This window comes from Streptomyces sp. NPDC033845, from assembly GCF_055576225.1.
This window is the reverse complement of sequence record NZ_JBVIRI010000009.1, coordinates 229946-287616: the sequence shown is the minus strand read 5'-3', so window position 1 is coordinate 287616 and position 57671 is coordinate 229946. Positions and strand designations below refer to the sequence as shown.

Annotated in this window: 44 protein-coding genes and 1 riboswitch (2 of these 45 running past the window's edge); of the genes, 34 read left to right on the top strand and 10 right to left on the bottom strand. The window is 73.1% G+C overall.

The window, feature by feature from the left end; genetic code table 11:
• From ACZ50K_RS21340 to ACZ50K_RS21325, 4 genes are all read left to right on the top strand, one after another.
• Positions 1–582: the 3' portion of an aminotransferase class III-fold pyridoxal phosphate-dependent enzyme gene (locus ACZ50K_RS21340; RefSeq protein ID WP_468905243.1), read on the top strand. 510 nt of this gene lie to the left of the window's left edge; only the last 582 of its 1092 coding nucleotides appear in the window; its start codon lies beyond the left edge, outside the window; the stop codon is at positions 580–582.
• Between the two features lie 19 nt (positions 583–601).
• Complete coding sequence (locus ACZ50K_RS21335; RefSeq protein ID WP_468905240.1) at positions 602–2620, top strand: IucA/IucC family protein; 2019 nt, start codon at positions 602–604, stop codon at positions 2618–2620.
• Positions 2621–2690: 70 nt separating this feature from the next.
• On the top strand, positions 2691–3347 hold the full coding sequence (locus tag ACZ50K_RS21330) for a GNAT family N-acetyltransferase (protein ID WP_468905237.1): 657 nt from the start codon (positions 2691–2693) through the stop codon (positions 3345–3347).
• Positions 3348–3495: 148 nt separating this feature from the next.
• On the top strand, positions 3496–5466 hold the full coding sequence (locus ACZ50K_RS21325; protein ID WP_468905234.1) for an ATP-dependent DNA helicase: 1971 nt from the start codon (positions 3496–3498) through the stop codon (positions 5464–5466).
• 106 nt (positions 5467–5572) lie between these two features.
• On the opposite strand, the gene lexA is transcribed toward ACZ50K_RS21325, so the two are convergent.
• Entirely contained in the window at positions 5573–6361 is a 789-nt protein-coding gene (gene lexA, locus ACZ50K_RS21320) for a transcriptional repressor LexA (protein WP_468905232.1), read from the bottom strand.
• A 509-nt stretch (positions 6362–6870) separates the two neighbouring features.
• On the opposite strand from lexA, the gene nrdR reads away from it, so the two are divergent.
• The 8 genes from nrdR (at position 6871) to ACZ50K_RS21280 (ending at position 15837) form a co-directional block, all read left to right on the top strand.
• Positions 6871–7380, top strand: coding sequence for a transcriptional regulator NrdR (gene nrdR / locus ACZ50K_RS21315; protein ID WP_468905230.1), 510 nt, complete (start codon positions 6871–6873; stop codon positions 7378–7380).
• A gap of 165 nt (positions 7381–7545) precedes the next feature.
• A complete protein-coding gene (locus ACZ50K_RS21310; RefSeq protein WP_468905228.1) occupies positions 7546–10419 on the top strand; it encodes a vitamin B12-dependent ribonucleotide reductase in 2874 nt (957 codons plus the stop codon).
• A gap of 114 nt (positions 10420–10533) precedes the next feature.
• The gene (locus ACZ50K_RS21305; protein WP_468905226.1) at positions 10534–10869 is read left to right on the top strand and encodes a metalloregulator ArsR/SmtB family transcription factor; all 336 of its coding nucleotides are present in this window, start codon (positions 10534–10536) and stop codon (positions 10867–10869) included.
• Entirely contained in the window at positions 10866–11579 is a 714-nt protein-coding gene (locus tag ACZ50K_RS21300) for a DUF2071 domain-containing protein (protein ID WP_468905224.1), read from the top strand. Before ACZ50K_RS21305 ends, ACZ50K_RS21300 begins: the two co-directional genes overlap by 4 nt.
• Positions 11580–11652: 73 nt before the next feature.
• Positions 11653–12258 (top strand): YdbC family protein, encoded by a 606-nt coding sequence (locus ACZ50K_RS21295; RefSeq protein ID WP_468905222.1) that lies wholly within the window; start codon positions 11653–11655, stop codon positions 12256–12258.
• Positions 12259–12307: 49 nt separating this feature from the next.
• Positions 12308–12967 (top strand): histidine phosphatase family protein, encoded by a 660-nt coding sequence (locus ACZ50K_RS21290; RefSeq protein WP_468905220.1) that lies wholly within the window; start codon positions 12308–12310, stop codon positions 12965–12967.
• 11 nt (positions 12968–12978) lie between these two features.
• On the top strand, positions 12979–13887 hold the full coding sequence (locus ACZ50K_RS21285) for an ADP-ribosylglycohydrolase family protein (protein ID WP_468905217.1): 909 nt from the start codon (positions 12979–12981) through the stop codon (positions 13885–13887).
• Positions 13888–14130: 243 nt separating this feature from the next.
• Positions 14131–15837 (top strand): DUF4153 domain-containing protein, encoded by a 1707-nt coding sequence (locus tag ACZ50K_RS21280; protein WP_468905214.1) that lies wholly within the window; start codon positions 14131–14133, stop codon positions 15835–15837.
• Between the two features lie 68 nt (positions 15838–15905).
• On the opposite strand, the gene ACZ50K_RS21275 is transcribed toward ACZ50K_RS21280, so the two are convergent.
• On the bottom strand, positions 15906–17462 hold the full coding sequence (locus tag ACZ50K_RS21275; protein ID WP_468905212.1) for an MFS transporter: 1557 nt from the start codon (positions 17460–17462) through the stop codon (positions 15906–15908).
• Between the two features lie 155 nt (positions 17463–17617).
• On the opposite strand from ACZ50K_RS21275, the gene ACZ50K_RS21270 reads away from it, so the two are divergent.
• From ACZ50K_RS21270 to ACZ50K_RS21260, 3 genes are read left to right on the top strand one after another with little or no spacing between them, the layout of a single operon-like run.
• On the top strand, positions 17618–18202 hold the full coding sequence (locus ACZ50K_RS21270; RefSeq protein WP_468905210.1) for a TetR/AcrR family transcriptional regulator: 585 nt from the start codon (positions 17618–17620) through the stop codon (positions 18200–18202).
• A gap of 58 nt (positions 18203–18260) precedes the next feature.
• Complete coding sequence (locus ACZ50K_RS21265; protein WP_468905208.1) at positions 18261–18971, top strand: ribonuclease HII; 711 nt, start codon at positions 18261–18263, stop codon at positions 18969–18971.
• 59 nt (positions 18972–19030) lie between these two features.
• Positions 19031–19651: a hypothetical protein gene (locus ACZ50K_RS21260; protein WP_468905206.1), complete on the top strand. Its 621-nt coding sequence runs from the start codon at positions 19031–19033 to the stop codon at positions 19649–19651.
• A gap of 121 nt (positions 19652–19772) precedes the next feature.
• On the opposite strand, the gene ACZ50K_RS21255 is transcribed toward ACZ50K_RS21260, so the two are convergent.
• A complete protein-coding gene (locus tag ACZ50K_RS21255) occupies positions 19773–20399 on the bottom strand; it encodes a hypothetical protein (protein WP_468905382.1) in 627 nt (208 codons plus the stop codon).
• A 382-nt stretch (positions 20400–20781) separates the two neighbouring features.
• Between ACZ50K_RS21255 and ACZ50K_RS21250 the strand changes: the two genes are divergently transcribed.
• The 8 genes from ACZ50K_RS21250 (at position 20782) to ACZ50K_RS21215 (ending at position 32981) form a co-directional block, all read left to right on the top strand.
• Positions 20782–22941, top strand: coding sequence for a RecQ family ATP-dependent DNA helicase (locus ACZ50K_RS21250; RefSeq protein ID WP_468905204.1), 2160 nt, complete (start codon positions 20782–20784; stop codon positions 22939–22941).
• A 168-nt stretch (positions 22942–23109) separates the two neighbouring features.
• Positions 23110–24345: a DUF4192 domain-containing protein gene (locus ACZ50K_RS21245; RefSeq protein WP_468905202.1), complete on the top strand. Its 1236-nt coding sequence runs from the start codon at positions 23110–23112 to the stop codon at positions 24343–24345.
• 143 nt (positions 24346–24488) lie between these two features.
• Positions 24489–26462: a glycogen debranching N-terminal domain-containing protein gene (locus ACZ50K_RS21240; protein WP_468905199.1), complete on the top strand. Its 1974-nt coding sequence runs from the start codon at positions 24489–24491 to the stop codon at positions 26460–26462.
• A 78-nt stretch (positions 26463–26540) separates the two neighbouring features.
• Positions 26541–27287: an NUDIX hydrolase gene (locus ACZ50K_RS21235; protein ID WP_468905196.1), complete on the top strand. Its 747-nt coding sequence runs from the start codon at positions 26541–26543 to the stop codon at positions 27285–27287.
• Between the two features lie 139 nt (positions 27288–27426).
• Positions 27427–29157 (top strand): ABC transporter ATP-binding protein, encoded by a 1731-nt coding sequence (locus ACZ50K_RS21230; RefSeq protein WP_468905193.1) that lies wholly within the window; start codon positions 27427–27429, stop codon positions 29155–29157.
• Between the two features lie 55 nt (positions 29158–29212).
• On the top strand, positions 29213–30154 hold the full coding sequence (locus ACZ50K_RS21225; protein WP_468905190.1) for a FadR/GntR family transcriptional regulator: 942 nt from the start codon (positions 29213–29215) through the stop codon (positions 30152–30154).
• A 324-nt stretch (positions 30155–30478) separates the two neighbouring features.
• Entirely contained in the window at positions 30479–32059 is a 1581-nt protein-coding gene (locus ACZ50K_RS21220) for an RNA polymerase sigma factor (protein ID WP_468905187.1), read from the top strand.
• A 97-nt stretch (positions 32060–32156) separates the two neighbouring features.
• Complete coding sequence (locus ACZ50K_RS21215) at positions 32157–32981, top strand: serine protease (protein ID WP_468905184.1); 825 nt, start codon at positions 32157–32159, stop codon at positions 32979–32981.
• Between the two features lie 120 nt (positions 32982–33101).
• On the opposite strand, the gene ACZ50K_RS21210 is transcribed toward ACZ50K_RS21215, so the two are convergent.
• Positions 33102–33332 (bottom strand): DUF7455 domain-containing protein, encoded by a 231-nt coding sequence (locus ACZ50K_RS21210; protein WP_468905182.1) that lies wholly within the window; start codon positions 33330–33332, stop codon positions 33102–33104.
• Between the two features lie 446 nt (positions 33333–33778).
• Here ACZ50K_RS21210 and ACZ50K_RS21205 point away from each other — a divergent pair, with 446 nt between their 5' ends.
• From ACZ50K_RS21205 to ACZ50K_RS21195, 3 genes are all read left to right on the top strand, one after another.
• Positions 33779–35899, top strand: a complete 2121-nt coding sequence (locus ACZ50K_RS21205) for a DNA gyrase/topoisomerase IV subunit B (protein WP_468905180.1) — start codon at positions 33779–33781, stop codon at positions 35897–35899.
• A gap of 160 nt (positions 35900–36059) precedes the next feature.
• On the top strand, positions 36060–36563 hold the full coding sequence (locus ACZ50K_RS21200; protein WP_468905178.1) for a DUF485 domain-containing protein: 504 nt from the start codon (positions 36060–36062) through the stop codon (positions 36561–36563).
• The gene (locus tag ACZ50K_RS21195; protein WP_468905176.1) at positions 36560–38152 is read left to right on the top strand and encodes a solute symporter family protein; all 1593 of its coding nucleotides are present in this window, start codon (positions 36560–36562) and stop codon (positions 38150–38152) included. The genes ACZ50K_RS21200 and ACZ50K_RS21195 overlap by 4 nt, the downstream gene beginning before the upstream one ends.
• A gap of 4 nt (positions 38153–38156) precedes the next feature.
• Here the strand turns inward: ACZ50K_RS21195 and ACZ50K_RS21190 are convergent, their stop codons facing one another.
• The 3 genes from ACZ50K_RS21190 to ACZ50K_RS21180 form a co-directional block, all read right to left on the bottom strand.
• Complete coding sequence (locus tag ACZ50K_RS21190; protein ID WP_468905173.1) at positions 38157–38873, bottom strand: response regulator; 717 nt, start codon at positions 38871–38873, stop codon at positions 38157–38159.
• The gene (locus tag ACZ50K_RS21185; RefSeq protein WP_468905170.1) at positions 38870–40477 is read right to left on the bottom strand and encodes an ATP-binding protein; all 1608 of its coding nucleotides are present in this window, start codon (positions 40475–40477) and stop codon (positions 38870–38872) included. Before ACZ50K_RS21185 ends, ACZ50K_RS21190 begins: the two co-directional genes overlap by 4 nt.
• A 70-nt stretch (positions 40478–40547) precedes the next feature.
• Entirely contained in the window at positions 40548–41801 is a 1254-nt protein-coding gene (locus tag ACZ50K_RS21180; protein WP_468905168.1) for a citrate synthase, read from the bottom strand.
• 69 nt (positions 41802–41870) lie between these two features.
• On the opposite strand from ACZ50K_RS21180, the gene ACZ50K_RS21175 reads away from it, so the two are divergent.
• Complete coding sequence (locus ACZ50K_RS21175) at positions 41871–43019, top strand: citrate synthase (RefSeq protein WP_468905166.1); 1149 nt, start codon at positions 41871–41873, stop codon at positions 43017–43019.
• Positions 43020–43049: 30 nt separating this feature from the next.
• Positions 43050–44195 carry a CobW family GTP-binding protein gene (locus ACZ50K_RS21170; RefSeq protein ID WP_468905163.1) on the top strand — a complete coding sequence of 382 codons (1146 nt, stop codon included), beginning with the start codon at positions 43050–43052 and terminating at the stop codon, positions 44193–44195.
• Here the strand turns inward: ACZ50K_RS21170 and ACZ50K_RS21165 are convergent.
• Together ACZ50K_RS21165 and ACZ50K_RS21160 are read right to left on the bottom strand one after the other, a co-directional pair.
• On the bottom strand, positions 44174–46351 hold the full coding sequence (locus tag ACZ50K_RS21165) for a restriction endonuclease (RefSeq protein WP_468905160.1): 2178 nt from the start codon (positions 46349–46351) through the stop codon (positions 44174–44176). The two genes, ACZ50K_RS21170 and ACZ50K_RS21165, sit on opposite strands and share 22 nt — an antisense overlap.
• Before the next feature lie 115 nt (positions 46352–46466).
• Complete coding sequence (locus ACZ50K_RS21160) at positions 46467–48923, bottom strand: DNA gyrase/topoisomerase IV subunit A (protein ID WP_468905158.1); 2457 nt, start codon at positions 48921–48923, stop codon at positions 46467–46469.
• Between the two features lie 235 nt (positions 48924–49158).
• Here ACZ50K_RS21160 and ACZ50K_RS21155 point away from each other — a divergent pair, with 235 nt between their 5' ends.
• The 4 genes from ACZ50K_RS21155 to ACZ50K_RS21140 all read left to right on the top strand — a co-directional run bounded on the left by ACZ50K_RS21155 (position 49159) and on the right by ACZ50K_RS21140 (position 53923).
• Positions 49159–50514 carry a M16 family metallopeptidase gene (locus tag ACZ50K_RS21155; protein ID WP_468905156.1) on the top strand — a complete coding sequence of 452 codons (1356 nt, stop codon included), beginning with the start codon at positions 49159–49161 and terminating at the stop codon, positions 50512–50514.
• 20 nt (positions 50515–50534) lie between these two features.
• The gene (locus ACZ50K_RS21150) at positions 50535–51917 is read left to right on the top strand and encodes a M16 family metallopeptidase (RefSeq protein ID WP_468905380.1); all 1383 of its coding nucleotides are present in this window, start codon (positions 50535–50537) and stop codon (positions 51915–51917) included.
• Positions 51918–52133: 216 nt separating this feature from the next.
• Positions 52134–52293, top strand: a riboswitch (cyclic di-AMP (ydaO/yuaA leader).
• Positions 52294–52305: 12 nt separating this feature from the next.
• On the top strand, positions 52306–53103 hold the full coding sequence (locus tag ACZ50K_RS21145; protein WP_468905153.1) for a M23 family metallopeptidase: 798 nt from the start codon (positions 52306–52308) through the stop codon (positions 53101–53103).
• A 145-nt stretch (positions 53104–53248) separates the two neighbouring features.
• Positions 53249–53923, top strand: a complete 675-nt coding sequence (locus ACZ50K_RS21140) for a GntR family transcriptional regulator (protein WP_468905150.1) — start codon at positions 53249–53251, stop codon at positions 53921–53923.
• Between the two features lie 220 nt (positions 53924–54143).
• Here the strand turns inward: ACZ50K_RS21140 and ACZ50K_RS21135 are convergent, their stop codons facing one another.
• Entirely contained in the window at positions 54144–54425 is a 282-nt protein-coding gene (locus tag ACZ50K_RS21135; RefSeq protein WP_468905147.1) for an HPr family phosphocarrier protein, read from the bottom strand.
• 184 nt (positions 54426–54609) lie between these two features.
• Here ACZ50K_RS21135 and ACZ50K_RS21130 point away from each other — a divergent pair, with 184 nt between their 5' ends.
• On the top strand, positions 54610–57459 hold the full coding sequence (locus tag ACZ50K_RS21130) for a bifunctional acetate--CoA ligase family protein/GNAT family N-acetyltransferase (RefSeq protein WP_468905144.1): 2850 nt from the start codon (positions 54610–54612) through the stop codon (positions 57457–57459).
• A gap of 51 nt (positions 57460–57510) precedes the next feature.
• Positions 57511–57671, top strand: the start of a protein-coding gene (locus ACZ50K_RS21125; protein ID WP_468905141.1) for a DUF5998 family protein. 454 nt of this gene lie beyond the right edge of the window; the window shows 161 of its 615 coding nt (coding positions 1–161); its start codon is at positions 57511–57513; the stop codon falls past the right edge of the window.

Sequence of the window (57671 nt, the reverse complement as noted above, 5' to 3'; positions counted from 1 at the left end):
GTCGACGAATCCCGCACCGGGGTGGGCCGCACCGGCGCCTTCTGGAGCGTCGACCACGCCGCGGTGACCCCCGACGTCATGGTCCTCTCCCACGCCATCGGCGGAAGCCTCCCGCTGGCCGCCCTGGTCTACCGCTCCGCCCTGGACACCCCCGAGCACACCGGCCCGGGAGCACCCTTCCGCGCCAACCAGCTGGCCATGGCCGCGGGCACGGCCACCCTCGCCCACGTCCGCGCCCACCGGCTCGCCGACCGCGCCGCCGCCCTCGGCGACCGACTGCTCACCGCCCTCCGCTCACTGGCCACCTCCCACCCCTGCATCGGGCGGGTCCGGGGCCGCGGACTGATGATCGGCCTCGAACTCCTCGACCCGGCGGACGGCGACCGGACCCCCGCCCCCGACCTCGCCGCCGCGGTCCGCCAGGAATGCCTGGACCGCGGCCTGATCGTCGGGACCGGCGGCCGCCACGGTGCCGACCTCCACCTGCTGCCGCCGCTCACCCTCACCGACGGACAGGCCACGGCCGTCCTGGACCGGCTCGCCGAGGCGGTGGCCACCGCCGAAAGAACCCGGCCCCACTGACCACTCCAAGGAACCCCCAGTGACCTCCTCCACCCCCGAACCCGCCCACCCCACCAGCCGCCCCCCCTTCCCGGACCGGACCGGAACCGCACTCCCTCACCAGCAGGACCGCACCCACCACCCGGACAGCACCCACTCCCCGGACGGCGCCCCCACTCCGGACGATGCCCCCTCTCCCCATGGCGGGCACCAAGCGGACGGCGCCCCCCGCGGGGACAGCGGGCACCACCAGGACAGCGCCCGTCCGCCCCGCACCGCTGCACCGGACGAGGACCCCGTGGACCCGGCCGGGGCGCCCGACCCGCTGGACCACCCGGACGCGGCCACCGCCGCCGACGCCACGGGCACGGAGACCCTCCTCCGCTGCTGGGTTCGCGAGAGGGCCCTCACCCGGCCCCCCACCGGCAGCCGTCTGCGCATCCCGCTGCCCGCCTCCGGGATCACCCTCCTGGTACCCGTCCGCTACTGGTCCCCGGCCGGCACCCACCGCTTCGGACCCGCCCGGATCGAAGGCAGCCCGGCCACCGCCCCCGACCTCGACGCGGTCACCGCCGCCGCCCTCCTCTCCCGGGAGACCGGCCCCGGCCCCGGCACCGACCTGGTGGCCCGGGTCGCCGACTCCGTCCGCCACACCACCGCCTTCCTCACCGAACACCGCACCCGCCCCGACCCCACCGGGCCCGCGGCCACCGACCTCTTCCTGACCGCCGAGCAGTCCCTGATGCTCGGCCACCCCCTCCACCCCACCCCCAAGAGCCGCGAAGGGCTCTCCGACACCGAGGCCCGCGCCTACTCACCCGAGCTGCGCGGCTCTTTCCCCCTGCACTGGACCGCCGTCCACCCCTCCGTCCTCGCCACCGACTCCGCCTGGACCGAACGAGGCCGCACCGTCAGCGCCGCCCAGCTCCTCACCCGACTCGCCCCCGGACTCCGGCTGCCCGACGGCACCACCCCCCTTCCCCTGCACCCCTGGCAGGCCCGCGAACTCTTCCGGCGCCCCGCCGTCGCCGCCCTGCTCGACTCCGGGCTCCTCCACGACCTCGGACCGCACGGCGACCCCTGGCACCCCACCTCCTCCGTCCGCACCGTCCACCGCCCCGGCAGCCCGCTGATGCTCAAGCTCTCCCTCGGCCTGCCCATCACCAACTCCCGCCGGGAGAACCTCCGCAAGGAACTCCACCGCGGGGTCGAGGTCCACCGGCTGCTCCGCTCCGGACTCGCCGAGCAGTGGCAGGCCGCCCACCCCGGCTTCGACATCGTCCGCGACCCCGCCTGGATCGCCGTGGACACCCCGGCCGCCACCGGAGCCGTCACGGGCACCCCGATCCCCGGCCTCGACGTGATGCTGCGCCACAACCCCTTCCGCCCCGGAGACGACGCCCTCTGCGTCGCCGCGCTCACCGCCCTCCGCCCCCGAACCGACCGGCCCGCCCTCCGCTCCCGGCTCGCCGAGCTCATCGCCCGCCTCGCCGCCCGCACCGGCCGCCGCCCCACCGCCGTCGCCGCCGAGTGGTTCCTCCGCTACCTCGACCATGTCGCCCTGCCGGTCCTCGCCCTCGACGCGATCGCCGGCATCGCCCTCGAAGCGCACCAGCAGAACACCCTGGTCCTCCTCGACGCCGACGGCTGGCCCGCCGGCGGCCGCTACCGCGACAACCAGGGCTACTACTTCCGCGCATCGCACCGCGCCGCCCTCGACGCCCGGCTCCCCGGCATCGGCCGCGCCAGCGACACCTTCGTCCCCGACGCCGTCACCGACGAACGCTTCGCCTACTACCTCGGCATCAACAACGTGCTCGGCCTCATCGGAGCATTCGGCTCCCAGCAGCTCGCCGACGAACGCGTCCTCCTCGCCGCCTTCCGCCGCTTCCTCGGCAAGGCCGCCGCCCTCGGACCCGTCCCCGCCCAGCTCCTCGACTCACCCACCCTCCGCTGCAAGGCCAACCTCCTCACCCGGCTCGGCGGCCTCGACGAACTCGTCGGCCCCGTCGACACCCAGTCCGTCTACGTCACCATCGCCAACCCCCTCCACGACTGACCGCACCACCACCCCGCCGCCCCCACCGGCCCCGCACCCCGCCCACCACCGACGCGGAGAAGAACAGCGCATGCCCCCGACCCACACCGGCCCCGCCGTGGCCGACACCCTTCCCCACCGGCTCACCCCCGATCTGCTGCCCCGGCTCGCCGAGGCCGACCTCCTCGACAGCCCCGCGGGCTGGGGCCCGGCCGCCACCCGGGCAGGACTGTTCCGACTGGAACCGGTCCGCCCGGACCGCGACCTGAAACTGATCACCCGCTGGATGAACGACCCCGAGGTGGAAGCCTTCTGGCAACTCGGCGGACCCGCCCTCCGCACCGCCCTGCACCTGAGGGCACAGCTCCACGGCGACGCCCGGAGCATCCCCTGCCTGGGGCTCCTCGACGGCAGGCCGATGAGCTACTGGGAGATCTACCGGGCCGACCTCGACCCGCTGGCCCGGCACTACCCGGCGCGGCCCCACGACACGGGTATCCATGTGCTCCTCGGAGACGCCGCAGACCGGGGCCGCGGCCTCGGGACCACGCTGCTGCGCGCCGTCGCCGACCTGATCCTCGACAACCGTCCGCGCTGCACGCGCGTCATCGCCGAACCGGACATCCGCAACACCCCCTCCGTCTCCGCGTTCCTCAACTCCGGTTTCCGCCTGGCCGCGGAAATCGACCTCCCCGAGAAGCGCGCCGCACTGATGCTCCGCGAACGGGCCCTGCGCACGCTGCTCTGATCCTTGGAACGAGCCGTCGTTCCGGCGAGTTCCCCACCGGGTTCCGCGCCGTGTCCCTCGTACGGGCGGAGATCCCGCCCGCCCGGCACCGGCCGCTCCGGCGGAACGACCGGCGCTGTCGGCGGGGCCGCGTAGGGTTGGCGGTGCTATGACGAAGCCCTCCCTCACCGACCTGCTGCACGCCGCCGTGACCGCCGTCGGCGGCACCGAGCGGCCCGGCCAGGTGGCCATGGCCGAAGCCGTCGCCGAAGCGATCGACGACAACTCCCACCGGCTGATCCAGGCCGGCACCGGCACCGGCAAATCCCTCGGCTACCTGGTGCCGGCCCTCGCCCACGGCGAGCGCGTGGTGGTCGCCACCGCCACCCTCGCCCTCCAGCGCCAGCTGGTCGAGCGGGACCTGCCGCGCACCGTCGAGGCGCTCCATCCGCAGCTGCGCCGCCGCCCGCTCTTCGCCATGCTGAAGGGCCGCTCGAACTACCTCTGTCTGCACCGGCTGCACGAGGGAGCCCCGCAGGACGAGGAGGAGGGCCTCTTCGACCAGTTCGAGGCCGCCGCCCCCACCAGCAAGCTCGGCCAGGACCTGCTGCGGCTGCGGGACTGGGCGGACGAGACGGAGACCGGGGACCGGGACGACCTCACCCCCGGTGTCTCCGACCGGGCCTGGTCCCAGATCTCCGTCTCCTCCAGGGAGTGCCTGGGCGCCACCAAGTGCGCCTACGGCGCCGAGTGCTTCGCCGAGGCCGCCCGCGAGCGGGCCAAGCTCGCCGACGTGGTCGTCACCAACCACGCCCTGCTCGCCATCGACGCGATCGAAGGGGCGCCGGTGCTGCCCCAGCACGAGGTGCTGATCGTGGACGAGGCCCATGAGCTGGTCTCCCGGGTCACCGGGGTGGCCACCGGCGAGCTCACCCCGGGCCAGGTCAACCGTGCGGTGAAGCGCGCCGCCAAGCTGGTGGACGAGAAGACCGCGGACTCCCTGCAGACGGCCTCCGAATCCTTCGAACGCGTCATGGAGCTGGCGCTGCCGGGCCGTCTGGAGGAGATCCCGGAGGACCTCGGCTACGCCCTGACGGCCCTCCGGGACGCCGCGCGGAACGTGATCTCGGCGATCGGCTCCACCCGCGACAAGTCCGTCCAGGATGAGGACGCCGTCCGCAAGCAGGCCCTGGCCGCCGTGGAGAACGTGCACGGGGTGGCGGAGCGGATCACTCTGGGCTCCGAGTACGACGTGGTGTGGTTCGAGCGCCACGACCGGTTCGGCGCCACCCTCCGGGTCGCCCCGCTCTCGGTCTCCGGGCTCCTGCGGGAGAAGCTGTTCGAGGACCGCTCGGTGGTCCTCACCTCGGCCACGCTCAAGCTGGGCGGGGACTTCAACGGGGTGGCCGCCTCCATGGGCCTGGCCCCGGAGGGCACCGAGGGGGACGACGTCCCGGTCTGGAAGGGCCTGGACGTCGGCTCTCCCTTCGACTACCCCCGGCAGGGGATCCTGTACGTGGCCCGGCATCTGGCCACCCCGGGCCGGGAGGGCACCCGCGGGGACATGATGGACGAACTGGCCGAGCTCATCGAGGCGGCCGGCGGGCGCACCCTGGGGCTGTTCTCCTCCATGCGCGGGGCCAAGGCGGCAGCCGAGGAGCTCCGGACCCGGCTGGACAACCCGATCCTGCTGCAGGGCGAGGAGACCCTCGGCGAGTTGATCAAGGGCTTCGCCGCGGATCCCCGCACCTGTCTGTTCGGCACCCTCTCGCTCTGGCAGGGCGTGGACGTGCCCGGTCCCAGCTGCCAGCTGGTGATCATGGACCGGATTCCGTTCCCCAGGCCGGACGACCCGCTGATGAGCGCCCGCCAGAAGTCGGTCGAGGAGCACGGCGGCAACGGCTTCATGGCGGTCGCGGCCACCCATGCCGCCCTGCTGATGGCGCAGGGCGCCGGCCGGCTCGTCCGGGCGACCGGGGACCGCGGGGTGGTGGCGGTGCTGGACCCCCGGCTGGCCACGGCCCGCTATGGCGGGTTCCTCAAGTCCTCGCTGCCCGATTTCTGGTACACCACCGACCGCAACCAGGTCCGCCGCTCGCTGGCGGCGATCGACGCGGCGGCCCGCGCCGACGGGAAGTGACGGCGAAGTGACGTCGGGGCCCCTGTCAGGGTCTGACGGCGTCCGGACGTGAAGAACCCCGGGACCGGCGCAGTGGGTCCCGGGGTTCGGCGAGGGCGGCGGGGGGTCAGATCCGCCGGAGTACCGCGACGACCTTGCCGAGGATGGTGGCCTCGTCGCCGGGGATGGGCTGGTAGGCCGCGTTGTGGGGGAGCAGCCAGACATGGCCGTCCTCGCGCTTGAAGCGCTTCACGGTGGCCTCGCCGTCCAGCATGGCGGCCACGATGTCGCCGTTCTCGGCGACCGGCTGGCGGCGGACCGTGACCCAGTCCCCGTCGCAGATCGCGGCTTCGATCATCGAGTCGCCGACGACCTTGAGGACGAAGAGCTCGCCGTCGCCGACCAGCTGCCGGGGGAGGGGGAACACGTCCTCCACGGATTCCTCGGCGAGGATCGGACCGCCGGCGGCGATCCGGCCGACCAGCGGGACGTAGGAGGCGGCGGGCTTGCCGGTGGTGTCGGTGGGCTGCGAGCTGGGCTGGTCCGAGCCGCGCACCTCGTAGGCCCGGGGGCGGTGGGGGTCGCGGCGCAGGAAGCCCTTGCGTTCCAGGGCCATCAGTTGGTGGGCGACGGAGGAGGTGCTGGACAGGCCCACCGCCTGGCCGATCTCCCGCATCGACGGCGGGTAGCCGCGGCGCTGCACCGAGTCCCGGATGACCTCGATGACCCGGCGCTGCCGGTCGGTGAGTCCGGAACTGTCGGCGCGGATCCCTGGGGGGCGTCCGGGGAGGGAACGAGCGGGACGGGTCTCCGACTCCGGGTTCAGACTTGCGTCGTTCATGGCATGCACCGGCTCAAGTCGGCTCTGGGAGCGGTTCTGGGCAGTGATGGTGGCACTGTCTGCGGTGGTGGTCACGTCGGCGGCCCCTCTCGAACGGAATCTTCTCCCCTGGATTGGACAACGGTAGTAGCTTTCGAAAGGTTGCGCCAAACACACGTTCGAGTGAAAAAACGCAGATTGCTCTACGTGTTCACTTTGCTGGGTGTATGGAGCGCGTCGGCCCCGGTGGCGACCGTCCGGCGGCGGGCTCGGCCCGAACGGGGGTTCGGCCCGGCCCGGGCTTCTTGCGGTAGCCTTCCCGGTCGGATCGCCGACGGGCGGGCAGTGCCCCAGTCTGGCAGCCGCAATCCCCGGATCCGGCCATTCCGGACCGCGACACGCGGATGCCCCGTAAATCCGCCGGAACCCAAGATCTAGTGGTTGTATGGGCGCCGCCACCCAGAAGTTGTGGTCCCCGGTCTGCCGAGGGTCCCGGCATCGCATATGCTGGTGGCTGCTTCACGAACCTCGACGGGCGCCTCAGGGTGGCCGCCGACGGGTCTGCGTGGGCAATTCAGTCGTGCCGAGAAGGAGGGTGAGGGAGCGTGCACTGCCCCTTCTGCAGGCATCCCGACAGCCGCGTCGTCGACAGCCGGACCACGGACGACGGCACGTCGATCCGCCGGCGCCGCCAGTGCCCGGACTGCTCCCGCCGCTTCACCACGGTGGAGACCGCGTCACTGATGGTGATCAAGCGGAGCGGGGTGACGGAACCCTTCAGCCGTACCAAGGTCATCTCCGGCGTGCGCAAGGCGTGCCAGGGGCGGCCGGTCACCGAGGACGCCCTCGCCAAGCTCGGCCAGCGGGTCGAGGAGGCGGTGCGCGCCACCGGCAGCGCCGAGCTGACCACCCACGACGTGGGTCTGGCCATCCTCGGACCGCTGCAGGAGCTCGACCTGGTCGCGTACCTGCGTTTCGCGTCCGTGTACAAGGCGTTCGACACGCTGGAAGACTTCGAGGCCGCCATCGCTGAATTGCGGGAGCGGCCCCACACCCGAGAGTGCGAGCCCGCCGGGACCGGTCAGGTCCCCGTGCCCGCCTCCGCCACCGACTGACCGGGCCGGCCGCACGGCGGCCCCCCGGCCCGGAGGCAGCCCCGGCGGGAGCCGGCGCGATCGCGTCAGTTGCGTGCAGTTCCGCTGCACATTGAAGAGATCAGAACCGTGCCACGGAATATTGCTGGCACTTTAGGGCGTTTTTGCCCGCATATGGGAGGCGGCATGACAGAGACGGCGAGCGGTTCGGCACGTGGTACCCGCGCCAAGGGCACCAAGGCGAACAAGGGCCTGCGTATCGAGCGCATCCACACCACTCCCGGCGTGCATCCGTACGACGAGGTGGCCTGGGAGCGCCGCGATGTCGTCATGACCAACTGGCGCGACGGCTCGGTCAACTTCGAGCAGCGTGGCGTCGAGTTCCCCGACTTCTGGTCGGTGAACGCGGTCAACATCGTCACCAGCAAGTACTTCCGCGGAGCGGTCGGCACCCCGCAGCGCGAGACCGGTCTGAAGCAGCTCATCGACCGGATCGTGAAGACCTACACGAAGGCCGGCGAGGACTACGACTACTTCGCCTCGCCCGCCGACGCGGAGATCTTCGAGCACGAGCTGACCTACGCGCTGCTGCACCAGATCTTCAGCTTCAACTCCCCGGTCTGGTTCAACGTCGGCACCCCCCAGCCCCAGCAGGTCTCCGCCTGCTTCATCCTGGCCGTCGACGACTCCATGGAGTCGATCCTCGACTGGTACAAGGAAGAGGGCATGATCTTCAAGGGCGGCTCCGGCGCCGGCCTGAACCTCTCCCGCATCCGCTCCTCCAAGGAGCTCCTCTCCTCCGGCGGCAACGCCTCCGGCCCGGTCTCCTTCATGCGCGGCGCCGACGCGTCCGCCGGAACGATCAAGTCGGGCGGCGCCACCCGCCGCGCGGCCAAGATGGTCGTGCTGGACGTGGACCACCCGGACGTCGAGGACTTCATCGCCACCAAGGTGAAGGAGGAGGAGAAGATCCGCGCCCTGCGCGACGCCGGCTTCGACATGGACCTCGGCGGGGACGACATCACCTCCGTCCAGTACCAGAACGCCAACAACTCCGTCCGGGTGAACGACGAGTTCATGACGGCCGTCGAGAACGGCACCGAGTTCGGCCTGCGGGCCCGGATGACCGGCGAGGTCATCGAGAAGGTCGACGCCAAGGCGCTGTTCCGCAAGCTGGCCGAGGCCGCGTGGGCCTGCGCCGACCCGGGCATCCAGTACGACGGTGTGATCAACAACTGGCACACCTGCCCCGAGTCCGGCCGGATCACCGCGTCGAACCCGTGCAGCGAGTACATGCACCTGGACAACACGTCCTGCAACCTCGCCTCGCTCAACCTGATGAAGTTCCTGAACGACGACGGCAAGGGCGACCAGTCCTTCGACGCCGCCCGCTTCGCCAAGGTCGTCGAGCTGGTCATCACCGCGATGGACATCTCCATCTGCTTCGCGGACTTCCCGACCCAGAAGATCGGCGAGAACACCCGCGCCTTCCGCCAGCTGGGCATCGGCTACGCCAACCTCGGCGCCCTGCTGATGGCCACCGGCCACGCGTACGACTCGGACGGCGGCCGCACCCTCGCCGCCTCCATCACCTCGCTGATGACCGGCACCGCGTACAAGCGCTCCGCCGAACTGGCCGCGGTCGTCGGCCCGTACGACGGGTACGCCCGCAACGCCGAGCCGCACCAGCGCGTGATGAAGCAGCACGCCGACGCCAACGCCACCGCCCCGCGGGCCGGCGACCTGGACTCCCCGGTCTGGGCCGCGGCCACCGAGGCCTGGCAGGACGTCGTCCGCCTCGGCGCGAAGAACGGCTTCCGCAACTCCCAGGCGTCGGTGCTGGCCCCGACCGGCACCATCGGCCTGGCCATGTCCTGCGACACCACCGGTGTCGAGCCGGACCTGGCGCTGGTCAAGTTCAAGAAGCTGGTCGGCGGCGGCTCCATGCAGATCGTCAACGGCACGGTCCCGCAGGCCCTGCGCCGCCTGGGCTACCAGGAGGAGCAGATCGAGGCGATCGTCGCCCACATCGCCGAGCACGGCAATGTCGTCGACGCCCCCGGCCTCAAAGCCGACCACTACTCGATCTTCGACTGCGCGATGGGCGAGCGCTCCATCTCCCCGATGGGCCACGTCCGCATGATGGCCGCGATCCAGCCCTGGATCTCCGGCGCGATCTCCAAGACGGTCAACATGCCGGAGACGGCGACCGTCGAGGAGGTCGAGGAGATCTACTTCGAGGCCTGGAAGCTCGGCGTCAAGGCCCTGGCGATCTACCGCGACAACTGCAAGGTCGGCCAGCCGCTCTCCGCCAAGAAGAAGGAGGACGAGAAGGCCGAGGTCACCGCGAAGGCGGAGGAGACCATCCGCACCGCGGTGGAGAAGGTCGTCGAGTACCGTCCGGTCCGCAAGCGCCTGCCGAAGGGCCGCCCGGGCATCACCACCTCCTTCACGGTCGGTGGCGCCGAGGGCTACATGACCGCCAACTCCTACCCGGACGACGGCCTGGGCGAGGTCTTCCTGAAGATGTCCAAGCAGGGTTCCACCCTCGCGGGCATGATGGACGCCTTCTCGATCGCCGTCTCGGTCGGCCTGCAGTACGGCGTCCCGCTGGAGACGTACGTCGCGAAGTTCACCAACATGCGCTTCGAGCCGGCCGGGATGACGGACGACCCGGACGTGCGGATGGCGCAGTCGATCGTCGACTACATCTTCCGCCGCGTGGCCCTGGACTTCCTGCCCTTCGAGACCCGCTCGGCCCTCGGCATCCACTCCGCCGAGGAGCGCCAGCGCCACCTGGAGACCGGCTCGTACGAGGCGCTGGAGGACGGGCTCGACAACGAGACCCTGACCCAGCCGGTCCCGCTGGCCTCGGTCCCGGCCCCGGTGGCGGAGATCCCGGCCGCCCGCCCGGTGGCGCACACCAACGCGGAACTGGTCGAGATGCAGCTCGGCGTGTCCGCGGACGCCCCGCTCTGCTTCTCCTGCGGGACCAAGATGCAGCGCGCCGGCTCCTGCTACATCTGCGAGGGCTGCGGCTCGACCAGCGGTTGCAGCTGACGCGCGGCAGGCCGCGGCCGTAAGCGGTAGTTGACGAAGGGGACCGGCCCACCAGCCGGTCCCCTTCGCCGTACCGCGTTGTTAGCCATTTAGCTCATGTGCTAAAAAGCTCATATGAATGAGCCTGATGAGATCGAGGCCGGAGTGTTCCGCGCCCTGGCCGACGCCACCCGGCGGCAGATCCTGGAGGACCTGCGCGAGGGGGAGCTGGCGGCCGGCGAGATCGCCGCCCGGTTCCCCATCAGCGCCCCCTCCGTCTCCCGCCACCTGGGCGTCCTCAAATCCGCCGGACTCGTCCGGGAGCGGCGCGAGGGCAACCGGATCCTCTACACGCTCGTCGAGGAACGGCTGGCCGCCTCGGTCGGCCGGTTCCTCAGCACGGTGTGCCCCGAGCAGATCGTGCTCCGGCACCAGCGCCGCCGACCGGACCAGGGGGAGAACGCACAGTGATCAGTCCCAAGCTCAGCAGCGTCATCGAGCGCCGGCTGCTGGTGAACTACCGCGTGGACCCGGACACCGCCGCCCGGCTGCTGCCCGACGGGCTGCGCCCGCAGCTGGTCGGCGGCTGGGCGGTGGCCGGCATCTGCCTGCTCCGGCTCGGCGGCACCCGGCCCCGCTGGGCCCCCGCCGGCACCGGACTGCGCAGCGAGAACGCCGCCCACCGGATCGCCGTGGAACAGGACGGACCCGACGGACCCGGGACCGGGGTGTACATCCCGCGCCGGGACAGCGGATCCCGGCTGAACGTCCTGGCCGGCGGCCGGATCTTCCCCGGCACGCACGGCTCCGCCGTCTTCGACGTCCACGAGACCCCCGAGCGGATCCGGATCGGCTACCGGACCCGCGACGCGTCCACCCGGGTGCGGGTCACGGCCGAGGTCACCGACGAGCTGCGCGGCAGCACCCTCTTCGGCAGCCTCGCCGAGGCCTCCGCCTTCTTCCGGGACGGCTCCCGCGGCTACTCCCCGGGCCGCACCCCCGGCCGGCTCGACGGAATGGAACTCCGCACCGACGCCTGGCGGATCGAGGCCACCGAGATCACCTCGGCCGAGTCCAGCTTCTTCGAGGACCCCGACCGCTTCCCGCCGGGCACCGCCCACCTCGACAGCGCCCTGCTGATGCGCGACGTCCCCGTGGAGTGGCACCCGCTCGCCGCCTGAAACGGCCGAACTCCCGTGGACGTACTGCGCCGAGGACTGACCGGCGCCGGTCCGCGCACCGTACGATGCCCCTGTGCTGGTCAAGTGGATTCGCTGCACGGTGACGGATCGACGCGGGTTCGAGCGTGGTCAGCGGAAATGGGCGGGGCTGCCCGGCGAGCCGGGATTCCGGGGGCAGGGCGGCGGCTGGAGCCGGGGCCGGCAAGGGGTCGCGCATGTGTTCGCGTTCTGGGAGAGCCGGTCCTTCTACGACTCCTTCATGGCCCGCTCGCACGACCGGCTGGCCGCCTCCCAGAATGGCACCTACACCGGTCTGCGCAGCAACCTCTTCGACCACCGCTTCGACGTGAAGACCGGCTTCGAGCCGCGGTTCACCGACGCCGACGTGGTGCGGGTGGCCCACACCCGGGTGCGGGAGGGCCGGCTGGACCACTTCGCGCTGATGCAGGAGAAGGTGTGGAACCCGGCCATGGCCGGCTCCCCGGGCATGCTGCGCGGACTGTTCGGCGAGGCCCCCGGACGGGAGTTCCTGGTCCTGTCCATGTGGCGGTCGGCGGCCGAGCACGGCAAGTACCGCCAGGAGCGGGTCGAACGGCTGTCCCTGCGCGCCCAGACCGAGGCCGACGTGGAGGCCCTGACCGGGGACGTGGTCGACCTGGAACCCGCCTGGACGGTCTGACCGGCGTGCTGGGGTCGTTCCCCGGCCGCGGCCCAACTAGGGTCGTGGGATGGTACGACCACAGCGCATCGTCCTCGTCCGGCACGGGGAATCGGAGGGCAACGCCGACGACACGGTGTACGAGCGGGAGCCGGACCACGCCCTGCGGATGACCCGCACCGGCCACCTCCAGGCCGCCGCGACCGGCGAGCGCCTCCGCGAGCTCTTCGGCGAGGAGCAGATCAGCGCCTACGTCTCCCCGTACCGCCGCACCCTGCAGACCTTCCGCGGCCTCGGTCTGGACCCCGCCCGGGTCCGCATGCGCGAGGAGCCCCGACTGCGCGAACAGGACTGGGGCAACTGGCAGGACCGGGACGACGTGCGCCTCCAGAAGGCCTACCGGGACGCCTACGGCCACTTCTTCTACCGCTTCGCCCAGGGCGAGTCCGGAGCCGACGTCTACGACCGGGTCGGCTCCTTCCTGGAGAGTCTCTACCGCAGCTTCGAGGCCCCCGACCACCCGCCGAACGTCCTGCTGGTGACCCACGGCCTGACCATGCGGCTGTTCTGCATGCGCTGGTTCCACTGGTCGGTCGCCGAGTTCGAATGCCTCTCCAACCCCCGCAACGGCGATTTCCGGATCCTCCGCCTCTGCGCGGACGGCCGCTACCGGATGGACCGCCCGTTTGAGCGGTGGACCACACCCGAGCCTTACGACCTCGACGGCTAGAGTGGCCCGCGATGATCCCTGACTCCACTCCCGAACGGTGCTACGCACGCGCCCTGGCCAGCCTGCGCGGACTGGCGGTGGGTGACGCCCTGGGCTCCCAGTTCTTCGTCCCCGCGAACTACCCGCTGCTCAAGCGGCGCGAAGCGCCCCCCGGCCCCTGGCAGTGGACCGACGACACCGAGATGGCCTGCTCGGTCGCCGGGGTGCTCGCCGAGCACCACCGCATCGACCAGGACGCGCTGGCCGGCTCCTTCGCCCGCCACCACGACTTCGACCGGGGCTACGGGCCCGCCGTGAACCGGATGCTGCGACTGGTCCGGGAGGGCGAGGACTGGCGCACCCTGTCCGCCGAACTGTTCAACGGGCAGGGCTCCTGGGGCAACGGCGCGGCCATGCGGATCGCCCCGCTGGGCGCCTGGTACGCCGACGACCCCGAGCAGGCCACCCACCAGGCGGAGATCTCCGCCTACACCACCCACCAGCACCGGGAGGCGGTCTGCGGAGCGATGGCGGTCGCCGCCGCCGCGGCGCTCGCGGGCAGCCCCGACGGCCCGCCCGGGCCGGGCGAACTGCTGGACGGGGTGATCGCCCTGGTCCCGCGCAGCGCCGTGGGCGCCGGGCTGCGACGGGCCCGGGACATGCTGGACTACGGCAACGCGAGCACCGTCGCCGCGGTGCTCGGCTGCGGGCGGCGGACCAGCGCCCATGACACGGTGCCCTTCGCCCTCTGGTCGGCCGCCCGGTCCCTCGGGGACTTCGAGCAGGCCTTCTGGACCACCGCCGAGGTGGGCGGCGACGTGGACACCACCTGCGCCATCGTGGGCGGGGTGCTGGGCGCGCGCGGGGAATCCGCCCTGCCCGAGGCCTGGCTGGCCCAGACGGAGGCCCTGCCGGCCTGGCTGCCGGAACAGCCCGTCTGACCGGGCACCACGTCTGACCGAACAGCCCGTCTGACCTGGCAGCCCGTCTGATCGGCGGCCCGGCATGTGCCGGGCCGTCCGTGCCTCCCGCCGCTGGCCCCCGGCATTGTCACGGTCCTGCCACAGGGCCCCTCGGGGGCTTCGGCCCCCTTCCGCCACCGGCCTACGCTGACCGCTTCGCCGCCCCGGACCGATCCCCGCCGGACCGGTCCCACGGGAGCGGCCGGAGCGGGAGGGGGCCCGATGCCAGACCAGCACGACCGGCCGGACCGGAGCGAGACCGAGCCGGAGACGGAGCCGCAGCCGCAGGCAGAGCCGGAGCGGCAGTCCGAGCGGCGGCCGGAGCCCGAGGTGGCGGGCGAGGCGGCGGCGGAAGCCGCGCGCCCGACGGTGCCGGCCGCCCGCGCCGGCCGTTCGCACGCCGGGCGGATCGACACCGGGCCCGGCTGGGCCGAACTGATCCGTCCCGCCGCCGCGGCCCCGGTGCGCACCGCCACCCTCTGGGCCGTCCCCGCGACCGGGCTCGCGGCCGCGCTGCTGCTCGGGGACGGCCTCGGTGCGGGCCTGCTGCTCACCGCCCTGCCCGCCGCGGTGGCCGTGGCCGCCGCCGCGCGGGCGGCGGGGCGCCGGATCCGCCCCTGGACGGTGGTGTGGGGCGCCGGGGCCCTGGCCCTGCTCGCGGTACCGCTGCTGCGCGACGCGGCCTGGCCCGCCGTGTTCGCCCTGCTCGCCGCCATCGGACTGGGCTCCCTCGCGCTCTACGGCAGCCGCACCTGGCCCGGGGTCCTGCTCGGCCCGCTCGGCTTCCTCGACGCCGCGCCGACCGGCCTGGCCTGGGCCTGGGAGGGCCTTCGGGCCCGGGCCGGCGGCAACCGGGACCGCTGGTGGCCGCTGCTCAGGGCGGCCGGCGCGGCCCTGGTGCTGCTGGTCCTCTTCGGCGCCCTGTTCGCCTCCGCCGACGCCGCGTTCGCCGATCTGCTGGGCGGTCTCGTCCCGGACGTGTCCGTGGAGGACGGGCCGTTCCGGCTGCTGCTCTTCCTGCTCGGCGCGCTGATCGCGCTCGCCGCCGCCCGGGCCGCCGCGGCCCCGCTGCGCTGGGACCGGATCAGGATCGCCCCCGGCAGCCCGCGCCGCCGGGCCGAGTGGGCGTTCCCGCTGCTGGTGCTCGACCTGCTGTTCGCGGGGTTCATCACCGTCCAGCTGGCGGTGCTCTTCGGCGGCTATGACCGGGTCCTGGAACGCACCGGCCTCAGCTACGCCGAGTACGCCCGGCAGGGCTTCTGGCAGCTGCTGTGGGCCACCCTGCTCACCCTGCTGGTGATCGCCCTCGCGCTGCGCTGGGCCCCGCGCTCGGGGCCGGGGGACCGGCGCCTGGTGCACGGGGTGCTGGGCACGCTGTGCCTGCTGACCCTGGTGGTGGTCGCCTCCGCGCTGCGCCGCATGGACCTCTACGTGGACGCGTACGGGCTGACCCGGCTGCGGCTGTCGGTGGCGGCGATGGAGCTGTGGCTCGGGCTGGTGATCGTACTGATCGTCGCCGCCGGGCTGTTCGGCGGACGCTGGCTGCCGCGCGCGGTGGTGGCGAGCGCCGGGGCCGCGGTGCTGCTGTTCGGACTGGCGTCGCCGGACGGGCTGATCGCCGAGCGCAATGTGAGCCGCTTCCAGCAGTCCGCCGAAGGGGACCGGGCGAACGGCCGGGCGATCGACCTGGCCTATCTCCGGACCCTGTCCGCGGACGCGGTACCTGCCCTGGACCGGCTGCCGGACCCCTACCGGTCCTGCGCGCTGGACGGGATCGCCGAGCGGCTGGCTGAGCGCGGCCGGAGCCCCTGGTACGCGCTCAGCCTGGGCGAGCACCGGGCCCGGCGGATCCTGGACGAGCGCCCGCCGGTGGTCGCGCCGGAGGTATGCGCCCGGCTCGGTGCGTTCCCGGACCGGCTCGGCTACTGACCGGCCTTCGGCGGTGCGGGCCCGGACACCCCTCGTACGTGTCCGGGCCCGCACCGCGCGGTGCGGGGTCAGCCCGCGTGCGGTCCTGCGGCGGAGGCGGTGCCGCCGAGGGCGGCCAGATCGCTGGGGCGCACCCGGATCACCAGCAGGGCGGTGAGCAGGGCCACCAGGGCCATGACGGCGCCGGCGGTGAAGGCGGTGGAGATGCCCTCGGTGAGCACCGCGTGCCCGGCCGGGCCGGGCATCACCCCGGTCCGCTCGAAGACCGCCTGCTGTTCGGGGGTGGCGGTGGCCAGGAACTCCGGCAGCCGCTTCCCGGTCTCCTCGCGGGCGGTCGTGCCGAAGACCGTGACCAGGATGGACAGTCCGAGGGCGCCGCCGACCTGCTGGCTGGCGTTGAGCAGCCCGGACGCGGCCCCCGCCTCGTGCTGGGCGACCCCGGAGACCGCGGTCAGGGTGAGGGTGACGAAGTTGAGTCCCATGCCGAAGCCGAACAGCAGCATCGGGCCGAGGACCCCGGACAGATAGCTGCTGTCGGTGCGCAGGAAGGTCAGCCAGATCAGCCCGCTGCCGGTGAGCGCGGATCCGGTGACCATGAAGGGCTTGGGGCCGAAGCGGGGGAGGAACCGCTGGGACAGCCCGGCCGCGATGATGATCACGGCGGTGATCGGGAGGAAGGCGATGCCCGACCGGATCGGGGAGTAGCCGAGGACGTTCTGGACGAACTGGACGATGAAGAAGAACATGCCGAACATCGCGGCGGCCAGGCTGAGCATGATCAGGTAGGTGCCGGCCCGGTTGCGCTCGGCGAACATCCGCAGCGGGGTGATCGGTTCGGGGGCGCGCAGCTCGACGAAGGCGAACAGGCCGAGAAGCAGGACGGCGGCACCGAACGAGGCCAGGGTCACCCCGTCCCGCCAGCCCTCCTCGGAGGCGCGGATGAACCCGTAGACCAGGGAGGCCATGCCGCCGGTGGAGGTGAGCGCGCCGGCCAGGTCGAAGCGGCCGGGGTGGCGTTCGGACTCGCTGATGTAGAGCGGGGTGAGCACCGCGATCAGCACGCCGATCGGCACGTTGACGAACAGCACCCAGCGCCAGTCCAGCCACTCGGTGAGCATGCCGCCGGCGAGCAGGCCGATGGCGCCGCCGCCCGCGGAGACGGCGGCGAAGACACCGAACGCCCGGTTCCGTTCGGGGCCTTCGGGGAAGGTGGTGGTGATCAGGGCGAGGGCGGTGGGCGAGGCGATGGCCCCGCCGACTCCCTGGAGGGCGCGGGCGGCCAGCAGTTGCCAGGGTTCCTGGGCGAAGCCGCCGAGCAGCGAGGCCAGGGTGAAGATCAGGATTCCGGTGACGAACACCCGGCGCCGGCCCAGGATGTCGCCGGCCCGGCCGCCGAGCAGCAGCAGGCCGCCGAAGGTGAGGGTGTAGGCGCTGACCACCCAGGAGAGGTCGGTGGTGGAGAAGCTCAGGGCGTTCTGGATGTGCGGTAGGGCGATGTTGACGATGGTCGCGTCCAGGACCACCATCAGCTGGCAGGCGGCGATCACGGCGAGCGCCACTCCGGGTCGGCCGGTTCGGCGGGCGGCGCCCGGTATCCGCCCTGTGGCCAGGGATGTCGATGTCACTGCTGAGCCCCCAAGTGGAAATAGTGAACGTGATCGTTCACTCAAGGTCCACCGTAGGATGGCTGGAATAGGGAACTCAAGCGTTCACTAAGCTGAAAATCCGTACGACCGTTGCGTAGATCGTGGCTGCCGGGCGTGCGGCGAGGGAGAGCGGGATGATGGCGGGTCCGGTGCGCCGACGGGGCGCCGAACTGGAGGCGGCGATCGTGGACGCCGCCATCGAGCAGCTCTGTGCCGTCGGCTGGAACGCCCTCACGATGGAGGGCGTGGCCTCCGGGGCGCAGACCGGCAAGGCCGCCGTCTACCGCCGCTGGCCCTCCAAGACCGAGCTGGTGGCCGACGCCCTGAGGGCCTCGCTGCACCCGCTGATCGAGATCGCCGACACCGGATCAATACGGACCGACCTGACGCTCCTCTGCCGGGGGATGCGGGATGTGATGCATTCCCGATCCGGCCGGGCGCTCCGGTCCGTGCTTCACGAATGCGATGCGATCGCCGCGCCCAGCTTCCAGGGCGTCATCCGCACGGCCCTCTTCGAGCCCTCCGGTCGGGTCTTCGCCATCCTGATCGAGCGCGGAATCCAGCGGGGTGATGTGCGTCCGGACGCGACCGGGGAGTTTGTCGCCGATGTCATTCCGGCGATGATGATGTACCGGGCGAAAGTGTGCAAGAGCGAATGGCGAGACTCGGACATCGAGGATTTCATCGCCCAGGTGCTGGTGCCGCTGCTCAGTCCGTGAGCAGGACCCGGCCCGGGGTGTCGCAGGCGGCACCGGGCGGCGTACCCTTGCTGGCGCCATGCCGTACGAACCACCCACCCACACTGTCGAACGCTCCCTCCGCGCAACCACCGGCGCGAGGACCGTCGCCGGAGTCGACGAGGTCGGAAGAGGGGCCTGGGCCGGTCCCGTCACCGTGTGCGCGGCGATCACGGGCCTGCGCCGGCCGCCCGAAGGACTCACCGACTCCAAACTCCTCACCCCCAAGCGGCGCGACGCGCTGGCCGAGGTGCTCGAAGGCTGGGTCACCGCGCACGCGCTGGGACACGCCTCCCCGGAGGAGATCGACGCACTCGGGATGACGGCGGCCCTCCGGCTCGCCGCCGTCCGCGCGCTGGAAGGACTCCCGGTCCGGCCCGACGCGGTGATCCTCGACGGCAAGCACGACTACCTCGGCCCGCCCTGGCGGGTCCGCACCGTGATCAAGGGCGACCAGTCCTGCATCGCGGTCGCGGCCGCATCGGTGCTCGCCAAGGTTCGGCGCGACCGGATGATGGCCGACCTCGGTGAAACCGGCGGCGGAATCGAGGAGTTCGCCTTCGGGGCCAACGCCGGATACCCGTCGCCCGTGCACCGGGCGGCACTTGAGCAACTGGGGCCCACCCCGTACCACCGGCTCTCCTGGTCGTACCTGGACGGGCTGCCCCAGTGGCGGCACCTCAAGAAGGTCCGTCGCAGCGAGGAATCACAGGATCTGGAAAACGGAGGCCAGCTCGGCTTCGATTTCTGATCGCGCCCATGTGCCACCCACCGGTACGTTTCGTACCGGTGTTTGATAGACATCAATTCATGCCTCTCACCCCCGAGGAGCCTCAGATTCACGAGAGTGCCCAGGGTCCCCGCGTCACGCCGGCCGCGAGCCGCACCGCGCAGACCCCCCGCCCCGTACCTGGTCCGCGTCCCGCAGCCGTCCCCCGGCCCGGCCGCCCCGGTCCCGTCCGGCCCGCTCCGCCCGCGCAGCGCGCCGACTCCGGACCCGTTCCCGCACCCACTCCCGCAGCCCCCTCGGTCTCCGCCGCGGTGCCGCAGGTCCAGCTCATCCCGGCCTCCGCCGAGGGCGCCCTGGACGCCGCCGAGGAAGCCGTCGACCTGCTGCTCGACACCGGTCGGGCGCCCGGCGACATCCTGGTGCTCACCACCGGCGACCCGCACCCGTGGGCCGCGCACGAGCTGTCCTTCGGCGATGCCGCCTACTGGGCCCAGCACGACGCCGGCGACGACGTCTTCTACGCGGACGCCGCGCAGGCCCAGCGGGCCGCGAACCGTCCCGTGGTGGTCTTCGCCGCCAACGGCGGGGAGCCGGCCTCGGCCGCGCACAACCTGCCGACCGCGCTGGCCCGGGCCGGCACGCTGCTGATCGTCTGCGGCGACCCCGCGCAGATCAACTCCGTGCTCGGCGCGGGCGTCTGACGCCCCGAACCCGCACACGGGGGAGAGGGCAAGGGGCGGGGCGGGCCATCGGCCGGCCCCGCCGTTGTCGTGTTCGTACGCCCGTCCGCGTACGCCCCCGCACCCCTCCCCGGGCCCGGGGTCAGCGCGCGACCGTCCGCCGCAGGGTCTCGGCCGCTCCGCCACCCGTCCGCAAGGTCATCGGAACCGGATCCGCCACCAGCTCACCCAGCCGCACCGGCCGGGAATCCGCGTCCGGCCGCCGGCCGCCCCGGCCCTCGCCCAGCACCTGCCAGCCGGCCCCGGTCAGCGTGATGTACGCGCCGCAGCGCAGCCCGTGCAGGGTGCACGCGTCCCGCAGCCCCCACATCCAGGCGCCGTCCTCCTCGGTCCAGCCCTCGTCGCCGTCCCGGCAGTAGAGGAGCACCGCCGTCCGGACCGGGGTCCGGCGGCGCAGATCGTGCGGGATCACCCGCCGCAGACGCGCCAGCAGTGCGTTGCGGTACTCCCAGCCGTCCGCCGAGGTGGACCGCTGGGTGAACGACGCACTGGCGACCAGCCGGTCCTCCGGGCCGAGCACGGCCAGCACCGCGTCGCCGGGCGCCGGGGCGTGCCGCGAATGGAGTCCGCCGACCACCTCGCGCGGATTGCGGAGCAGCGGGATCCCGGCGGCCGTCCACTCGGCCGGTTCCAGCAGCCGGCCATGTCTGCTGAGACCCTTGGTGGCCGCGATGGACGTACTTCTGGACGGGGCGAGTCCGAAGGCCACGGTCCTCCCTTCGGGTACGCGCCCGCTCTCGGGGCAGGTCTGGGTGAAGGCGCGCCGCAGCGCGGCCCTGGAGAGTGCCGACGAGCCGAGCGGGAGCCCTTCGATTCTCGCGTGGCCCATCAGCGCGCGGCAACGAGCAATTGGCCCGGCCGACCGTAATTGGCTGGTATGCCGTTCATATCCTTGCCCAGCCAGGCCGAAGATGACGCATTCCGTGACGACCGGACCGCCGGTACCAGCACAAACGACTCCCCTCGCGGCCCGGTCGCGCGGCGGCCGGGCCGCCCGGTACCGCCCCGCACCCCCCGGGCGCCCTCCGGCGCGCGGGGCGCCGCCCCGTCCGGATTGGCCGATTGTCCGTGGCATCGGGTTGCATGGGGGCATGGACAACCTGGAGCTCCGCGCAGAAGCCGATGCCATCCTCGCCGAGCTCGTCGGAGCCCCCGGAGGCTCGGCCCGGCTGCGGGAGGACCAGTGGCAGGCGGTGGCTGCCCTGGTCGAGGAACGCCGCCGGGCCCTGGTGGTGCAGCGCACCGGCTGGGGCAAGTCCGCCGTCTACTTCGTCGCCACCGCCCTGCTGCGCCGCCGCGGCTCCGGCCCCACCGTGATCATCTCGCCCCTGCTGGCCCTGATGCGCAACCAGGTGGAATCGGCGGCCCGGGCCGGGATCCAGGCCCGCACCATCAACTCCGCCAACCCCGAGGAGTGGGAGACCATCTACCAGGAGGTCGAGCGCGGCGAGACCGATGTCCTCCTGGTCAGCCCGGAACGCCTCAACTCCGTGGACTTCCGCGAGCAGGTGCTGCCCAAGCTCGCCGCCACCACCGGCCTGCTGGTCGTCGACGAGGCCCACTGCATCTCCGACTGGGGACACGACTTCCGCCCCGACTACCGCCGACTGCGGTCCATGCTCGCCGAGCTCGCCCCCGGGGTGCCGGTCCTGGCCACCACCGCGACCGCCAACGCCCGGGTCACCGCGGACGTCGCCGAGCAGCTCGGCACCGGAGCCGGCGAGGCCCTGGTGCTGCGCGGCCCGCTGGAGCGCGAAAGCCTCCGCCTGGGCGTGGTCCGGCTGCCGGACGCCGCCCACCGGCTGGCCTGGCTCGCCGAGCACCTGCACGAGCTGCCCGGCTCCGGGATCGTCTACGCCCTCACCGTCGCCGCCGCCGAGGAGGCCACCGCCTTCCTGCGGCAGCGCGGCTTCGAGGTCGCCTCCTACACCGGCCGCACCGAGAACGCCGACCGCCTCCAGGCCGAGATCGACCTCCAGCAGAACCGTGTCAAGGCACTGGTCGCCACCTCCGCCCTGGGCATGGGATTCGACAAGCCCGATCTGGGCTTCGTGGTCCATCTGGGTTCCCCCTCCTCTCCGATCGCCTACTACCAGCAGGTCGGCCGCGCCGGCCGCGGGGTCGAACACGCCGATGTGCTGCTCCTGCCGGGCAAGGAGGACGAAGCCATCTGGCGCTACTTCGCCGACACCGCCTTCCCGCCCGAGGCCCAGGTCCGCCAGACCCTCACCGCCCTCGCCGAGGCCGGCCGTCCGCTGTCCGTCCCCGCCCTGGAGGCCGCCGTCGACCTCCGCCGCACCCGCTTGGAGACCATGCTCAAGGTCCTCGACGTGGACGGGGCGGTCACCCGGGTCAAGGGCGGCTGGGCCTCCACCGGCCGGCCGTGGACCTACGACTCCGAGCGCTACGCCTGGGTGGCGCGGCAACGGGCCGCCGAACAGCAGGCCATGCGCGACTACGTGAGCACCACCGACTGCCGGATGGAGTTCCTGCGCCGGCAGCTGGACGACGAGGGCGCCGCCCCCTGCGGCCGCTGCGACAACTGCGTCGGAGCCTGGGCCGACGCCTCCGTCTCCGCCGATACCCTGACCGGAGCGGCCAGGGAACTCGACCGCCCCGGAGTGGAGATCGAACCCCGCCGCATGTGGCCGACCGGCATGCCCGCCCTGGGCGTCGACCTCAAGGGCCGCATCCCGGCCAAGGACCAGTGCTCCACCGGGCGCGCCCTGGGCCGACTCTCCGACATCGGCTGGGGCAACCGGCTGCGCCCGCTGCTCGCCGACAACGCCCCCGACCGGCCCGTCCCGGACGAGGTCCTGCACGCCGCCGTCGCCGTCCTCGCCGACTGGTCCCGCTCCCCGGGCGGCTGGGCACCGAGCCTCCCCGAACCCGCCGACCGGCCGGTGGGAGTGGTCGCCGTACCCTCCCTCTCCCGCCCCCAGCTGGTCGGCTCCCTCGCCGAGGGAATCGCCACGATCGGCCGGCTGCCCTTCCTGGGCACCCTCACGTACACCGGGCCGGGCGGCGCGCACGCTGCCCGCCGCAGCAACTCCGCCCAGCGCCTGAGGGCGCTCTCCGGAGCCTTCGCCGTCTCCGAGGAGCTGGCCGCCGCGCTGGCCGCCTCCCCCGGCCCCGTCCTGCTCGTCGACGACTCCACCGATTCGGGCTGGACCCTCGCCGTCGCCGCCCGGCTGCTCCGTCAGGCCGGCAGTCCGCAGGTGCTCCCCCTGGTCCTCGCCGCGGCGGGCTGAGCGACCCGCCAACGGCGCCGGCCAGGACGGCCGACCCGCTCACTGTGGCACCCGGGCGGCCTGTCCGCACGGGCCTGTGGACAGAGACAGCCGCAGAGACAACCGCGGTGGCCCGGGAGTTATCCACAGGGGTTTCGGTCGGGGGCCGGGAGGCGGGACCGTCGGGGCATGACGAAGAACCAGGAACCCATCAAGTCCCCGCACCCCTCCGCCGGTCCGCAGATCACCCTGCGCAGCCCGGCCGAACTGGCCGACGCCCTGCCGTACATGGTCGGCTTCCATCCCACCGACTCGCTCGTGATGGTCGCCGTGCACGGCGAGGGCGGCCGGTTCGGCGGCCGCCTCCGGGTCGGCCTCCCGACCGCGCCGACGGAGTGGGAGGACACCGCCCGGCAGGTCGCGGACTGCCTCGTGCACGGCAGCGAGCGGCGCGGCGGCCGACCGGACGGCATCGTGCTCTACCTCTGCCAGGACCCGGCGGACGGCGAGACCCCCCAGCAGGTCATGACCCGGCTCCAGCCCTTCGCCCAACGGATCCGGATCGCCTGCGGAGCCCTGGAAGTGCCCGTGCTGGAGGCCCTCTGCATCTCCGGTGGGCGGTATTTGTCCTACTGCTGCCCCGACCCCCGCTGCTGCCCGGCCGAGGGCAACCCGCTGTCCGCACCCGGCACTTCGGTGATGGCGGCCGCGGCCACCTACGCCGGACTGCACGTCCGCGGCACCCTCAAGGACATCGAGCGGCGGCTGGAGCCCCTGCGCGGCCGGATCGCGGAGGAACAGCAGCGGGCCCTGGACGGGGCCGCCACCGGACTGGTCCCGAAGATCCTCGACGGCACCACCCGGGAGGAGGTCGGCGCCGAGACCCTCGCCCTGGCCCGCACCCTCATGAGGCGGCTGGAGCTCGCCCCACCCGTCGACAGCGGCCCCGCGGCCGACGACCGGGACGACGCCCTGCTCGCCCACGAGGAGGCCGCCGCACTGATCCTCGGCCTCCAGGACCGCGAGATCCGCGACATCGCCGCGGAATGGATGGAGGACGACGAGGCGGCCCCGGCCCTCCGCCTCTGGCGGGCCCTGGCCCGCCGCTGCGTCGGGGCCTACGCCGAACACGCCGCCGCCCCGCTCACCCTGGCCGGCTGGGTCTGCTGGTCCACCGGAGACGAACCGACCGCCCGGATCGCGCTCGCCCTGGCCCTGCGCGCCGACGCCGACTACCACTTCGCCCAGCTGCTCCACCGCGCCTGCAACGAGGGCATCGACCCGGAGGGGCTGCGGCACTGCCTCCGCGAGGAACGCCGCCGCCGCGAACCGCGCCGCCGCCGACGGGCCTCCCTGCGCCCGGCGGGGCGCAAGCCCAAGACCGTCCGCCGCGACGCCCGCCGCACCGCCGGACGCGACCGGTGAGCCGCGCCCGCCGGACCGGCCCGGCGGCGGCCGTGACCCGGGCGGGGGTGGGGGCGTTCAGCCTTGGAGCGGTGGCCCCCAGGGGCGGCCGCCGGCGCGGACCCGTCCCGAGCACAGCCCCGGCAGACAAGGCAGCCCGACTCATGGCGCACCCCGTACCCCCCGCCCGCCGGCCCGAACTGCCGCCCGTGCACGGCGCCGTCATCTGTGTGGCCGCTCCCTGCCTGGCGATCTCACCGGAACACGGCCAGCTCACCGGCCGCGGACTCGACGGCATCTACCGGTCCGGGCGCCGGCTCCTCTCCCGCTGCCTGCTGAGGGTCGCGGGCCGGGACCCGGTCGCCGTCCAGGGCCGCAGCCTCGGCGCCGACCGGGCCGGATTCACCGCCACCGTGCGCACCGGTGCCGAGACCGGCCCCGATCCCGACATCGGCGTCGAGCGGGTCCGGCACGCCGACGGCACCGAGCGGATCACCCTCCGGAACTACACGGCCCGCCCGCACCGGCTGCCCGTGGAGATCACCCTCGGTACCGACCTGGCCGACCTGGCCGCCGTCGCCGCGGGCCGGTCCGGCCCGGAACTCCCCGCCGGGGTGCACACCTCAGGACTGCGCTGGAGCACCGCCGGCAGCCAGTCGGTCACCACCGCCGAGCCGCCCCCGGACGATGCCGTCGCCTCCGCCGGACTGCTGCGCTGGCAGTTCGACCTGGCGCCGGGGGAGGCCCGCACCATCGAACTGCGCACCGCTCAGAACCGCACGGACCGGGCTCCCGTCGGACAGGTGGCCAACCCGCTCGCCCCGGCCCGGGCCGAGGGGGACGACTCCCGGGTCGAGGCCTGGTTCCGGACCAGCCTGGAGGACCTCCGGGCCCTGCTGCTGAGAGACCCGGGAAGCCCCTCGGACGCCTTCCTGGCGGCCGGAGTGCCCTGGCGCCTGGGAATGGCCCCGGCCGAGTCCCTCTGGGCCGCGAGGATGGCCCTTCCGCTCGGCAGCGGTCTGGCCGCCGCCACCCTGCGGATCCTGGCCCGCACCCAGACCGGCGGCCGGGGACCGGGGGCCGGTCTGATCCCCGGCCCGCTGCGCGGCTCCGGTCCCCAGCTGCCGCCCGGCTGCACCGGTACCGAGGCCACCCTCGCCTTCCCCACCGTGCTCGCCGAGGCCCGCCGCTGGGGACTGCCCGAGGACACCCTGGCGGAGCTCCTGCCCACCGCCGAACGCTGCCTGGACTGGCTCCGGTCCCAGCTCGGGGAGGACGGGCTGCTCGCCGACCCCGACCCGGGTCCCCGCCGTTGCGAGACCCAGGCGCACGCCCACCGTGCCGCCCTGCTCGGGGCCGATCTGCTGGACGGGTGCGGCCGGCCCGGAGCCCAGGAATGGCGGGACCGGGCCGCCGCCCTCAGAGCCCGGTTCCGCGAGGAGTTCTGGATCGACGGCGACGGCCCCTCCGGCGGCCGTCCGGCCGCCGCCCTGCACCCCGACGGCCGTCCGCTGCCCCGGCTCACCGGGGCCGCCGCCCACCTTCTCGACACCGGACTCCTCGGCGCCGGCCGGCTCGCCCCCGGACTGCTCGACCCGATCCGCACCGAGCAGCTCGCCCGGCTCCTCGGCGCCCCCGCCATGGACTCCGGCTGGGGGCTGCGCAGCATGGCGCTCCGAGAACCGGGCCACAACCCCTTCGGCCACCACTCCGGGGCGGTCCGCCCCCAGGAGAGCGCCGTCGCCATCGCCGGACTGGCCGCCGCCGGATTCGAGAAGGAGGCCACCGGGCTGCTCCGCGGCCTGCTGGACGCCGCCGGACACTTCGGATACCGGCTGCCCGAGATGTACGCCGCGGAGCAGCGCACCGCCGGCAGCGCCCCGCTGCCGCACCCGGCCGCCTGCCGGCCCGCCGCGGTGGCCGCGGCCGCCGGGGTGCACGTCCTGACCGCACTGGCGGGGATCCGCCCGGACGCGCCCGCCGGGACCGTGGCGCTCGCCCCGCTCGCGGGCGCCCCGTTGGGAGCTTTCAGGCTGTCCGGGCTCCGGGTGGCGGGGGAGCCCTTCGCGGTCCGGGTCAGCCGGCTCGGCCTGGGGATGGTGGAGGAGGCCGCGGATGCGCTGCAACTGGCCACATAGGGTGCGCCGGCTGTGCTCCAGGGCCGCCCTCATCGCCAAAGAGCTGTTTATCGTCAGGCAGACGACTATGATCGCCGCATGTCGCCCTACGACCCGTCGGCCTTTCCGCCCTTCGCCGTCACCGTCGACCTGGTCGTGCTCACCGTGCGTCGCCACGCGCTCTGCGCGCTGGTGGTCCGGCGGGGCGAGCAGCCGTTCCAGGGCCGCTGGGCCCTGCCCGGCGGCTTCGTCCGGGGAGACGAGGACCTGGCGGGCGCCGCGGCCAGAGAGCTCTCGGAGGAGACCGGGCTGTGCGCCCACGACCCGGCCGAGCCGGGTGCGGGCAACGGCGCCCATCTCGAACAGCTCGCCACCTACGGAGACCCCCGGCGCGACCCGCGGATGCGGGTGGTCAGCGTCGCGCACCTGGTGCTCGCCCCGGACCTGCCGGCCCCGCGGGCCGGCGGGGACGCCAACAGTGCCCGCTGGGCGCCGGTGGACGAGGTCCTCGCCCCCGAGGGGGAGGCCCCCGCGGCCCTGGCCTTCGACCACGCCGGGATCCTTGCGGACGGGGTCGAGCGGGCCCGCTCGAAGATCGAGTACTCCTCGCTCGCCACCGCTTTCTGCCCGCCGGAGTTCACCGTCGGCGAGCTCCGCAGGGTGTACGAGGCGGTGTGGGGCGTGACCCTGGACCCGCGCAACTTCCACCGCAAGGTGACCGGCACCCCGGGGTTCCTGGTGCCGGCCGGAGGCACGACCACCCGTCAGGGCGGCCGTCCGGCGCAGCTGTTCCGGGCGGGCGGTGCGACCCTGCTCAATCCGCCGATGCTCCGCCCGGAAGTCTGAGGGCCTGACGCACCCGGGGGCCTGCTGAATCGGGCGGTCCGACACCACCGCGGTTGCGTCGAATATCGGACATATCGCGTTATCTTGTTGGCGGTACTCACCCTGCCGCCGAGCGGTTTCACCTTCCGCGAGAGAAGCGATGCTCCAGGCCATCGGACTCACCAGCGCACCCCGTCGCGACCAGCGGCCCGCCGTGGACGACCTCACCTTCGAGGTCCTTCCCGGGCGGGTGACCGCCCTGCTCGGCGAAGCCGGGTCGGGCAAGACCACCGCCCTCCGGCTGATGCTCGAACTCGAACCGGGGCGCGGCGCCACCTACTTCCGCGGTCGTCCGCTGCACCGGGTCCCGCACCCGGGGCGGGAAGTGGGCGTCCTCCTCGGTGACGTTCCGGGGCACCCCGCCCGGACCGTCCGCAACCAACTGCGCATGCTGTGCGCCGCGGCCGGAGTGCCCGCCTCCAGGGCCGACAGCATGCTGGAGGTCGTCGGCATCGCGGGGCTCCGGGACCAGCGACTGGGCTCCCTCTCGCTGGGCATGGACCGGCGGGTCGGCATCGCCGCAGCCCTGCTCGCCGACCCCTGCACCCTGCTGCTCGACGAGCCGGCCGCCGGACTCTCCCCGCGCGAACAGAACTGGCTGCACGGCCTGCTGCGCGGCCATGCCGACCTCGGCGGCGCCGTGCTGTTCACCACCGACGACCCCAAGGAGGCCGCCCGCGCGGCCGACCGGGTCGTCACCATCGAAGGCGGCCGACTGATCGCCGACCAGGACGCCGCCGAGTTCGCCCGGACCCGGCTGCGCCCCAGGGTCGCCGTGCGCACCCCGCACGCGGCCAGGCTGGCCGACGTCCTGGGCCGCGAGGCACGGGCCGGCCGCCGCACGGTGGAGGTCGTCGAGGAGAGCGGCAGCCGGCTGTCCGTCTACGGCAGCAGCTGTGCCGAGATCGGGGAGGCGGCCTTCCGGCACGGTGTGCTGGTCCACCAGCTCGCCGACGAGACCGGGGACAGCGGCCCGCCGGCCGCGCCCCCGGAACCGTCCGGCGCGGACGCGGGCGCGGGCACCAGTGAGTCCCGGCCGCCGTCGGCCGTGCGACGGGTGGGCGGACCGCTGCGGCCGCTCCGCTACGAACTGCGCCGGGTGTCCGGCACCGCCACCCCGCTGTTCACCGCGGCTGCCGTGATGGCCGCATCGGTGGTCGGCGCGCTGCTCCTGGCCCGGTCCGGAGACGTCTCGCAGAACCGGCTGCTGGCCGCCTGGCCCGAGCTGCTGCCGCTGCCGCCCGCCGCGCTCGGTGCCGGACTGCTCGGTGCGCTCGCGTTCGGGGAGGAGTACCGCTATCCCGCGCTCGCCGCCGACCGCGGGACCGTGCCCCGCCGACTGGGGCTGCTCTGCGCCAAGCTCGGAGTGTGCGCCGTCCTCGCGCTGCTGCTCGGGGTGCTCGCCGTCGTCGCCGATGTCGCCGCCCTCAAGCTCGTGTTCGACACCGGACCGCTCCGGTCCCCGGCCGAGTGGATTGCCCCGGCGGCGAGTTGGGCCGGTCTGCTGGTCGGCTGCTCCTGGGCCGGAGTGCTGGCCGCGGGGGTGTTCCGGTCCGCCTCCGCCGGACTCGCCGCCGTACTGGCCGTACCGGTCATGGTGGTTCCGCTGGTGACCAGGGCGCTGGAAGGGCCCTCCGCCTACCCGGTCGCCGGAATCGCCTCCCGGCTGCGCGGACTGACCCTGGCCCAGTGGCCGCCGGAGGCGGACCGACTGATCTCCGGAGCCCTGCGGGTGATGGCCCAACCCGTGGGAACCGCACTGGTGTTGTCCCTGATCATCCTGCTGTGCGCCTACGGATTCACCGGTCTGCGCGGCCGCGTTCGCTGGTGATCGGTTCCTTACGATAAGTCGTCAATTGCGTAGGAGGCACTGATCACCCTTTCGTGTGCTTTTCACCAAAGACCTCAAGGGTCTTCCGGGCACAGCCGACAAAGGATTCGTGAGTACCCTTGCGCACACCATGATGACCGCCGCCCGCCACGCCGAATCAGGCCTCGCCGGCCCGGGCGAACTCGATCGCTACCCGTACGCGGAGAGCACCGGCACCGACCGCGTCGGCGCGTCCCACTGGGACGGCGCCGACGTGGAGTTGAGCCGGGTCGGCCGCCGTGCCGCCGGCAGCCGTGGCCGCGGCCTGCACGGCCAACTCGTCCAGCAGCTCGGACAGATGATCGTCTCCGGCGACCTCGGCGCGGACCGTCCGCTGGTCCCGGAGGAGATCGGGCAGCGCTTCGAGGTCTCCCGCACGGTCGTCCGCGAGTCCCTCAGGGTCCTGGAGGCCAAGGGCCTCGTCAGTGCCCGCCCCAACGTCGGCACCCGGGTCCGCCCGGTCGCGGACTGGAACCTGCTCGACCCCGACATCATCGAATGGCGTGCCTTCGGCCCCCAGCGGGAGGACCAGCGCCGCGAGCTCAACGAGCTCCGCTGGACCATCGAGCCGCTGGCCGCCCGTCTCGCCGCCGGCCACGGCCGCCCGGACATCCAGCAGCGGATGGCCGACATGGTCGAGATCATGGGCCACGCCCTCGGCCAGGGCGACGCGATCACCTTCGCGCGCGCCGACAACGAGTTCCACGCCCTGCTGATCCAGGTCGCCGGGAACCGCATGCTGGAACACCTCTCCGGCATCGTCTCCGCCGCCCTCCAGGTCTCCGGCAGCCCCGTCACCGCCTGCGACCGCCCCAGCGAGACCTGCGTGGCCCACCACGCCCGGATCGTCGAGGCCCTGGCCGCCGGGGACGCGCTCGGCGCGGAGAACGCGATGCGTCAGCTGCTGACGGTGCATCCGGAGGTCGAGCGGGTGGTTCCCGCGCCCCGCGAGCACTGACCTGCGGGGTGCGCGCAGGGGTACCGGAACGCGGAGCCGGACCGCGTGTCGCCGGGTCGACGGACCCGGTGACACGCCCGTCGGGACGCCGCCGGAGCGACCTGATGTGATTCGGGCCACGAAGATTGGGCGTAACGCTCAGCGAGGTTCCGCGATGACCTAAGAGGTGATGGCCGACGGAGGGAACACAGCAGCCGTACCGGGTGCTGTACCGCTCCCCGGCCCCTGCCCGCGCCGCCGGCCCATCCCTGTCGGTGGTCGTCGGCTCCGGTCCAGCACCTGGCCGGGGTCGGAAGCCGTTCCCATCGTTCCGAGAGGTTGTTCGTGTCGGCCAGCACATCCCGTACGCTCCCGCCGGAGATCGCCGAGTCCGAGTCTGTGATGGCGCTCATCGAGCGGGGCAAGGCCGAGGGGCAGATCGCCGGCGATGACGTGCGTCGGGCCTTCGAGGCTGACCAGATCCCGCAGACCCAGTGGAAGAACGTTCTGCGCGGCCTCAACCAGATCCTTGAGGAAGAGGGTGTGACGCTGATGGTCAGTGCCGCGGAGTCACCCAAGCGCAGCACCCGGAAGAGCGTCGCGGCGAAGGCCCCGGCCAAGCGGACCGCCACGAAGCCGGTCGAGACCCGGACGACGGCGGCGGCCGGCACCGTCGCCCCCGCGGAACCGGCGGCTGACCCGGAGTCCGTCCTCGCCCCCGGCGCGGACGAGCCGGAGGCCTCGGGGAGCGAGGCCGAGACCGCCCCCGTCAAGAAGGCGGTGGCCAAGAAGGCCGCTGCGAAGAAGGCCGCGCCCGCCAGGAAGACCGCCGCCAAGAAGACCGCGGCGAAGAAGACGGCGGCCGCCAAGGACGGCGAGGACGAGGGCTCCGAAGAGGGCCCCGGCGCCGCCAAGGCCGGCGAGGGCGAGGACGAGGAGACCGGCGAGGCCAAGGGCTTCGTCCTGTCCGACGACGACGAGGACGACGCCCCCGCCCAGCAGGTCGCGGTGGCCGGCGCCACCGCCGACCCGGTCAAGGACTACCTCAAGCAGATCGGCAAGGTGCCCCTCCTCAACGCCGAGCAGGAGGTCGAGCTCGCCAAGCGCATCGAGGCGGGCCTGTTCGCCGAGGACAAGCTGGCCAACTCCGACAAGCTGGCCCCCAAGCTCAAGCGCGAGCTGGAGATCATCGCCGAGGACGGCCGCCGTGCCAAGAACCACCTGCTGGAGGCCAACCTGCGCCTGGTGGTCTCGCTGGCCAAGCGCTACACCGGCCGCGGCATGCTCTTCCTGGACCTGATCCAGGAGGGCAACCTGGGCCTGATCCGCGCGGTCGAGAAGTTCGACTACACCAAGGGCTACAAGTTCTCCACCTACGCCACCTGGTGGATCCGGCAGGCCATCACCCGCGCCATGGCCGACCAGGCCCGCACCATCCGCATCCCGGTGCACATGGTCGAAGTGATCAACAAGCTGGCCCGCGTGCAGCGCCAGATGCTCCAGGACCTGGGCCGCGAGCCCACTCCGGAGGAGCTGGCCAAGGAACTCGACATGACCCCCGAGAAGGTCATCGAGGTCCAGAAGTACGGCCGCGAGCCGATCTCCCTCCACACCCCGCTGGGCGAGGACGGCGACAGCGAGTTCGGTGACCTGATCGAGGACTCCGAGGCGGTCGTCCCGGCCGACGCGGTCTCCTTCACGCTCCTCCAGGAGCAGCTGCACTCGGTGCTCGACACCCTCAGCGAGCGCGAGGCGGGCGTGGTCTCCATGCGCTTCGGCCTCACCGACGGCCAGCCCAAGACCCTGGACGAGATCGGCAAGGTCTACGGGGTCACCCGTGAGCGGATCCGCCAGATCGAGTCCAAGACCATGTCCAAGCTGCGCCACCCGTCCCGCTCCCAGGTGCTGCGCGACTACCTGGACTGACCGGAGAGGGCCCGGTGCCGGTGGCCGCGCGAATGCGCACGGCCACCGCGCCACCCACTCTGGGTGGAGTCGTACCCACCCAGAGTCAGGAGGCCCTATGCGTCGTCCCCTCGCCCGTGTCCTGGCGGGCGCAATGACCCTGGCGGCAGCAGCGGCCGCCATACCACTGGCCCAGGCGCGGCAGGCCCCTGCGGACGGAGTCGTGATCGGGGGAAAGCCGGTCCGGGTCGCCGACAGTCCGTGGGTGGTGGCCCTCTCCAGCCGTGACCGGTTCGGGGGTACGCGGGCGGGCCAGTTCTGCGGTGGTGTGATCGTCGGCCCGGCGAAGGTGCTGACCGCCGCGCACTGCCTCGGCCGCCAGGTGCTGGGCGGTCCGGTGGAGTCCGTCCGGGACCTCCGGGTGATCATGGGGCGCACCGAGCTGAGCGAGAGCGAGGGCCGCGAGGTCCCCGTCTCCGGGGCCCGGGTGAACCCCGCCTACGACCCGGTCACCAACGCCGGGGACCTCGCCGTGCTGGAGCTCGGCGAACCGGTGCCCGCGGAGTACGTGCTCCCGCTCGCCGGCCCCGGGGATCCCGGCTACGCGGCCGGCACCGAGGCGGCCGTATACGGCTGGGGGGACACCAGCGGATTCGGTGACTACGCGTACGCCCTTCGGGCGGCCGGAGTGACCGTGCTGGCGGACGAGGTCTGCGGGGCGGCCTACCCGGGGGACGCGGACGGGCGGTACCTGCCGGAGTCCATGGTGTGCGCGGGGGACCGGGAAGGGGGCAAGGACGCCTGTCAGGGGGACAGCGGCGGCCCTCTGGTGGCCCAGGGCAGGCTGATCGGCCTGGTGTCCTGGGGGCGCGGCTGTGGGCGCGCTGACAGCCCCGGCGTCTACACGAGGATCGCCCCGCTGACAGGGTTCGTGGCGGGCTGACGGAGGGCGGCCCGCACGGGCCGCCGGTGCTCACGGAACGAGGACGGGCGGTCCCCCTGGGTTACAGGGGGACCGCCCGTCGACCGGCCTGGCCGGTCCTGGCTCGTCGGGATGTGAGTGTCAGCGATCCTCGGTGTCGGAGCTGGCCGGAACGGCCGTGAGCCGCTCAGTCTCATCCTGTATTTCCGCGGCGATCTTCTTGAGTTCCGGCTCGAACTTGCGTCCGTGGTGGGCGCAGAAGAGCAGTTCACCACCGCTCAGCAGCACGACGCGCAGATAAGCCTGGGCGCCGCAACGGTCGCATCGGTCAGCGGCCGTCAGCGGGGTCGCGGGTGTCAGAACAGTAGTCACGTCGCCTCTTCTCTAGCTCGACGAGCTGTCGTACCAGGGTCAACATCCAACCAGGCCGAAAACGTTCCCGCTCGCGGCTTTTCCTCGAAACTTCCTTCCGAAGCTGGCCGGCTGCTGCCGGTTGGCGGCGAAGGAGCCGTATTGCGTTGCTTTACGGTTTCGCGTTGCTTGTCAGTGCGTGTTGCCGGTTTGATCCTCACCGGCGGGGGTGCCGGTTGTTGATGAGGACGTGCCCGAACCCTAAATGGTTCATGCGCGGAAGGGAACGTGATGTTTGCTTCACCCCATCGAGGTATCGAACACCCGTACGGATCTGCATTAGGCTGGAAGAACCGCGAGGGTGGCGTTGCATCGGCTCTACCAGGCCTCGGTACCCTCTGACCGGCAACCGATCCACCCCTGCGCCCGACCGGGCCAGAAAAGAAATTCAGCGAGGAGCGAACTGCGTGACCGCCGACACGTCCGTGCCTTCCAGCGCGCTGCTGCCCGGAGCAGACCGGGACGGCTCCAACTACACCGCGCGGCACCTGCTCGTCCTCGAGGGTCTTGAGGCCGTCCGCAAGCGCCCCGGGATGTATATCGGTTCCACCGACAGCCGTGGCCTGATGCACTGCCTCTGGGAGATCATCGACAATTCCGTCGACGAGGCCCTGGGGGGCTTCTGCGACCACATCGAGGTGATCCTGCACGAGGACGGCTCCGTCGAGGTGCGGGACAACGGCCGGGGCATCCCGGTCGACGTGGAGCCCAAGACCGGCCTGTCCGGCGTCGAGGTCGTCATGACCAAGCTGCACGCCGGCGGCAAGTTCGGCGGCGGCTCCTACGCCGCCTCCGGCGGTCTGCACGGCGTCGGCGCCTCCGTGGTCAACGCCCTCTCCGCCCGGCTCGACATCGAGGTGGACCGCAACAGCGCCACCCACTCGATCAGCTTCCGCCGCGGCGTCCCCGGCATCTTCACCGAGCAGGGCCCGGACAGCCCCTTCGACCCGGCAAACGGGCTGCACAAGGGCAAGCGGGTCCCCAAGGGCCGCACCGGCACCCGCACCCGCTACTGGGCCGACCGGCAGATCTTCCTCAAGGAGGCCCGTCTCAGCCTGGAGACGCTCTACCAGCGGGCCCGGCAGACGGCCTTCCTGGTGCCCGGTCTGACCCTGGTGGTCCGCGACGAGCGCGGGATCGACGGGGCGGGCAAGACCGAGGAGACCTTCCGTTTCGACGGGGGCATCAGCGAGTTCTGCGAGTACCTGGCGCAGGACAAGGCGGTCTGCGACGTGCTGCGGCTCACCGGCCAGGGAACCTTCAAGGAGACCGTGCCGGTCCTGGACGAGCGCGGGCACATGACCCCCACCGAGGTCACCCGCGAGCTCGGCGTGGACATCGCGCTGCGCTGGGGCACCGGCTACGACAGCCAGCTGAAGTCCTTCGTGAACATCATCGCCACCCCCAAGGGCGGCACCCACGTGTCCGGCTTCGAACGGTCGGTCGCCAAGACCGTGAACGAGGTGCTGCGCTCCGCGAAGCTGCTGCGGGTCGCGGAGGACGACGTGGTCAAGGACGACGCCATGGAGGGCCTGACGGCGGTGGTGACCGTCCGGCTGGCCGAGCCCCAGTTCGAGGGCCAGACCAAGGAGGTGCTGGGCACCTCGGCCGCCGCCCGGATCGTGTCCGCCGTGGTCGCCAAGGAGCTCAAGGCCTTCCTGACCTCCACCCGGCGGGACGACAAGCAGCAGGCCCGCGCGGTGATGGAGAAGATCGTCGCGGCCGCCCGGACCCGGATCGCGGCCCGCCAGCACAAGGAGGCCCAGCGCCGCAAGACTGCCCTGGAATCCTCCTCGCTGCCGGCCAAGCTGGCCGACTGCCGCAGCGACGACGTGGACCGCAGCGAGCTCTTCATCGTCGAGGGCGACTCCGCCCTCGGCACCGCCAAGCTCGCCCGGAACTCCGAGTTCCAGGCCCTGCTGCCGATCCGCGGCAAGATCCTCAACGTCCAGAAGTCCTCCGTCTCGGACATGCTCAAGAACGCCGAGTGCGGAGCGATCATCCAGGTCATAGGGGCCGGCTCGGGCCGGACCTTCGACATCGACGCCGCCCGCTACGGCAAGATCGTCCTCCTGGTCGACGCCGACGTCGACGGCGCGCACATCCGCTGTCTGCTGCTGACCCTCTTCCAGCGCTACATGCGGCCGATGGTGGAGGCGGGCCGGGTGTTCGCCGCGGTGCCGCCGCTGCACCGGATCGAGCTGGTCCAGCCGAAGAAGGGCCAGGACAAGTACGTCTACACGTACTCGGACAACGAGCTGCGGCAGACCCTGCTGGAGTACCAGCGCAAGAACATCCGCTACAAGGACTCGATCCAGCGGTACAAGGGCCTGGGCGAGATGGACGCCGACCAGCTGGCGGAGACCACGATGGACCCCCGCTTCCGCACCCTGCGCCGGATCAACATCGGCGACCTGGACTCGGCGGAGCAGGTGTTCGACCTGCTCATGGGCAACGAGGTGGCCCCCCGCAAGGAGTTCATCACCGGCTCGGCGGCCACCCTGGACCGCTCCCGGATCGACGCCTGACCGACGTCCGACCGACGTCCGATCCGGCCGGACCGGCCCTCCGGAGCGCTTCACCCCGTCACCTGATGGGGTGAAGCGCTCCGGTACACCAGTCCGGAATCAGTCCGCCCGCACATCCTTGGGGCACGCGGCCACTGCGCCTGCGGACAAGGAGAGTTCGGTGGACAAGCACGATGGTCCCGATGCCGGAACGATCCGGCTCGACGACCCCTGGTACGACGCGCTGGCCGCCGGCTGGGGCGAAGGCGCCGACGAGGGTGCCGCGCCGACCGGGGCCGGACGGCCGGAGGAGGTTCCGGGAGGTGCGGCCGGCGGGGCCGGGCGGGCCCCGGACGCGGCCGCGATCTATCTGGAGGTCCAGCGCAGCGCCGTCTTCCAGGAGGTGCGCCGCCGCTACCGCCGCTTCGTCGTCCCCGCGACCCTCGCCTTCCTGCTCTGGTACCTCGCCTACGTGATCACCGCCACCATGGCGCCCGGGCTGATGGCCCGACCGGTGCTGGGCGCCGTCAACGTGGCCATGCTGGCCGGGATCGGCCAGTTCCTCAGCACCTTCCTGCTGACCTGGGCCTACGCCCGGCACGCCCGGCTCCGGCGGGACCGGGCGGCGCTGGAGCTGCGCTGGACCGTGTTCGACCACGAGCGCACCCGGGGAGCCGGCCGATGACCACCGAGCACCAGACCCTCGCGCTGGTCCTGTTCAGCGCCTTCATCGCGGTCACCCTCGGCATCACCACCTGGGTGAGCCGCAACCGGCACGGATCGGCGGAGGAGTTCTATGTCGGCGGGCGACTGTTCTCCCCGCTGGAGAACGGTTTCGCCATCGCGGGGGACTACATGTCCGCCGCCTCCTTCCTCGGCATCTCCGGACTGATCGCCCTCTTCGGCTACGACGGCATGCTCTACTCGGTCGGCTTCCTGGTCGCCTGGCTGGTGGTGCTGTTCCTGGTGGCCGAGCTGGTCCGCAACTGCGGGCGCTTCACCCTCGCCGACGTGGTCGCCGCCCGGATGGCCGAACGCCCGGTGCGCATCGCCGCCGGGGTCTCCTCGGTCACCGTCTCCGTGCTCTACCTGGTCGCCCAGATGGTCGGCGCGGGCAGCCTGGTCGGACTGCTGCTGGGCAGCAGCGGCACCGCGGCCCGGACCCTCACCGTGGTCGGGGTCGGCGCCCTGATGGTGATCTACGTGACCTTCGGCGGGATGCGGGCCACCACCTGGATCCAGATCGTCAAGGCCGTGCTGCTGATGGGCGGCGCGATCATGCTGACCGTACTGGTGCTGCTCCGGTTCCACGGGGACTTCAACCAGCTGCTGTCCACCGCCGCCGACCGCAGCGGCCACGGCTCCGACTTCCTGGGCCCGGGACTGCGCTACGGCGGGGACTGGACCTCACGGTTCGACTTCGTCAGCCTCGGTCTCGCCCTGGTCCTCGGCACCGCCGGGCTGCCGCACATCCTGTCCCGGTTCTACACGGTGCCCACCGCGCGGGCCGCCCGGCGCTCGGTGGTCTGGGCCATCGGCCTGATCGGCGGCTTCTACCTGATGACCATCGTGCTGGGCTTCGGCGCGGCCGCCCTGGTCGGCCCGGACGCCGTCCGGGAGTCCAACGCCTCGGGGAACACCGCGGTCCCGCTGCTCGCCGCCTTCCTGGGCGGCGGGGCGGACACCACCGGCGGAGCCGTGCTCTTCGCCGTGGTCGCGGCCATCGCCTTCGCCACCATCCTCGCGGTGGTCGCCGGGATCACCCTGGCCTCCTCGGCCTCGGTGGCCCACGACCTGTACGCCTCGCTGCGGCGCCGGCACGCCCGGCAGCGCAGCGAGGTGGCGGTGGCCCGTACGGCGGCCGTGGGGATCGGGGCGGTGGCGATCGCCCTCGGGCTGGTGGCCCAGAACCTGAACGTGGCCTTCCTGGTGGGCCTGGCCTTCGCGGTGGCCGCCTCCGCCAATCTGCCGGTGCTGCTGTACTCGCTGTTCTGGCGCGGGTTCACCACCCGCGGCGCCGTCTGGTCCGTCTACGGCGGGCTGGTTCCGGCGGTGCTGCTGGTGCTGTTCTCACCGGTGGTGTCCGGCGGCCCGGACGCCCTGATCCCGGGCGCGGACTTCGTGCTGTTCCCGCTGCAGAACCCCGGGATCGTCTCCATCCCGCTGGGCTTCCTGGCCGGCTGGCTGGGCACGGTGACCTCCGGGCAGCCGGCCGACGAGGCCAAGCACGCCGAGACCGAGGTCCGGTCGCTGACCGGGGCCGGGGCCGTCTGAGGGCTCAGGGCCCCGGTGCGGCCGGGAGCCAGGCGTAGCGGTGTTCCGGCCGGCCGGTCTCCCCGTAGCGCAGGGTCAGCCGGACCCGGCCGGCCCGGTCCAGGAGCTTCAGATAGCGCTGGGCGGTCTGCCGGCTGATCCCGGCGAGGTCGGCGACCTCCTGGGTGGAGAGCGGGCCCCCGGCGGCCCGCAGCACCTGGCGGACCAGGTCCGCCGTGGTGGGGGAGTGGCCCTTGGGGAGGTCCGGCGGGCCGGCGGCGCCGGCCAGCGCACCGAAGATCCGGTCGACCTCGGCCTGTTCGGCCTCGCCGCCGCAGTCGAGGGTGCGGCGCAGGGCGCCGTAGGCCTCCAGCTTGGCCCGCAGGCCGCCGAAGCTGAACGGTTTCACCAGGTACTGGAGGGCTCCCAGCCGCATGGCGGACTGGACGGTGGCCAGGTCCCGGGCGGCCGTCACCATGATCACGTCGGTCTGACGGCCGAGCTGCCGGAGGCGCCGGACCAGGTCGAGACCGGTTCCGTCCGGCAGGTAGTGGTCCAGCAGGACCAGGTCCACCGGGTGCCGGCCGGCTTCCAGGAACTCCAGGGCACCGGCGGCGGAATGGGCCTGCGACACGACGGTGAACCCGGGAACCTTCGCCACGTACGCCGCGTTGATCCGGGCAACACGCATGTCGTCGTCGACGACCAATACGTGGATCGTCCCCTCCGGTACCGCGCTCATCGCAGGGCCTCCGGGAGCACGACGGAGAACTCCGCCCCTCCGTCCGCTGCTTCACCGGCCAGCGCGGTGCCGCCCTGCCGCTCCGCCAGCCGGCGGACCAGGGCCAGCCCGAGCCCGCGCTCACGGTGGGCGCGCGGCCGCTTGGTGGACCAGCCCTCGGTGAAGATCTCCTCGCGCCGGGCGGCCGGGACTCCGGGACCGCTGTCGCGCACCCGCAGCACGGCGGTACGCCCCTCGGCGCGCAGTTCCACCTCGACCAGGGCGCCGACCGAGCCCGTCGAGGCGTCCAGCGCGTTGTCCACCAGGTTGCCGAGGATGGTGACCAGACCGCCCGGGTCCACCAGCCGGTCGGGGAGCAGGGTGGCGGGGGCCAGCCGCAGGGTCACCCCGCGCTCGGCGGCGACCGTGGCCTTGCCCACCAGCAGGGCGGCGAGCAGCGGATCCCGGACCTGCCCGGTGATCCGTTCGGCGGTGCTGCGGTGCGCCCCGGCCACCTCGGTGACGAACTCCACCGCCTCCTCGTGCAGGCCGAGCTCCATCAGGCCGAGGAGGGTGTGCAGCCGGTTGGCGTGCTCGTGGTCCTGGGCGCGCAGGGCGTCGATCAGGCCCCGGGTGGAGTCGAGTTCACGGCCGAGGTGCTCCAGTTCGGTGCGGTCGCGGAGGGTGGCGACGGCGCCGCCGTCCTGGGTGGCCATCCGGTTGGCCACCAGCACCCGGGGGCCCTGGACGGTCAGCAGGTCGTGTCCGGTGATCCGGCCGGACAGGACCTCGGCGGTGCGGCCGGCGCCCAGGACCTCTTCCAGAGGCCGGCCGGACAGGCTGCCGGGGGACCGGTCCGGGTCCAGGCCGAGGAGCCGGGCGGCCTCGTCGTTGACGAGCCTGATCCGGCCGTCGGGGTCGAGGGCGACCACGCCCTCGCGGATGGAGTGCAGCATGGCCTCGCGCTCGGCGAGCAGTCCCGCGATATCGGAGAAGGCCAGGTCGCGGGTCTGCCGGTGGATCCTGCGCGAGATCAGCCAGGCGGCGAGCGCGCCAACGGCGAGGGCTCCGCCGGCGTAGGCGAGGAGGCCGGGGACGGCGCCGAGCAGCCGGTCGCGGACGCTGTCGTAGGCGATGCCGACGGAGACGGCGCCGACGAGTTCCCCTTCGGCGGAGATCAGGGGCACCTTGCCCCGGGCCGAGCGGCCCAGGGTGCCCTCGTCGATCTCCATCACCTCGTGCCCCGCCAGCACCTCGGCGGGGTCCGTGGAGACCGGCAGTCCGATCCGGTCGGGGGCCGGGTGGGAGCGGCGGATCCCGTTCCGGTCGAGGACGACCACGTACTCGGCTCCGGTGGCCCGGCGGATCCGCTCGGCGGCGGCCTGCACCGGGCTGTCCGCCGAGGCCGGGCCGGACAGCAGGCCGGCGGCGACAGCGGGGTCGGCGGCGGTGCTCTGGGCGATGGCGAGGGCGCGGCGCATCGCCTGGTCGTCGAGCTGGGCGCTGAGCGGGGCCAGGAACAGTCCGGTGGCCAGCACGGCGACCCCGGCGGCGATGGCCAGCTGGGTCAGCAGGATCTGGGAGACCGCCCGCCGGGGGAGCCGCAGGGCGCGCCGGGTGTTCATGACCGGAAACCGTACGGTGCCCGCGGCGGGAAGGGAACCGCAGCTTCCGCGACCTCCGGGGCTGGCGGGGTCAGGGGAGGGGCTGGGGCGGGCGGGGGCCGGTGTAGTGGCCGGTGGGGCGCATCCGGAGGGGGCGCTCCTGGTACTCCTCCAGGGCGTGGGCGATCCAGCCTGCGGTCCGGGCCACCGCGAAGACCGTCTCGCCGGCCTCGGCGGGCATCCCGCAGGCCACGGTCAGTACGGCGAGCGCGAGGTCCACGTTGGCGTGGAGTCCGCGGCCCTGCCGGGCCGTCACCGCGACCACGTCACGTGCGGCGGCCAGGGCCGGGGCGGCCCCGTCCAGGACCGCCAGCCGGCCGAAGAGGGCGGTGGCGCGCGGGTCCTCCCCGGAGTAGAGCCGGTGGCCGAGTCCGGGGATCCGGCGGCCGGCCCGCAGGTGGTCCGCCACCACCGGGGCCGCCCCGTCCTGCTCCAGCACCTCGCGGAGCATCCGGTGGGCCAGCCGGCCGGCGGCGCCGTGCAGCGGCCCCTCTAGCGCTCCGAGGCCGGCGGAGACGGCCGCGTACGGGTGGGCGCGGGCCGAGGCGGCCACCCGCACCGCCAGTGTGGAGGCGGCCAGGTCGTGGTCGACCAGCAGTCCGAGGGCGAGGTCGAGGACCGCGACGGCCGCCGGATTGGCCGGTCTGCCGGTGAGCCGGGGCCACAGGCGCGCGGCCAGTCGCTCCTCCCGGCCCTGTTCCGGACTGCCGGTGCCCGGCGCGGTGGGGGCGTCCGGGTGGTGGGGCAGGGCCTCGACCAGGGTGGGGATCAGGGCGCGGGCCGAGCCGAGGACGGACTCGGGGGAGAGGTCGTAGCGCAGCGGGTCGGCGACCGCGGCGGCGGCGGTGGCCACCCGCAGCCGGTCCACCGGCCCGCTGTGCCCGGGCAGGGCGGCCACCGCCCGGTGGGCGGCGGCCAGCAGTTCCGGCGGGGCGGTGAAGCGGGTGCCGCTCGGGGGGAGGCCGGTCCACAGCCATTCGGCGACGTCCTCGTAGCCGTGGCGGTCGGCCAGTTCCACGGCGTCCACCCCGCGGAAGTAGTAGCGGCCGGGCTCGATCAGGGTCAGCGCAGTCCGCACCGCGAGCTCGCCGGTGCCGGACGGGCCGGCTGCCTCCCGCCGGTTGCGCCGGGCCAGTTCGGCGACCTCGGCGGCATCCAGGGTGGAGCCGCGCCCGGCCGCGTCGCGGCGGCTGCTGAGCCGGCCGCGGCTGATGTACGCGTACACCGTCGCGGGCTTCACGCCGAGGAGTTCCGCGGCCTCGCGGGTGGTGAGCCGATCGTCCATGACTCCACCTTATCCACATTGATTGGATCAACATTGACAGTGATTGAGTCAAGGGTGGATCGTCGACACATGAACACAACCGTCGAAGTGCCCCGCGGACTCGCGGGTGTGGTGGTGACCGACACCGAACTCGGGGACGTCCGGGGCCGGGAGGGCTTCTACCACTACCGGCAGTACTCCGCCGTGGAGCTCGCCACCCACCGCTCCTTCGAGGACGTCTGGCACCTGATGTTCCTCGGCACCCTGCCCACCCCGACTGAACGGGCCGCCTTCACCGCACGGGTGGCCCCGCTGCGCCGGCTCCCCGCCGAGGTCGCCGACGCACTGCCCGCCCTGGCCGGGGCCACCGCCCTCTCCGGCCCCCTCGCCGGACTGCGCACCGCGCTCTCGCTGCTCGGCGCCTCGGCGGGCTTCCGCCCGCTCTACGACCTCGCCCCCGAGCGCCGGGCCGCCGACGCGCTCGCCGCCTGCGCCGCCGTCCCCACCCTGCTCACCGCACTGCACCGGCTCGGCCGGGGGCTGGAGCCGGTCCCCCCGCGCGAGGACCTGCCGTACGCCGCCAACTACCTCCACATGCTCACCGGCGAGGAGCCCGACCCGGTCCGGGCCCGGGCCGTGGAGCGCTATCTGATCTCCACCGTCGACCACGGATTCAACGCCTCCACCTTCACCGCCCGGGTCATCGCCTCCACCGGCGCCGACATGGCGGCCTGCCTCACCGGCGCCGTCGGGGCGCTCTCCGGCCCGCTGCACGGCGGGGCCCCCAGTCGCGCCCTGGACACCCTGGACGCCATCGGCACCCCCGACCGGATCGACGGCTGGATCCGGCAGCGGGTGCTGGCCGGCGAGCGGATCATGGGTTTCGGTCACCCCGTCTACCGCACCGAGGACCCCCGGTCCCGGATGCTGCGCGGGATCGCCCAGCAGCTCGGCGGTCCGCTCGTCGAGTTCGCCGTCCAGGTCGAGGAGCAGGTGGAGGCGATCCTCGCCGAGCTCAAACCGGGCCGTGAGCTGCACACCAACGTGGAGTTCTACGCCGGGGTGGTCATGGAGCTGTGCGGGCTGCCGCGCGAGATGTTCACCCCGACCTTCTGCGCGGCACGGGTGGTCGGCTGGAGCGCGAACATCCTGGAGCAGGCCGCTGACAGCAAGATCATCCGACCGGCCGCCCGCTATACCGGCCCTACCCCGCCACAGCCCCTGCCCGCCATATCCTGACCGCCCGCCGGGCTGGCTACGATCGACCGGGTGAACAGCAGGCAGCCCATCCCCGTCGTCGTCCTCGCCGGATTCCTCGGATCCGGCAAGACCACCCTCCTCAACCATCTGCTGAAGAGCAGCCGGGGGACCCGCATCGGAGTGGTGGTCAACGACTTCGGCTCGATCGAGATCGACGCCATGAAGGTCGCCGGCCAGGTCGGGGACTCGATGGTCTCGCTCGGCGGTGGCTGTCTGTGCTGCGCGGTGGACGGCAGCGAGCTCGACTCCTACCTGGAACGGCTGGCCCGTCCGGCCAACCGCATCGACGTCATCGTCATCGAGGCGAGCGGACTGGCCGAACCGGAGGAGATGGTCCGGATGCTGGTGGCCGGGGAGAACCCCGCCGTCCGGTACGGCGGCCTGGTGCAGCTGGTGGACGCCGCGGAGTTCGACGCCACCCGGGCCCGGCACCCGGAGACCGACCGGCATCTCGCCGTCGCCGACCTGGTGGTGGTGAACAAGGCCGACCGGACCGACGCGGCGGGACTGGCCCGGGTCACCGAGACGGTCTCCGCACTCGCACCGGGCACCCCGCTGGTCACCGCCGACCACGGCCGCATCGACCCCGAACTCCTCTTCGACCGCCGACCGTGGAAGGAGACCCGGGGACAGCTCTCCTTCGAGGACCTCCTCGCCGAGGAGGAGGACGACCCGCACAGCCACCCGCAGCACCCGGAAAACCCGAACCACGCAGGGCACACGCACACCGCCTACGAGAGCCTGGCCTTCACCGCCGAGCAGGCCCTCAGCCCGCGCCGTCTGATCGACTTCCTCGACCGGCGGCCGCCCGGCCTCTACCGCATCAAGGGCCAGGTGTACTTCGGGGTCCCGGGCCACCAGGAGAAGTACGAGATCCATGCCGTCGGCCGGTTCCTCCGGTTCGCCCCGCAGCCCTGGGGGCGGGACGAACCCCGGGTGTCCCGGTTCGTGCTGATCGGCTCCGGCATCGACACGGGGGAGCTGGAGAAGGGGCTCCAGGCCTGCCGGGAACCCGAGCCGGAGCGCACCGACCCGTCCGCGATGTGGGGCGTCCTGCGGTACACGGACCGGACGGAGTCCGAAGGGACGGCCGCAGCGACGAGCGGGGAGGCGGACGGGGAGGAGCCGCCGCCCTACTCCACCTCCACGCCGTAGTCCCGCAGCAGGGCGGCCAGACCGGTCCGGTAGCCCTTGCCGCCGAGCACGAACTCCCAGTCACCGTTGGCCCGCCGTCGGAAGGAGCCCAGGACCAGCGCGGTCTCACCGGCCCGCCCGTCGGACACCTCCAGCCGGCCGAGCTCGCCGCCGTCCGCGTCCAGCAGCCGGATGTGGGCCTCGCTGAAACCGGCCAGGTCGGCGGCGGTCCCGGCCTCCGGATCCACCGCGGCGACCAGCACCAGCCGGTCGGCCTCGGCCGGCAGCGCCTCGAAGGCCACCTCCAGGGCGGCCCGGTCGGGGGCCGGGCGCTCCCGGGTCCGCACCGAACCGTTCGGGTTCCGGGGGTTGTTGAAGAACACGAACTGCTCCTCGTCGAGGACCCGGCCGCCGGCGCACACCAGGGCGCACACGTCCAGGACCACCGCACCGGACCAGTTCATGCCCAGCACATTGAACTCGGCCTCCGGCTCCGGGGGTTCCGGCTCCCGTCGCTGCGCCGGGACACCGCCGGCGGCGGGCGCGGCCGCAGACCCGGCCGCGGGTGCGGGCGCGGGGTCCGTGGGCGGGGCCGGGCGGGGCTGGGCCGAGCGGTCCCCGAGCCGGCCGCGCAGCCCGTGCCGGTGCAGCAGGTCCACCAGCTCGGGGCCGGAGACCAGTTCCAGCGGCTTGTTCTCGGCGAAGGAGTGGGAACCGGGGCCGAAGGAGGAGGTGGTCACCAGCACGCCCTTGTTGGCCCCGGCGTCCTGGACGGTCCCGTACAGGTCCCGGACGGCGGTCGGGGGCACGGTGTTGCGGTACCGCTTGACCTGCACCACGATCCGGCCGCCGCGGATCGGCGCGGGATCCACGGCCTCCACGTCCACCCCGCCGTCACCGGACCGGCGGGTGGTCACGGCGTCCATGCCCATCGCCCGGAACAGCTGGGCCACCAGGTCCTCGAAGGCCAGCGGGTCCATCGCGTACAGATCGGGCTCGGGTTCCCGGCCGGCCGTCCGGGGGTCCGGCGGTCCGGCCGTCGGGCCCGGATCCGGAGGGGTGGCCGTGCCGGCGGCCCGCGCCGCGGGCAGGGCCGGTACCGGGGTGCGCTGGTCGGGGCGGGCGGACAGCCGGCCCCCCAGCTCGCCGGTCAGGCACTCCACCGCGCTCACCTGCTCCAGCCGCAGCCGGGAGAGCTCCTCCCGGGTGCCCGTCACGGCGGCCAGGCAGATCCGGGTCCGGTGCCCGGTGGCCGGGTCGTGGCCGTCCAGACAGGCGTTGACGGTGACCAACCGCAGCAGGCCGTGCTCGTCCAGCGCGTACGCCTGCTGGAGGACCAGCAGGGCGCACTGGGCGACGAGGTCGCGGTAGAGCGTCCGGCGCTGGGTGACCGGCCGGGCCGTCTCCTTGATCTGGTCGGTCCCCGGGGCGTACCGGAAGGCCCGGACGGCCGGGACCACGTCGAACCCGGGGAGCTCCCAGTCCAGCACCAGCTCGCGTGCCACCGGGTCGTACTCCGCCCGCGCCTGCCGGGGCAGCCCGTCCGGCCAGGCCGGGGAGCCGCCGAGGGCGGCGCCGAAGTGGGCGGCCACGGCGCCTGGGTCCCCGGAGGCCGCCAGTTCCGCCCGGCGGGCCAGCGCCGCGTTGTGCGAGCGGGCCCCGGTGATCAGTTCGGCGGCCCAGCGGTCGTAGTCCGCGCGGAGTTCGGTCAGTTGCCGCCGCCGCTCGGTCTCGGCGGCGTGGGCGGCCTGCCAGGCGGCGGAGTAGCGGGCGTGCGCCTCGCGTTCCAGGCGGGACCGCCGGTCCGCCGTCAGCGCCCAGCCGGAGCGGCCCTGGAAGTCCGCGAGCCGGGGCATCGGGACGGGGTGTGCCAGATGGCCGGGGTCGAAGGGCTCCACCCGCTCGGGCAGCGGCTGTTCGCCGGAGCTCCGGGGCGGGACCCGGCAGCCGGTGGCCAGCAGTCCCGTCAGTGCCTCGACCCGGGCCTCCGCGTCCGCCGTGAGCCGGTCGGCCTCGGCGGCCCGGTCGCGCCGGTGGGCGGCCTCCCGCTCGCGCGCCGCCCGGGCCGCCTCCCGTTCGAAGGCGCGCTGCTGCACGGCCGCCTGCCGCAGGTACGACTGCTGGGCGCGCTGTGCCGCGGCCCGGTTCCGGGCCGGTCCGTCCGTATGCCGACTCACCGTGAAAATCCCCCCACCAGGCGACATCGGATCAACCTTAGTCGCCCGGTGGGGGCTGATCACCCGGCCGGATCACCCGACCGGATCACCCGCCAGGATCACCCCGTGGCGGGGCTCAGAGCGCCGCTCCGGCCACCACGGCCACCTGCTGGGTGAGCGGGGTGCCCGAGCCGTCCCGTCGGGGGTCCGGCTCCGGCAGCTCCACCGGGGTGCCGTTGGCGCTCGCCCCGCGCGCCGGAGCCGCGCCCGCCCAGGCCAGGGTCAGCAGGTCCTCGCCCTTCAGGAACCGCTGGCAGCGGACACCGCCGGTGGCCCGGCCCTTGCGCGGGTACTGGTCGAACGGGGTGAGCTTGGCGGTGGCCACCGAGTCGTCCAGGGTGCCGTGCGAGCCGGCCACGCTGAACACGAAGGCCTCCGCGGCCGGGTCCACCGCCGAGAAGTGGATCACCTTGGCGGTGCCGTTGAGCTTGATGCCCGCCATGCCGCCGGCCGGCCGGCCCTGCGGCCGGACCTGCCCCGCCGGGTAGCGGAGCAGCTGGGCGTCGTCGGTGATGAAGACCAGGTCCTCCTCGCCGGTGCGGAGTTCCACCGCGCCGACGATCCGGTCACCGTCCTTGAGGGTGATGACCTCCAGCTCCTCCTTGTTGGCGGGATAGTCGGGGACCACCCGCTTGACCACGCCCTGTTCGGTGCCCAGTGCCAGGCCCTGGGAGTTCGCCTCGTCCAGCGAGATCAGGCAGACGACCTTCTCGTCCGGTTCCAGCGCGGACAGGAACTCGCCGATCGGGGCCCCGCCCGCCAGGTTCGGCGCGGCGGCGGTGTCCGGGAGCTGCGGCAGGTCGATCACCGACAGCCGCAGCAGCCGGCCGGCCGAGGTGACCGCGCCGACCTCGGCGCGGGCGGTGGCCGCGACCTGGGAGACGATCAGGTCGTGCCTGGTCCGCCGGCCCTCGTCCGCGGGCAGCGGGTCCGCCGTGACCGTGCGGGCGAGCAGGCCGGTGGAGGAGAGCAGCACCCGGCACGGGTCGTCCGCGACCTCCAGCGGGACCGCGGCCGGGGCGGTGCCCGCCGACTCCAGCAGCACCGTCCGCCGCTCGGTGCCGAACTTCTTCGCCACCGCCGCCAGTTCGCCGGAGACCAGCTTGCGCAGCTCCGCGTCGGAGTCCAGGATCCCGGTCAGCTCGTCGATCTCGCCGGTGAGGCGGTCGCGCTCCGACTCCAGCTCGATCCGGTCGAAGCGGGTGAGCCGCCGCAGCGGGGTGTCCAGGATGTACTGGGTCTGGATCTCGCTCAGTGAGAAGCGCTCGATCAGGCGCTCCTTGGCCTGCGCGGAGTTGTCGCTCTCCCGGATCAGCGCGATGACCTCGTCGATGTCGAGCAGCGCCACCAGCAGGCCCTCGACCAGGTGCAGCCGGTCCCGGCGCTTGCCGCGGCGGAACTCGCTGCGCCGCCGGACGACCTGGAAGCGGTGGTCCAGATAGACCTCCAGCAGCTCCTTCAGGCCCAGGGTCAGGGGCTGTCCGTCGACCAGGGCCACGTTGTTGATGCCGAAGGACTCCTCCATCGGCGTCAGCTTGTAGAGCTGCTCCAGCACGGCCTCCGGGTGGAAGCCGTTCTTGATCTCGATGACCAGCCGCAGGCCGTGCGAGCGGTCGGTGAGGTCCTTGACGTCCGCGATGCCCTGGAGCTTCTTGGAGCCGACCAGGTCCTTGATCTTCGCGATGACCTTCTCCGGGCCGACCGAGAAGGGGAGCTCGGTGACGACCAGGCCCTTGCGGCGGGCGGTCACGTTCTCCACCGCCACGGTGGCGCGGATCTTGAAGGTGCCGCGGCCGTTCTCGTACGCGTCCTTGATGCCGGCCAGGCCGACGATCCGGCCGCCGGTGGGCAGGTCCGGACCCGGCACGAAGCGCATCAGCGCCTCCAGGTCGGCCTGCGGGTACCGGATCAGGTGCCGGGCGGCGGCGATGACCTCGCCCAGGTTGTGCGGGGGCATGTTGGTGGCCATGCCGACCGCGATCCCGGAGGCGCCGTTGACCAGCAGGTTGGGGTAGGCGGCGGGCAGCGCGACCGGTTCCCGTTCCTGGCCGTCGTAGTTGGCGGTGAAATCGACGGTGTCCTCGTCGATCGACTCCGTCATCAGCGAGGTGGCGTCGGCCATCTTGCACTCGGTGTAGCGCATCGCGGCGGGCGGGTCGTCGTTGCCGAGCGAGCCGAAGTTGCCGTGGCCGTCGACCAGCGGCAGCCGCATGGAGAACGGCTGGGCCATGCGCACCAGGGCGTCGTAGATGGAGGCGTCGCCGTGCGGGTGCAGCTTGCCCATCACCTCGCCGACCACGCGGGCGCACTTGACGTATCCGCGGTCGGGGCGCAGGCCCATCTCGTTCATCTGGTAGACGATCCGGCGGTGGACCGGCTTCATGCCGTCCCGCGCGTCCGGCAGGGCCCGGGAGTAGATCACCGAGTACGCGTACTCGAGGAAGGAGCCCTGCATTTCGTCGACGACGTCGATGTCGAGGATCTTCTCCTCGAAATCCTCCGGCGGCGGGGTCTTCGTGCTGCGGCGGGCCATCGCTGCGGCGCTCCTTATCCAAGTGGACCGGGCTGATCGGGGTGACCGGGTCGGGGCGGGGACGGGCTGGTGGGGCTTCGGGACGGGCTGGGTCTGTCGCGGACCATTGTGGCCCGACGCTCCGACAACGCCGACTCCGACCCAGGAGTGACCCGGGAACTTATCCGGGGGACGGCGCGCTTGCATACAGTGACAGGTCTGACAGAAATCCCAGCATCGCGATCGAAGGGACCACATGCCCATGGGTCACACGGCCACCGAGCAGACCGCCCCCGGCGGCCTGACAGCGACCGAGCACCGGCTGGCCAACGGCCTGCGCGTGGTGCTCTCCGAGGACCACCTGACCCCGGTCGCCGCGGTCTGCCTGTGGTACGACGTCGGTTCGCGCCACGAAGTCAAGGGGCGTACCGGTCTGGCTCACCTCTTCGAGCACCTGATGTTCCAGGGCTCCGCGAGCGTTCCGGGCAACGGGCACTTCGAGCTGATCCAGGGGGCCGGCGGCTCCCTCAACGGCACCACCAGCTTCGAGCGCACCAACTACTTCGAGACGATGCCCACCCACCAGGTGGAGCTGGCGCTGTGGCTGGAGGCGGACCGGATGGGCTCGCTGCTGGCCGCCCTGGACGAGGAGTCCATGGAGAACCAGCGCGACGTGGTCAAGAACGAGCGCCGCCAGCGGTACGACAACGTGCCCTACGGCACCGCCTTCGAGCGGCTGACCGCGCTGGCCTACCCGGAGGGCCACCCGTACCACCACACCCCGATCGGTTCGATGGCCGATCTGGACGCGGCCTCCCTGGAGGACGCCCGGGCGTTCTTCCGGACGTACTACGCGCCCAACAACGCGGTGCTCTCGGTGGTCGGCGACATCGACCCGGAGCAGACCCTGGCCTGGGTGGAGAAGTACTTCGGCAGCATCCCCGGGCACGACGGCAAGCAGCCGCCCCGGGACGGCTCGCTGCCCGAGACCATCGGCGCCGAGCTCCGCGAGGAGATCGTCGAGGAGGTCCCGGCCCGCGCGCTGATGGCCGCCTACCGGCTGCCGCAGGACGGCACCCGCGAGTGCGACGCGGCCGATGTCGCCCTCACCATCCTGGGCGGCGGGGAGTCCTCCCGGCTGCACAACCGCCTGGTACGCCGGGACCAGACGGCCGTGGCCGCCGGTTTCGGAATGCTGCGGCTGGCCGGCGCGCCCTCGATGGGCTGGCTGGACGTCAAGACCTCCGGCGGGGTCGAGGTCCCGGCCATCGAGTCGGCGGTGGACGAGGAGCTGGCCCGGTTCGCGGCCGAGGGTCCGACCGCGGAGGAGATGGAGCGGGCCCAGGCCCAGCTGGAGCGCGAATGGCTGGACCGGCTGGGCACGGTGGCCGGCCGGGCCGACGAACTGTGCCGGTTCGCGGTGCTGTTCGGCGACCCGCAGCTGGCGCTGACCGCCGTCGGCCGGGTGCTGGACATCACCGCCGAGGAGGTGCAGGCCGTGGCCGCCGCCCGGCTGCGTCCCGACAACCGGGCGGTGCTGGTCTACGAGCCGCTGGCCGGGTCCGCCGACGGGGACGACGAGAACGACGAGAACGAGGGGGCGGAGCAGTGAGCGACACCGCAGCCGTGACCATGACCTTCCATCCGCAGCCGCAGGCCGGCGAGGCCCGTCCGTGGGCCTTCCCGGCGCCCGAGCGGGGTGCCCTGGACAACGGCCTGACGGTGCTGCGCTGCCACCGGCCGGGCCAGCAGGTGGTGGCGGTGGAGGTCGTCCTCGAAGCCCCGCTGGACGCCGAGCCGGCCGGTCTGGACGGGGTGGCCACCATCATGGCGCGGGCCCTGTCGGAGGGCACCGACAAGCACTCCGCCGAGGAGTTCGCGGCCGCCCTGGAGCGCTGCGGGGCCACCCTGGTCGCGCACGCCGACCACCCCGGGGTGCGGGTCTCCCTGGAGGTGCCGGTCTCCCGGCTGCCCAAGGGGCTGGCGCTGCTCGCCGAGGCGCTGCGGGCCCCGGCCTTCGCCGACGAGGAGGTGGACCGGCTGGTCCGCAACCGCCTCGACGAGATCCCGCACGAGCTGGCCAACCCGCAGCGGCGGGGCGCCATGCAGCTCTCCAAGGAGCTGTTCCCGCCGCGGCTGCGGATGTCCCGGCCGCGCCAGGGCACCGCGGAGACCGTGGCCCGGATCGACTCCGCGGCCGTCCGCGCCTTCTACGAGGCGCACGTCCGCCCGGCCACCGCCACCGCGGTGATCGTGGGCGACTACCCGGCCGCCGAGCTGGACGACGTGCTGGCCGAGACCCTGGGCGGCTGGACCGGCGGTACCGCCGAGCGCCTCCCGGCCACCCCGGTCACCGCCGACGACACCGGCCGGGTGGTCATCGTGGACCGGCCCGGAGCGGTCCAGACCCAGCTGCTGATCGGCCGGATCGGACCGGACCGGCACGACCGGGTCTGGGCGGCCCAGGTGCTCGGGACGTACTGCCTGGGCGGCACCCTGACCTCCCGTCTGGACAAGGTGCTGCGCGAGGAGAAGGGCTACACCTACGGGGTGCGGGCCTTCGGCCAGGTGCTCCGCTCCACCGCCCCGACCGCCCCGGAGGGCGCCACCGGGGCGTCCATGCTGGCGATCAGCGGGTCGGTGGACACCCCCAACACCGGTCCGGCGCTGGAGGACCTGTGGAAGGTGCTCCGGACGCTGGCGGAGGGCGGACTGACCGACGCCGAACGGGATGTGGCGGTGCAGAACCTGGTGGGCGTGGCCCCGCTCAAGTTCGAGACCGCGGCCTCCGTCGCGGGCACCCTGGCCGACCAGGTGGAGCAGCAGCTGCCGGACGACTACCAGGCCCGGTTGTACGCGCGGCTGGCGGAAACCGGCACGGTGGAGGCGACTTCGGCCGTGGTCAGCGCGTTCCCGGCGGACCGGCTGGTCACCGTCCTGGTGGGCGACGCGGCGCAGATCGAGGCCCCGGTGCGGGCCTTGGGCATCGGAGAGGTGACGGTGGTCGCCAACTGACCTGCGGGCGGCGCCCGGAGGAGGTCTGACCCCAGGGGCCCCGGTGGTTCATCCACCGGGGCCCCTTTTGCTCTTGATGCCCGATTGGCTGGAGTGGTGCCCGGTATGCGGTGTGGCGTACGCAACAAAATCCCGTGTCCGTTTGGTGATCTACCGATCATCCGCCTAGCGTCGGTCCCGCTGTCCGTCAGCTGTAACCGCCGCACCCGCGGCACCGGACAGCGATCGCCGAGTCCCCGTCAGGCGCGAGCCTGGGGAGCCGGGGACCCACATGAGTCCCTGGGGTGAATCGGGCCGCCTCGCAAGAGGGGGACCGTAGGAGACCTTCCTGCTCCGAACCCGTCAGCTAACCCGGTAGGCGAGAGGGAAGGAAAGGATCAGCCCCTTCATGGCGTTTGGCAGTCGTGCCGCCGGCTCCGGCAAGCACCGTGGTACCAGCCGTCTGAGCAAGAAGAGCGCCGGCATAGCCGGTATAGCCGCCCTCGCCACCACGGGCGTCGTCGGCTCCTTCGCCGCTCCGGCCTTCGCCGCGGACAACGACCACGTGAACCTGGACACCGGCCTCAACGCCGTTGTCGTCGCCGATGACCTGGCGGGCGAGATCGAGGCCCAGGCCGAGGCCCAGCAGCACGCCGCCGAGGCCGCCGCCGCGAAGGCGCAGGCCGAGGCCGAGGCGAAGCAGCGGGCCGCCGAGGCCAAGCGCATCGCCGAGGTCAAGGCGAAGGCCGAGCGCGAGGCCAAGGAGCGCGCCGCCCGCGAGGCCGAGCGCAAGCGCCTGAACACCTTCGTCTCCCCGCTGGCGAACTCCTACGTCTCGACCCAGTACGGGGCGGGCGGCAGCATGTGGTCCTCCGGCACCCACACCGGCATCGACTTCCACGCCGACTCCGGCACCGTGGTCCGCTCCGTGGGCCTCGGCACGGTCGTCGAGGCGGGCTGGGGCGGCGCCTACGGCAACAACGTGGTGATCAAGCACGCCGACGGCACCTACACCCAGTACGGGCACATGCTGAAGCTGTCCGTCTCGGTGGGCCAGCAGGTCGAGCCCGGCCAGCAGATCGGCCTCTCCGGCAACAGCGGCAACTCCAGCGGCGCGCACCTCCACTTCGAGGCCCGCACCGGCGCGGACTACGGTGACGACATCAACCCGATCACCTACCTCCGCTCGCACGGGGTCCGCGTCTGACGCACCGCCCCGCCCAGCACCTCCGAACAGGCCCCGGCTCATCGAGCCGGGGCCTGTTTCTTTTGCCTTCCGTCGCCGCCCGGAAATAATCGTGTGCTGCAATGGGGTCGAGACAATGACGCCAGCATTAACCGGAGGTCCGGTCTTGCGTATTCCTGCGCACGCGGTGTGTACGGCAATCCGCGACGATATCGTCACCGGAGTCTACGAGCCCGGTGGCAGACTCACCGAGGAAGTGCTCGCCCGCCGGTACGGGGTCTCCCGGGTCCCGGTCCGCGAGGCGCTGCGCACCCTGGAGTCGGAGGGGTTCGTCACCACCCGGCGGCACGCGGGCGCCTGTGTGGCCGAACCCACCGCGCAGGAGGCGGCCGATCTGCTGGAGCTGCGGACCCTGCTGGAGCCGCTGGCGGCGGCCCGGGCGGCCCGGCGCCGCGGCGACGCCCACCTCAAGGTGCTCCGCGGGCTGGTCCGGCTGGGCCAGGAGCGGGCCAGACAGGGCCAGGGGGAGGATCTGCGCTCGCTGGGCGGCTGGTTTCACGAGACCCTGGCCCAGGCCTCCGCGAGCCCCGGTCTGATCGCCCTGCTGACCCAGCTGCGGCACAAGGTGGCCTGGATGTACGCGGTGCCGGTGCCGGTGCGGCCGGTGGAGTGCTGGACGGAGCACGGGGCGATCGTGGACGCGATCACCCGGGGGGACGCCGAGCGGGCCCGGGCGCTGACGGCGGCGCACGCCGAGCGGGCGGCCGACGCCCACCGGGTCCGGGTGTGGCCGGTGAGGACCTCGCAACCTGCCGTAAACATGCCGAGCGGCCGCCATTAACAGGGCCCGTATACAAAGGGAGCCCCGGCCGCGGCCGGGAATTCACTGCTGCCCGGAATTCGATGGCGGGCTGAATCCGTGTGCTGGATCCGCCTGCCGGAATTCCGTGTGTGTATTTCCGGCCGGGCGACCCGGGAAAAGCGGAGGAGCCGCGGCCCCGGTGTTCCGGGTGCCGCGGCTCCTCGCCGAGCTCGTGGCCGGGCGGACCCGGCGGGTGGGCTCAGACGGTCTCGGGAAGCTCGTCCAGGCCCTTCTCGACCAGCTGGGCCAGGCGGTCGAGCGCGGCCTCCGCGCCCTCGGCCTCGGAGGCGAGGATGATCTCCTCGCCGCCCTGGGCGCCCAGGCCCAGCACGGCGAGCATGGAACCGGCGTTGACGGGGTTGCCGTCCACCTTCGAGATGGTCACCGGGACGCCGGAAGCGGTCGCCGCACGGACGAAGATCGAGGCGGGACGAGCGTGCAGGCCCTCGGCCCAGCCGACGTTGACGCGGCGCTCTGCCATGGTGATGCCCTTCAGGTTCTGACGGTTGTCTAGACCAGTCTCTCACGGCACCCGGAATGCTCCGACCGACCTTCGGCCCGGATCCACCGCCGTTGGACCTTCCCCAGCTTGCACCGTTTTGCCCGGGGCTGCCTAACGCGCCGCGCGAGGGTCCTCCCGCCCGTTCGCGCCGTAGGATCAGGCCATGACGACCGCGTCGGACCCCTCGTACCCGGCCCACTGGGAAGCGGACGTCGTGCTGCGCGACGGCGGCACCGCCCGTATCCGGCCCATCACCACCGAGGACGCCGACCGGCTGGTCAGCTTCTACGAGCAGGTCTCGGACGAGTCGAAGTACTACCGCTTCTTCGCCCCCTACCCCCGGCTGTCCGCCCGCGACGTGCACCGCTTCACCCACCACGACTACGTGGACCGGGTCGGCCTCGCCGCCACCGTGGGCGGGGAGTTCATCGCCACCGTCCGCTACGACCGCACCGGCCCCGACGGCCGGCCCGCCTCCGGCGACGCCGACCAGGCCGAGGTCGCCTTCCTGGTCCAGGACGCCCACCAGGGCCGGGGGGTGGCCTCCGCCCTCCTCGAACACATCGGCGCGGTCGCCCGGGAGCGGGGCATCCGCCGCTTCGTCGCCGAGGTGCTCCCCGCCAACAACAAGATGATCAAAGTCTTCAAGGACGTCGGCTACCAGCAGAGCCGCACCTTCGAGGACGGCACCGTCCACCTGACCCTCCAGCTGGAACCCACCGCCGAGTCCCTGGCCGTCCAGCGCGCCCGCGAGCAGCGCGCCGAGGCCCGCTCCGTGCAGCGCCTGCTCGCCCCCGGATCGGTGGCGGTGATCGGAGTGAGCCGGTCCGGCGCCGGGATCGGCGCCGCCGTGCTGCGCAACCTCCGCGACAGCGGGTTCCGCGGACACCTCTACGCGGTGAACGACGCCCTCGCCACCGGCATCGGCGGCGACCTGCTCGACGGGGTCCGGGCCTACCGCGACCTCGCCGCCATCGGCGCCCCGGTGGACCTGGCCGTGCTCGCCGTCCCCGCCGAGCGGGTCCCCGAGGCCGTCACCGCCTGCGGGGAACACGGGGTGCAGGGCCTGGTGGTGCTGTCCGCCGGATACGGCGAGAGCGGCCCCGAGGGCCTGGAGCGGCAGCGCGAACTGCTCCGCCAGGCCCGCTCGTACGGGATGCGGATCATCGGCCCCAACGCCTACGGGGTCATCAACACCGCGCCCGGGATCAGCCTGAACGCCTCCCTCACCCCGGCCCCCGCACCCGCCCGCGGCCGGATCGGCCTGTTCACCCAGTCCGGGGCCATCGGGATCGCCCTGCTGTCCGGGCTGCTGCGGCGCGGCGAGGGGCTCTCCTCGTTCGTCTCGGCCGGCAACCGGGCGGACGTCTCGGGCAACGACATCCTCCAGTACTGGTACGAGGACCCCGACACCGACGTGGCCCTGATGTACCTGGAAACCCTGGGCAACCCGCGCAAGTTCACCCGGCTCGCCCGCCGCACCTCCGCCGTGAAGCCGGTGGTGGTCGCCAAGGGCGGCCGGCACACCGGCGTCACCCCGGCCGGACACGCCGTCCCCGGCACCCGGCTGCCCGACGCCACCGTCTCGGCGCTGCTCCGCCAGGCCGGGGTGATCCGGGTGGACACCGTCACCGAACTGGTCGACGCCGGCCTGCTGCTGGCCTCCCAGCCGCTGCCGGCCGGACCGCGGGTGGCGATCCTGGGCAACTCGGAGTCCCTGGGCGTGATCACCTACGACGCCTGCGTCTGGGAGGGCCTGCGCCCCGAGCCGCCGCTGGACCTGACCACCGGGGCCACCGTGGCCGACTTCCGGACCGCGCTGGCCGAGGCCCTCGCCTCGCCCGCCCACGACGCCGTGGTGGTCACCGCGATCCCCGCGGTCGGCGAACCCGAGCTCGCGGACGAGCTGGCGGACGCCCTGCGCGCGGCCGCCGCCGCGGTGCCCGGCAAGCCGGTCCTGGTGGTCCATGTGGAACTCGCCGAGCTCGCCGAGGCCCTCTCCGCGATCCGCCCGGCCCCCGCCACCGACCCGACCCCGGCACCGACACCGACACCCGCACCCGCATCTGAAGCGACACCCGCACCCGCGCCCGAAGCGGCACCCGCCCCCGACCCGGCCCCGGCGGCCGACCCGGCCCCCGTGCCGCGGATCCCCGCCTACCCCGCCGCCGAGCGGGCCGTCCGCGCCCTCGGGCACTCCGTCCGGTACGCCGCCTGGCGCCGGGAGGACGCCGAGGCCGGCCGGATCCCCGAGTACGAGGACATCGACGAGACCGGGGCCGCCGCCCAGCTCGCCGCCCTGCTGGCCCCGGTCGCCGGACCGCACCCGGTCACCCTGGAGGACTCCGACGCCCGCGAGCTGCTGGCCCGCTACGGGATCCGGGTGCCGCCCACCCTCCCCGCCCCGACCCCCGACGCGGCCGCCGAGGGAGCCCGCCGGCTCGGCTACCCGGTCGCCCTGAAGACCACCGCCCCGCATCTGCGGCACCGCGCCGACCTCGGCGGCGTACGCCTGGACATCACCGGCGAGGCCGAGCTGCGCCGCGCCTACCAGGAGCTGACCGGGACCCTGGGCAAGGCCGCGGAACTGCTGCCCGTCGTGCAGTCCATGGTTCCGCGCGGGGTGGACACCGTGATCCGCTCGGTGATCGACCCGGCCGCCGGAGCCGTCCTCTCCTTCGGGCTCGCCGGGGTCCCCTCCGAGCTGCTCGGGGACACCGCCCACCGGCTGGTACCGGCCACCGCCCGGGACGCGGCCGCGCTGATCCGGACCATCCGCGCGGCCCCGCTGCTGTTCGGCTGGCGCGGCAGCGACCCCGTGGACACCCCCGCGCTGGAGGAACTGCTGCTCAGGCTGTCCCGACTGGTCGACGACCACCCCGAGGTGGTCGGGGTCGCCCTGGAGCCGGTGGTGGTCGCCACCGAGGGGCTGTCCGTGCTCAGCGCCTCCGTCCGGATCGCCCACCCGCCGGCCCGCACCGACCTCGGCCCCCGCACCCTGCCCAGCTACTGAGCGTCGCACGGCGAGGCCGGGGGAGTCCGGACGGGCCTTAGGATGGACCTCATGGCGAAATCCGGTACGACGACCCAGGGGCTGCGCGCGGCGATCGAGCGCAGCGGCTACTACCCGGCCCTCGTGGCCGAGGCCGTGGAGGCCGCGGTGGGCGGCGAGCCGATCTCGTCGTACCTGGTCCACCAGGAGACCACCTTCGACTCCAACGAGGT

What these genes read in the sequence shown, in the direction of transcription:
- ACZ50K_RS21330 (WP_468905237.1), top strand. Translation starts at nt 2,691, where the DNA reads ATGCCCCCGACCCACACCGGCCCCGCCGTGGCCGACACCCTTCCCCAC.
- ACZ50K_RS21325 (WP_468905234.1), top strand. Translation starts at nt 3,496, where the DNA reads ATGACGAAGCCCTCCCTCACCGACCTGCTGCACGCCGCCGTGACCGCC.
- ACZ50K_RS21310 (WP_468905228.1), top strand. Translation starts at nt 7,546, where the DNA reads ATGACAGAGACGGCGAGCGGTTCGGCACGTGGTACCCGCGCCAAGGGC.
- ACZ50K_RS21305 (WP_468905226.1), top strand. Translation starts at nt 10,534, where the DNA reads ATGAATGAGCCTGATGAGATCGAGGCCGGAGTGTTCCGCGCCCTGGCC.
- ACZ50K_RS21290 (WP_468905220.1), top strand. Translation starts at nt 12,308, where the DNA reads ATGGTACGACCACAGCGCATCGTCCTCGTCCGGCACGGGGAATCGGAG.
- ACZ50K_RS21285 (WP_468905217.1), top strand. Translation starts at nt 12,979, where the DNA reads ATGATCCCTGACTCCACTCCCGAACGGTGCTACGCACGCGCCCTGGCC.
- ACZ50K_RS21280 (WP_468905214.1), top strand. Translation starts at nt 14,131, where the DNA reads ATGCCAGACCAGCACGACCGGCCGGACCGGAGCGAGACCGAGCCGGAG.
- ACZ50K_RS21270 (WP_468905210.1), top strand. Translation starts at nt 17,618, where the DNA reads ATGATGGCGGGTCCGGTGCGCCGACGGGGCGCCGAACTGGAGGCGGCG.
- ACZ50K_RS21265 (WP_468905208.1), top strand. Translation starts at nt 18,261, where the DNA reads ATGCCGTACGAACCACCCACCCACACTGTCGAACGCTCCCTCCGCGCA.
- ACZ50K_RS21260 (WP_468905206.1), top strand. Translation starts at nt 19,031, where the DNA reads ATGCCTCTCACCCCCGAGGAGCCTCAGATTCACGAGAGTGCCCAGGGT.
- ACZ50K_RS21250 (WP_468905204.1), top strand. Translation starts at nt 20,782, where the DNA reads ATGGACAACCTGGAGCTCCGCGCAGAAGCCGATGCCATCCTCGCCGAG.
- ACZ50K_RS21245 (WP_468905202.1), top strand. Translation starts at nt 23,110, where the DNA reads ATGACGAAGAACCAGGAACCCATCAAGTCCCCGCACCCCTCCGCCGGT.
- ACZ50K_RS21240 (WP_468905199.1), top strand. Translation starts at nt 24,489, where the DNA reads ATGGCGCACCCCGTACCCCCCGCCCGCCGGCCCGAACTGCCGCCCGTG.
- ACZ50K_RS21235 (WP_468905196.1), top strand. Translation starts at nt 26,541, where the DNA reads ATGTCGCCCTACGACCCGTCGGCCTTTCCGCCCTTCGCCGTCACCGTC.
- ACZ50K_RS21230 (WP_468905193.1), top strand. Translation starts at nt 27,427, where the DNA reads ATGCTCCAGGCCATCGGACTCACCAGCGCACCCCGTCGCGACCAGCGG.
- ACZ50K_RS21215 (WP_468905184.1), top strand. Translation starts at nt 32,157, where the DNA reads ATGCGTCGTCCCCTCGCCCGTGTCCTGGCGGGCGCAATGACCCTGGCG.
- ACZ50K_RS21195 (WP_468905176.1), top strand. Translation starts at nt 36,560, where the DNA reads ATGACCACCGAGCACCAGACCCTCGCGCTGGTCCTGTTCAGCGCCTTC.
- ACZ50K_RS21190 (WP_468905173.1), bottom strand. Translation starts at nt 38,873, where the DNA reads ATGAGCGCGGTACCGGAGGGGACGATCCACGTATTGGTCGTCGACGAC.
- ACZ50K_RS21185 (WP_468905170.1), bottom strand. Translation starts at nt 40,477, where the DNA reads ATGAACACCCGGCGCGCCCTGCGGCTCCCCCGGCGGGCGGTCTCCCAG.
- ACZ50K_RS21180 (WP_468905168.1), bottom strand. Translation starts at nt 41,801, where the DNA reads ATGGACGATCGGCTCACCACCCGCGAGGCCGCGGAACTCCTCGGCGTG.
- ACZ50K_RS21175 (WP_468905166.1), top strand. Translation starts at nt 41,871, where the DNA reads ATGAACACAACCGTCGAAGTGCCCCGCGGACTCGCGGGTGTGGTGGTG.
- ACZ50K_RS21160 (WP_468905158.1), bottom strand. Translation starts at nt 48,923, where the DNA reads ATGGCCCGCCGCAGCACGAAGACCCCGCCGCCGGAGGATTTCGAGGAG.
- ACZ50K_RS21155 (WP_468905156.1), top strand. Translation starts at nt 49,159, where the DNA reads ATGCCCATGGGTCACACGGCCACCGAGCAGACCGCCCCCGGCGGCCTG.
- ACZ50K_RS21150 (WP_468905380.1), top strand. Translation starts at nt 50,535, where the DNA reads ATGACCTTCCATCCGCAGCCGCAGGCCGGCGAGGCCCGTCCGTGGGCC.
- ACZ50K_RS21145 (WP_468905153.1), top strand. Translation starts at nt 52,306, where the DNA reads ATGGCGTTTGGCAGTCGTGCCGCCGGCTCCGGCAAGCACCGTGGTACC.
- ACZ50K_RS21135 (WP_468905147.1), bottom strand. Translation starts at nt 54,425, where the DNA reads ATGGCAGAGCGCCGCGTCAACGTCGGCTGGGCCGAGGGCCTGCACGCT.
- ACZ50K_RS21130 (WP_468905144.1), top strand. Translation starts at nt 54,610, where the DNA reads ATGACGACCGCGTCGGACCCCTCGTACCCGGCCCACTGGGAAGCGGAC.